This is a genomic window from Ancalomicrobiaceae bacterium S20 (assembly GCA_040269895.1).
GTDB classification, from domain to species: Bacteria; Pseudomonadota; Alphaproteobacteria; order Rhizobiales; family Ancalomicrobiaceae; genus Methyloraptor; species Methyloraptor flagellatus.
In genome coordinates, this window is the sequence record CP158568.1 from 3,719,613 (window position 1) to 3,776,884 (window position 57,272).

At 69.7% G+C, this 57,272-nt stretch carries 50 protein-coding genes and 1 pseudogene (2 of these 51 cut by a window edge); 30 read left to right on the top strand and 21 right to left on the bottom strand.

What is annotated here, in order from left to right; all coding sequences use genetic code 11:
* On the bottom strand, positions 1-744 hold the 5' portion of the coding sequence (locus ABS361_16870; GenBank protein XBY43731.1) for an alkene reductase. 345 nt of this gene lie to the left of the window's left edge; 744 of the gene's 1,089 nt are visible here — the first part of the coding sequence; its start codon is at positions 742-744; its stop codon lies beyond the left edge, outside the window.
* A gap of 347 nt (positions 745-1,091) precedes the next feature.
* Positions 1,092-2,075, bottom strand: coding sequence for a patatin-like phospholipase family protein (locus tag ABS361_16875; GenBank protein XBY43732.1), 984 nt, complete (start codon positions 2,073-2,075; stop codon positions 1,092-1,094).
* A 472-nt stretch (positions 2,076-2,547) separates the two neighbouring features.
* Here ABS361_16875 and ABS361_16880 point away from each other — a divergent pair, with 472 nt between their 5' ends.
* From ABS361_16880 to ABS361_16905, 6 genes and pseudogenes are all read left to right on the top strand, one after another.
* Positions 2,548-3,573 (top strand): inositol-3-phosphate synthase, encoded by a 1,026-nt coding sequence (locus ABS361_16880; GenBank protein ID XBY43733.1) that lies wholly within the window; start codon positions 2,548-2,550, stop codon positions 3,571-3,573.
* Positions 3,570-4,226 carry a histidine phosphatase family protein gene (locus ABS361_16885; protein XBY43734.1) on the top strand — a complete coding sequence of 219 codons (657 nt, stop codon included), beginning with the start codon at positions 3,570-3,572 and terminating at the stop codon, positions 4,224-4,226. Before ABS361_16880 ends, ABS361_16885 begins: the two co-directional genes overlap by 4 nt.
* Positions 4,223-5,269: pseudogene (locus ABS361_16890) on the top strand (glycosyltransferase). Before ABS361_16885 ends, ABS361_16890 begins: the two are co-directional and overlap by 4 nt.
* A gap of 100 nt (positions 5,270-5,369) precedes the next feature.
* Positions 5,370-6,191 carry a nucleotidyltransferase family protein gene (locus tag ABS361_16895; protein XBY43735.1) on the top strand — a complete coding sequence of 274 codons (822 nt, stop codon included), beginning with the start codon at positions 5,370-5,372 and terminating at the stop codon, positions 6,189-6,191.
* Positions 6,188-6,985 carry a TIGR04290 family methyltransferase gene (locus tag ABS361_16900; protein ID XBY43736.1) on the top strand — a complete coding sequence of 266 codons (798 nt, stop codon included), beginning with the start codon at positions 6,188-6,190 and terminating at the stop codon, positions 6,983-6,985. The genes ABS361_16895 and ABS361_16900 overlap by 4 nt, the downstream gene beginning before the upstream one ends.
* A complete protein-coding gene (locus tag ABS361_16905; GenBank protein XBY43737.1) occupies positions 6,982-7,893 on the top strand; it encodes a beta-xylosidase in 912 nt (303 codons plus the stop codon). Before ABS361_16900 ends, ABS361_16905 begins: the two co-directional genes overlap by 4 nt.
* Positions 7,894-7,998: 105 nt before the next feature.
* Here ABS361_16905 and ABS361_16910 read toward each other — a convergent pair whose 3' ends face one another.
* From ABS361_16910 to ABS361_16955, 10 genes are all read right to left on the bottom strand, one after another.
* Positions 7,999-9,018 (bottom strand): UDP-glucuronic acid decarboxylase family protein, encoded by a 1,020-nt coding sequence (locus ABS361_16910; GenBank protein XBY43738.1) that lies wholly within the window; start codon positions 9,016-9,018, stop codon positions 7,999-8,001.
* 178 nt (positions 9,019-9,196) lie between these two features.
* A complete protein-coding gene (locus ABS361_16915; protein ID XBY43739.1) occupies positions 9,197-10,294 on the bottom strand; it encodes a glycosyltransferase in 1,098 nt (365 codons plus the stop codon).
* Positions 10,291-11,385: a glycosyltransferase gene (locus tag ABS361_16920; protein ID XBY43740.1), complete on the bottom strand. Its 1,095-nt coding sequence runs from the start codon at positions 11,383-11,385 to the stop codon at positions 10,291-10,293. The genes ABS361_16915 and ABS361_16920 overlap by 4 nt, the downstream gene beginning before the upstream one ends.
* A complete protein-coding gene (locus ABS361_16925; GenBank protein ID XBY43741.1) occupies positions 11,382-12,548 on the bottom strand; it encodes a glycosyltransferase in 1,167 nt (388 codons plus the stop codon). The genes ABS361_16920 and ABS361_16925 overlap by 4 nt, the downstream gene beginning before the upstream one ends.
* Positions 12,545-13,756: a glycosyltransferase family 4 protein gene (locus ABS361_16930; protein ID XBY43742.1), complete on the bottom strand. Its 1,212-nt coding sequence runs from the start codon at positions 13,754-13,756 to the stop codon at positions 12,545-12,547. The genes ABS361_16925 and ABS361_16930 overlap by 4 nt, the downstream gene beginning before the upstream one ends.
* Positions 13,741-15,033, bottom strand: coding sequence for a TIGR04295 family B12-binding domain-containing radical SAM protein (locus tag ABS361_16935; protein XBY43743.1), 1,293 nt, complete (start codon positions 15,031-15,033; stop codon positions 13,741-13,743). Before ABS361_16935 ends, ABS361_16930 begins: the two co-directional genes overlap by 16 nt.
* A 5-nt stretch (positions 15,034-15,038) precedes the next feature.
* On the bottom strand, positions 15,039-16,145 hold the full coding sequence (locus ABS361_16940) for an SDR family NAD(P)-dependent oxidoreductase (GenBank protein XBY43744.1): 1,107 nt from the start codon (positions 16,143-16,145) through the stop codon (positions 15,039-15,041).
* A complete protein-coding gene (locus tag ABS361_16945) occupies positions 16,142-17,248 on the bottom strand; it encodes an SDR family NAD(P)-dependent oxidoreductase (GenBank protein ID XBY43745.1) in 1,107 nt (368 codons plus the stop codon). The genes ABS361_16940 and ABS361_16945 overlap by 4 nt, the downstream gene beginning before the upstream one ends.
* Before the next feature lie 10 nt (positions 17,249-17,258).
* Positions 17,259-17,519 carry a hypothetical protein gene (locus tag ABS361_16950; protein XBY43746.1) on the bottom strand — a complete coding sequence of 87 codons (261 nt, stop codon included), beginning with the start codon at positions 17,517-17,519 and terminating at the stop codon, positions 17,259-17,261.
* A 47-nt stretch (positions 17,520-17,566) separates the two neighbouring features.
* The gene (locus tag ABS361_16955; GenBank protein ID XBY43747.1) at positions 17,567-19,375 is read right to left on the bottom strand and encodes a hypothetical protein; all 1,809 of its coding nucleotides are present in this window, start codon (positions 19,373-19,375) and stop codon (positions 17,567-17,569) included.
* 190 nt (positions 19,376-19,565) lie between these two features.
* Between ABS361_16955 and ABS361_16960 the strand changes: the two genes are divergently transcribed.
* The 5 genes from ABS361_16960 to ABS361_16980 all read left to right on the top strand — a co-directional run bounded on the left by ABS361_16960 (position 19,566) and on the right by ABS361_16980 (position 23,435).
* Complete coding sequence (locus ABS361_16960) at positions 19,566-20,327, top strand: PIG-L family deacetylase (GenBank protein XBY43748.1); 762 nt, start codon at positions 19,566-19,568, stop codon at positions 20,325-20,327.
* Between the two features lie 58 nt (positions 20,328-20,385).
* Positions 20,386-20,844: a glycosyltransferase gene (locus tag ABS361_16965; protein ID XBY43749.1), complete on the top strand. Its 459-nt coding sequence runs from the start codon at positions 20,386-20,388 to the stop codon at positions 20,842-20,844.
* An 80-nt stretch (positions 20,845-20,924) separates the two neighbouring features.
* Positions 20,925-21,539: a glycosyltransferase gene (locus ABS361_16970; protein ID XBY46925.1), complete on the top strand. Its 615-nt coding sequence runs from the start codon at positions 20,925-20,927 to the stop codon at positions 21,537-21,539.
* Positions 21,482-22,582, top strand: a complete 1,101-nt coding sequence (locus tag ABS361_16975) for a GNAT family N-acetyltransferase (GenBank protein XBY43750.1) — start codon at positions 21,482-21,484, stop codon at positions 22,580-22,582. The genes ABS361_16970 and ABS361_16975 overlap by 58 nt, the downstream gene beginning before the upstream one ends.
* The gene (locus ABS361_16980; GenBank protein XBY43751.1) at positions 22,563-23,435 is read left to right on the top strand and encodes a class I SAM-dependent methyltransferase; all 873 of its coding nucleotides are present in this window, start codon (positions 22,563-22,565) and stop codon (positions 23,433-23,435) included. Before ABS361_16975 ends, ABS361_16980 begins: the two co-directional genes overlap by 20 nt.
* Before the next feature lie 18 nt (positions 23,436-23,453).
* Here the strand turns inward: ABS361_16980 and ABS361_16985 are convergent, their stop codons facing one another.
* Positions 23,454-23,864, bottom strand: a complete 411-nt coding sequence (locus ABS361_16985; protein ID XBY43752.1) for a four-helix bundle copper-binding protein — start codon at positions 23,862-23,864, stop codon at positions 23,454-23,456.
* A gap of 203 nt (positions 23,865-24,067) precedes the next feature.
* On the opposite strand from ABS361_16985, the gene ABS361_16990 reads away from it, so the two are divergent.
* Positions 24,068-24,616: a DUF2934 domain-containing protein gene (locus ABS361_16990; GenBank protein ID XBY43753.1), complete on the top strand. Its 549-nt coding sequence runs from the start codon at positions 24,068-24,070 to the stop codon at positions 24,614-24,616.
* A gap of 24 nt (positions 24,617-24,640) precedes the next feature.
* Here ABS361_16990 and ABS361_16995 read toward each other — a convergent pair whose 3' ends face one another.
* Complete coding sequence (locus ABS361_16995) at positions 24,641-26,998, bottom strand: MHYT domain-containing protein (GenBank protein ID XBY43754.1); 2,358 nt, start codon at positions 26,996-26,998, stop codon at positions 24,641-24,643.
* A gap of 127 nt (positions 26,999-27,125) precedes the next feature.
* A complete protein-coding gene (locus ABS361_17000) occupies positions 27,126-30,017 on the bottom strand; it encodes an ATP-binding protein (GenBank protein ID XBY43755.1) in 2,892 nt (963 codons plus the stop codon).
* A gap of 529 nt (positions 30,018-30,546) precedes the next feature.
* On the opposite strand from ABS361_17000, the gene ABS361_17005 reads away from it, so the two are divergent.
* The 4 genes from ABS361_17005 to ABS361_17020 are packed head-to-tail and all read left to right on the top strand — an operon-like array spanning position 30,547 to position 35,715.
* Positions 30,547-31,035 carry a formate dehydrogenase subunit gamma gene (locus ABS361_17005; protein XBY43756.1) on the top strand — a complete coding sequence of 163 codons (489 nt, stop codon included), beginning with the start codon at positions 30,547-30,549 and terminating at the stop codon, positions 31,033-31,035.
* Positions 31,035-32,591, top strand: a complete 1,557-nt coding sequence (locus tag ABS361_17010; GenBank protein ID XBY43757.1) for an NADH-quinone oxidoreductase subunit NuoF — start codon at positions 31,035-31,037, stop codon at positions 32,589-32,591. Before ABS361_17005 ends, ABS361_17010 begins: the two co-directional genes overlap by 1 nt.
* Positions 32,592-32,605: 14 nt before the next feature.
* Positions 32,606-35,455 carry a formate dehydrogenase subunit alpha gene (gene fdhF, locus ABS361_17015; GenBank protein ID XBY43758.1) on the top strand — a complete coding sequence of 950 codons (2,850 nt, stop codon included), beginning with the start codon at positions 32,606-32,608 and terminating at the stop codon, positions 35,453-35,455.
* Positions 35,452-35,715, top strand: coding sequence for a formate dehydrogenase subunit delta (locus ABS361_17020; GenBank protein XBY43759.1), 264 nt, complete (start codon positions 35,452-35,454; stop codon positions 35,713-35,715). The genes fdhF and ABS361_17020 overlap by 4 nt, the downstream gene beginning before the upstream one ends.
* A 121-nt stretch (positions 35,716-35,836) precedes the next feature.
* Here the strand turns inward: ABS361_17020 and ABS361_17025 are convergent, their stop codons facing one another.
* The gene (locus tag ABS361_17025; protein XBY43760.1) at positions 35,837-36,454 is read right to left on the bottom strand and encodes a helix-turn-helix domain-containing protein; all 618 of its coding nucleotides are present in this window, start codon (positions 36,452-36,454) and stop codon (positions 35,837-35,839) included.
* Positions 36,455-36,530: 76 nt separating this feature from the next.
* Entirely contained in the window at positions 36,531-37,493 is a 963-nt protein-coding gene (locus tag ABS361_17030; GenBank protein XBY43761.1) for a GlxA family transcriptional regulator, read from the bottom strand.
* A gap of 99 nt (positions 37,494-37,592) precedes the next feature.
* Here ABS361_17030 and ABS361_17035 point away from each other — a divergent pair, with 99 nt between their 5' ends.
* The 5 genes from ABS361_17035 to ABS361_17055 all read left to right on the top strand — a co-directional run bounded on the left by ABS361_17035 (position 37,593) and on the right by ABS361_17055 (position 43,837).
* Complete coding sequence (locus ABS361_17035; GenBank protein XBY43762.1) at positions 37,593-38,846, top strand: sarcosine oxidase subunit beta family protein; 1,254 nt, start codon at positions 37,593-37,595, stop codon at positions 38,844-38,846.
* 10 nt (positions 38,847-38,856) lie between these two features.
* Positions 38,857-39,129, top strand: a complete 273-nt coding sequence (locus tag ABS361_17040; GenBank protein ID XBY43763.1) for a sarcosine oxidase subunit delta — start codon at positions 38,857-38,859, stop codon at positions 39,127-39,129.
* Positions 39,126-42,080, top strand: a complete 2,955-nt coding sequence (locus tag ABS361_17045) for a sarcosine oxidase subunit alpha family protein (GenBank protein ID XBY43764.1) — start codon at positions 39,126-39,128, stop codon at positions 42,078-42,080. The genes ABS361_17040 and ABS361_17045 overlap by 4 nt, the downstream gene beginning before the upstream one ends.
* Positions 42,073-42,591, top strand: a complete 519-nt coding sequence (locus ABS361_17050; GenBank protein ID XBY43765.1) for a sarcosine oxidase subunit gamma family protein — start codon at positions 42,073-42,075, stop codon at positions 42,589-42,591. The genes ABS361_17045 and ABS361_17050 overlap by 8 nt, the downstream gene beginning before the upstream one ends.
* Positions 42,592-42,772: 181 nt before the next feature.
* Positions 42,773-43,837 carry an ABC transporter ATP-binding protein gene (locus tag ABS361_17055; protein XBY43766.1) on the top strand — a complete coding sequence of 355 codons (1,065 nt, stop codon included), beginning with the start codon at positions 42,773-42,775 and terminating at the stop codon, positions 43,835-43,837.
* Positions 43,838-43,853: 16 nt separating this feature from the next.
* Here the strand turns inward: ABS361_17055 and ABS361_17060 are convergent, their stop codons facing one another.
* The 4 genes from ABS361_17060 to ABS361_17075 form a co-directional block, all read right to left on the bottom strand.
* The gene (locus ABS361_17060; protein XBY43767.1) at positions 43,854-45,512 is read right to left on the bottom strand and encodes an iron ABC transporter permease; all 1,659 of its coding nucleotides are present in this window, start codon (positions 45,510-45,512) and stop codon (positions 43,854-43,856) included.
* Between the two features lie 83 nt (positions 45,513-45,595).
* The gene (locus ABS361_17065) at positions 45,596-46,576 is read right to left on the bottom strand and encodes an ABC transporter substrate-binding protein (protein XBY43768.1); all 981 of its coding nucleotides are present in this window, start codon (positions 46,574-46,576) and stop codon (positions 45,596-45,598) included.
* A 227-nt stretch (positions 46,577-46,803) separates the two neighbouring features.
* Positions 46,804-47,319, bottom strand: coding sequence for a YaiI/YqxD family protein (locus tag ABS361_17070; GenBank protein XBY46926.1), 516 nt, complete (start codon positions 47,317-47,319; stop codon positions 46,804-46,806).
* Positions 47,320-47,498: 179 nt separating this feature from the next.
* Complete coding sequence (locus tag ABS361_17075; GenBank protein XBY43769.1) at positions 47,499-47,741, bottom strand: DUF3297 family protein; 243 nt, start codon at positions 47,739-47,741, stop codon at positions 47,499-47,501.
* Positions 47,742-48,008: 267 nt separating this feature from the next.
* Between ABS361_17075 and msuE the strand changes: the two genes are divergently transcribed.
* The 9 genes from msuE to glnT all read left to right on the top strand — a co-directional run.
* On the top strand, positions 48,009-48,575 hold the full coding sequence (gene msuE, locus ABS361_17080; protein ID XBY43770.1) for an FMN reductase: 567 nt from the start codon (positions 48,009-48,011) through the stop codon (positions 48,573-48,575).
* A gap of 86 nt (positions 48,576-48,661) precedes the next feature.
* Positions 48,662-49,639 carry an aliphatic sulfonate ABC transporter substrate-binding protein gene (locus ABS361_17085; protein ID XBY43771.1) on the top strand — a complete coding sequence of 326 codons (978 nt, stop codon included), beginning with the start codon at positions 48,662-48,664 and terminating at the stop codon, positions 49,637-49,639.
* A gap of 55 nt (positions 49,640-49,694) precedes the next feature.
* Positions 49,695-50,882, top strand: coding sequence for an FMNH2-dependent alkanesulfonate monooxygenase (gene ssuD, locus ABS361_17090; GenBank protein XBY43772.1), 1,188 nt, complete (start codon positions 49,695-49,697; stop codon positions 50,880-50,882).
* 80 nt (positions 50,883-50,962) lie between these two features.
* Positions 50,963-51,739 carry an ABC transporter permease subunit gene (locus ABS361_17095; GenBank protein ID XBY43773.1) on the top strand — a complete coding sequence of 259 codons (777 nt, stop codon included), beginning with the start codon at positions 50,963-50,965 and terminating at the stop codon, positions 51,737-51,739.
* Positions 51,712-52,707, top strand: a complete 996-nt coding sequence (locus ABS361_17100) for an ATP-binding cassette domain-containing protein (protein XBY43774.1) — start codon at positions 51,712-51,714, stop codon at positions 52,705-52,707. The genes ABS361_17095 and ABS361_17100 overlap by 28 nt, the downstream gene beginning before the upstream one ends.
* Before the next feature lie 249 nt (positions 52,708-52,956).
* Complete coding sequence (locus ABS361_17105) at positions 52,957-53,865, top strand: glutamine amidotransferase family protein (GenBank protein ID XBY43775.1); 909 nt, start codon at positions 52,957-52,959, stop codon at positions 53,863-53,865.
* A 137-nt stretch (positions 53,866-54,002) separates the two neighbouring features.
* The gene (locus tag ABS361_17110; protein ID XBY43776.1) at positions 54,003-54,689 is read left to right on the top strand and encodes a GXGXG domain-containing protein; all 687 of its coding nucleotides are present in this window, start codon (positions 54,003-54,005) and stop codon (positions 54,687-54,689) included.
* A gap of 11 nt (positions 54,690-54,700) precedes the next feature.
* Complete coding sequence (locus ABS361_17115) at positions 54,701-56,029, top strand: FMN-binding glutamate synthase family protein (GenBank protein ID XBY43777.1); 1,329 nt, start codon at positions 54,701-54,703, stop codon at positions 56,027-56,029.
* 119 nt (positions 56,030-56,148) lie between these two features.
* Positions 56,149-57,272 carry the 5' portion of a type III glutamate--ammonia ligase gene (gene glnT / locus ABS361_17120; GenBank protein XBY43778.1) on the top strand. The gene runs 184 nt beyond the window's last position, so 1,124 of the gene's 1,308 nt are visible here — the first part of the coding sequence; its start codon is at positions 56,149-56,151; its stop codon lies beyond the right edge, outside the window.

Below are 57,272 nucleotides of genomic sequence, written 5' to 3' on the forward strand. Positions count from 1 at the left end.
CTCGAACAGCGCCTGCGGGTTGCTGTCGATCAGGTCGTTGGCGGGGGTGACCGGCGAGATGCGGATGCCGACGCGTTCGGCGCCGATCTCGTCGATGACCGCGGCCATGACCTCGAGCGGCAGGCGCGCGCGGTTCTCGATCGAGCCGCCGTAGGCGTCGGTGCGCTTGTTGGCGCCGTCGCGCAGGAACTGGTCGAGCAGGTAGCCGTTCGCGGCATGGATCTCGATGCCGTCGAAGCCGGCGGCAATCGCATTGGCGGCGCCGCGGCGATAGCTCGCGACGACGCCCGGAAGCTCGGAGAGTTCGAGCGCGCGCGGCTCGGAGGTCTCGGTGAAGGCGTTGTTCACGAAGGTCTTGGTGTTGGCGCGGATCGCGGATGGCGCGACGGGGGCGCCGCCGCCCGGCTGCAGCGAGGTGTGCGAGACGCGACCCACGTGCCAGGCCTGCAGGAAGATGCGGCCGCCGGCCGCATGAACCGCGTCCGTCACCTTGCGCCACGCCGCGATCTGCGCATCGGAATGGATGCCGGGCGTGTCCTGATAGCCCTGGCCCTCGGGTACCACCTGGCTCGCCTCCGAAATGATCAGGCCGGCGGAGGCACGCTGGGCATAATACTGCGCGGTCAGTTCGGTCGCGACATTGCCCGCCGCGGCGCGATTGCGCGTCAGCGGCGCCATCACGATACGGTTGGGCAGGGTCAGCGCGCCGAGGCGAAGGGGCGAAAACAGCGTCTTGTCGGTCATGACGAAACCTCTTTCTCGCGGACGCGGCAGGGCCCAATGGCCACCACGATCCGGATCACCGCCGCGACATAGGTTCGGGCAGCGATCGGTTCAACGATCCGGAACAATGAAACTTGGACGGCAGCCGCGGCGAACGGGTGTGGATTGGTCGTCGCGATGTCGGTGTGGGCTGGCGCGCTCGGTAGCGCAGCGGCAGGCATGCGGCCGGTAACGCGTTGGCGCCGAACATGATCGCAGGCGCGACCGTTCTGTATCGGATCAGAACTTCGGCTTGGCCGTAGCGCAAGCACGGCGCCGATCACATGATCGCGAGCGCCGGCCGCGGTGATCGCGGGTCGGGCCGAGCGTCACCTCGCGAGGGCCGACATCATGTGGGCGATCTCGGGGACGGCCCGTTCGGCCGCCTCGCGGCCGATCTCAATCGCCTCGGCGGCGCGGTGGAAATCAACGAGGCCGATGCTGCCGAGTTTCGGGGCGATCATCACGTCCGGCGGGTCGCCGGCGAGCCGGGAGCGCATGATCCGCTCCTGGATGATGTTGAAGGATTCCATCATCACGCCGGTGATGCCGGGGCGCTCCGGGGTCGAGCCGAACAGGCGGCCGACGAAGCGGCGACCGGCACGTTCGACCGGCGATCCGGCCGGCTCGTCGGCCTCGAGGTCGTGCAGATGCGAGGCCTGCACCACCGTGGCGTGCCGATGACCGTCATGGGCGAAATTGGCCGCGATGATCAGATCGGCGCCGAGCGCCTGGCAGACCGAGACCGGCACCGGATTGACCAGGGCGCCGTCGACCAGCAACCGCCGGCCGAGGCGGCAGGGCTCGAACACGCCGGGCAGCGCATAGGAGGCGCGCAGGGCCTCGACGAGGCCGCCGCGCGACAGCCAGATCTCGTGGCCGGTCGACAGTTCGGTCGCAACCGCGACGAAGGGCTTTTCCAGCGTCTCGATGGCCGTCTCGCCGAGGTGATGGCCGAGCAGCTTGCCGAGGCGGTCGCCGCCGACCAGGCCCGAGCCGCCGAAGCGAATATCGATCAGCGAAAGCACCTTGCGCGGGGTCAGATCGCGGGCGAAGGCCTCCAGTTCGTCGAGTTTGCCGGCGAGCATGCAGCCGCCGACCACCGCGCCCATCGAGGTGCCAGACACCACGTCCGGCTCGATGCCGGCCGCCTTCAACGCGCGCACGACGCCGATGCCGGCCCAGCCGCGCGCCACACCGGCGCCGAGGGCGAGCCCGATCTTCGGCCGTCGGCGGGGCGCTTCCAGGACCGGCGGCTCGCCGCCCTCCACCACCGACCCACCCCAGATGCGACGCGCGACCTCGACGAACATCGGTCGTCTCCCATTGCTCGGTCCGAATGATTTTTGAATCGATTCAATTCAAGAAGTGTGAATGCGCCAATCCCCTCCCGATCGCCTCGTCGCCACCCTTCCTCGCATGTGGGAACGCCGCTGGCGCTGCCGAAGAGCCGAACGGCGGCGGTGCAGCCCGGTTCCATGCCAACGGCGCGCCGAGCACATCCGGATCCGGGGGGAACAGAAATGCGACCCCTGCATTATGCGAGGTAAGTTGCTGGCTGGAAAAGTCGATTTCCGTATCGGCAAGCGCCAGTTCATGTCACCGCACTGTTCCGTGCCGTGACGTCGCATTCTCGCCTCTTGGAGAAACCGCCCCGTGAATGCGCTCGACAGAAACAAGACTCTGCGCGTCGGAATCGTCGGCGTCGGGAATTGCGCATCGTCTTTCGTGCAGGGTCTGCAATACTACGCAGATGCCGACGGGAACGAGCCCGTCCCGGGTCTCATGCACACGCGCCTCGGCGGCTATCACATCCGCGACATCCGCATCGCCTCGGCCTTCGACGTCACGCGCGGCAAGGTCGGCCGCGACGTCGCCGAGGCGATCCTCGCGCATCCGAACAACACGCAGATCTTCGCCGCGGCGCCGCCGACCGGCGTCCGCGTCGCGCGCGGACCGACGCTCGACGGGCTCGGCAAATACGTGCGCGAGGTGGTCGAGGAGGCCGACGAGGCACCGGTCGATGTGGCACGCGTGCTGAAGGAGACCCGCACCGACGTACTCGTCTCCTATCTGCCGGTCGGCTCGGAGCGTGCGGCCCAGTTCTATGCCGAGCAGGCGCTCGAAGCCGGCTGCGGCTTCGTCAACTGCATGCCGGTTTTCATCGCGTCGCGACCGGAGTGGCGCAAGCGCTTCGAGGAGCGCGGGCTGCCGATCATCGGCGACGACATCAAGAGCCAGGTCGGTGCCACCATCGTCCACCGGGTGCTCGCGAACCTGTTCCGCGAGCGCGGCGTCAGGCTCGATCGCACCTACCAGCTCAATTTCGGCGGCAACACCGACTTCCAGAACATGCTCGAACGCGAGCGGCTGGAATCGAAGAAGATCTCCAAGACCCAGGCCGTCACCAGCCAGTTCGACGTGCCGCTCGCGCCCGAGAACATCCATGTCGGCCCGAGCGATCACGTGCCGTGGCTGACAGATCGGAAGTGGTGCTACATCCGGCTCGAGGGAACAACCTTCGGCGGCGTGCCGCTCAACGCCGAAGTGAAGCTCGAAGTCTGGGACTCGCCCAATTCCGCCGGGATCGTCATCGATGCGGTCCGCTGTGCCAAGCTCGCCATGGATCGCGGCATCGGCGGCGCGCTGATCGGGCCATCGAGCTGGTTCATGAAGTCGCCGCCCGAGCAGTTCACCGACGCGGAAGCACGCGAAAGGACCGCGCGCTTCATCGCCGGGGACGAGGCGCCCGACGCCGACGGCGGATCGGCGCCCACCCCGACACCCGCTCCGCGCGGGCGCGCCTCGTGACCGCGACGATGATCCTGGTCCGGCATGCCGCCCACGGCGACGTCGGCGCGTTCCTCGCCGGCCGTCTGCCCGGTATCCGGCTGGGCGAGGCTGGCCGCGCGCAGGCGGAACGGCTGGCCGACCGGCTGGCGCACGAGCCTTTCGACGCGATCCACGCCAGCCCACGCGAGCGCACGCAGGAGACGGCCGCCGCCGTCGCCGCGCGTCGCAACGGAATGCCGGTCACGATCAGCGCGGCGCTCGACGAGATCGATTTCGGCGCCTGGTCCGGGCGCCCGTTCGACGCGTTGGATCAGGATCCGGAATGGCGGCGTTGGAACGCCGCGCGCAGCCTCGCCCGCACCCCGGCGGGCGAAGGCATGCGCGACGTGACCGAGCGCGTGATGGGCTTGATCGAAGGACTCGCCTCGGCCCATCCGAACGGCGCGGTCGTACTGGTCAGTCATGCCGACGTGATCCGCGCCGCGCTTCTGCACGTGCTCGGCCTGCCCGTCGATGCCTGGCCCCGGATCGACATCGCACCGGCGTCGATCTCGAAGATCGCGTTCGATCCGTGGGGCGCTCAGGTCATCCTGATGAACGAGCGGGTGGATCCGCCGGAGGGCCGCTTTCCGACGACCAGTTTCTCGGACACGGGGGGGCCGGCCACATGAAACTCGTCGTGTTCGGTCTCACCGTCTCGTCGTCCTGGGGCAACGGCCACGCCACGCTCTGGCGGGGCCTGATCCGGGCTCTCACCGCTCGCGGCTGGAGCGTGGTGTTCTTCGAACGCGATGTGCCCTGGTATGCCGGCGCGCGCGACCTCGACGCGATCGAGGGCGGCGCGCTGATCCTCTACGACGACTGGGACAGCGCGGCCCGCACGGCCAGGGCCCATCTCGACGAGGCCGACGTCGCGATGGTGACGTCCTATTGCCCGGACGGGATCGCCGCGACCGAACTGGTGCTCGGGTCGAAGGCGGGCACGAAGGTGTTCTACGACCTCGACACGCCGGTCACGCTCGCCGAACTCGAACGCGGCGCGCGCCCGGCCTATGTCGGCGCGCGCGGGCTCGCCGACTTCGACCTTGCGCTGAGCTACACCGGCGGGGCGGCGCTCGACGGGCTGGAAACCCGGCTCGGCGCCCGGCGGGCCGTGCCGCTCTATGGCCACGTCGATCCCACCGTGCACCGGCCATGCGAACCGCGCGAGGCCTATGCCGGCGCGCTGTCCTACCTCGGCACCTATACCGCGGACCGGCAGACCGCGCTCGAACGGCTGATGATCGAGCCGGCGCGGTTGCGGCCGGCGGCGCGGTTCGTGATCGGCGGGGCGCAATATCCGCAAGAGTTTCCCTGGGGGCCGAACGTCTGGTTCGTCCGGCACCTGCCGCCCGACGAGCATCCGGCGTTCTTCTCGTCGTCGCGGCTGACCCTCAATGTGACGCGTCAGGCCATGGCCGCGATGGGCTGGTGTCCGTCCGGCCGGCTGTTCGAGGCCGCCGCCTGCGGCACGGCGATCCTGACCGACACCTGGGACGGGCTCGACGCCTTCTTCGAGCCGGGAGACGAGATCCTGGTCGCGCGCGACACCGAGGACACGCTCGCCGCACTCGACCGGTCCGACGCGGAACTCGCGGCGATCAGCGCCCGAGCGCGCGAACGCGTGCTCGCCGAGCACACATCGGCGGCCCGCGCGGCCGAGTTCGAACAGATCCTCGGCAGCATGCGTCCGGCGCGATCGATGGCCGCCGCACCTCAGGCCCGGCCCGGGCCCGTTCCGGGCGCCACGCTCGCGGCGCAGGGGGCTGACCGCCATGCTCGGCATCGTGCCCGCCGCCGGTCGCGGCTCCCGCATCCAGCCGCTCGCCTTCTCAAAGGAATTGCTGCCGGTCGGCAGCCGGGTCGTCGAGGGCGTCGAGCGGCCCTGCGCGGTCAGCGAATACCTCGTGGAGCGCATGATCGCTGCGGGGGCGGACAAGATCTGTTTCGTGATCTCGCCCGGTAAATCCGACATTCTCGAATATTACGGCGCCGGCATCGGCGGGACCGCGGTCTCCTATGTCGTGCAGCCGACCGCGGCCGGGCTCTGCGACGCGCTGTTCCGCGCCGCGCCCTTCGTCGCCGCGGACGAGACGGTGCTGATCGGCCTGCCCGATACCGTCTGGTTCCCGATCGAGGGCTTTGCCGCCCTGCCGGCGGACCGGCTCGGGTTCCTGCTGTTTCCGGTCGACGACCCGTCGCAGTTCGATGCCGTCGTCACCGATGCGGAGGGCCGCGTGCGCGAGATCCAGGTCAAGCGACCGGACGCAACGAGCCGGTGGATCTGGGGCGCGATCCGCATGCCCGGTCGGGTGTTCCATGAGCTCGAAGCGCTCTGGCAGCGGCCCGAGCGCGGCGACGAATACGTCGGCACGCTGGTCAACGCCTGGCTCGCGACCGGCGGCGAGGCTGTCGGCGTGGCAGCCGGCGAAGCCTATGTCGATGTCGGCACGTTCAACGGCTACCGCGCCGCGATCGGACTCCTGAACCGCCGCATGGCGGAGGCAGGCCACATCGGCGCGATCGGTCGTCGGCCCGTCGCCGGCGGCGACCCGCCGGACCCTCGTCACGAACCGCTCGGAGGCCTCAGCCGATGATCAACCTGACCCGCGAGGAGATCCGGGCGCGCGTGGCCGCGCTCGGACCCTGGTTCCACAATATGGAGATCGACGGCGTGCCGACCGCGCCCGATCATTTCCTCGGCGACTATCCGCGCACCAAGTGGAAGTCCTTCGCCGATGCGATCCCGCAGGATCTGACCGGCCGCACCGTGCTCGATATCGGCTGCAACGGCGGATTCTACTCGATCGAGATGAAGCGTCGCGGCGCCGAACGGGTGCTCGGCATCGATTTCGACGAGGGCTATCTCGCGCAGGCCCGCTTCGCGGCGGAAGCGAGCGGGCTCGAGATCGAGTTCCGGCAGATGTCGGTCTACGACGTCGCCAGCCTCGGCGAACGCTTCGACGTCGTGCTGTTCATGGGCGTGCTCTACCACCTGCGCCACCCGCTTCTGGCGCTCGACCTGGTCGGCGAGCATGTCGTCGGCGGCCTCATGGTGTTCCAGTCGATGCAGCGCGGCAGCGCCAGGGCGGCGCAGGTGCCCGAGGACGTGCCGTTCTGGACGACGGCGCTGTTCGACGACGCCGACTATCCGAAGCTGCATTTCGTCGAGAACCGCTACGCCGGCGATCCGACCAACTGGTGGATCCCGAACGCCGCCTGCGTCGAGGCGATGCTGCGTTCGGCCGGCTTCTCGATCGTCGAGCGGCCGGAGCGCGAGGTCTATGTCTGCCGCAAGACCGGTCCGGCCGCCGGCGAAGGCGCGGTGCATCCGGCGCGCGGTTGGGGCAGAGCGACAGGCGGCAACAGCCAGACTGGGAGCGACGCATGATCGAAGCGGCGATGATCTGGAACGAGCCGAACAACAAGTCGCACTGGGACCCCGAGCTCGACCCGGACTGGGCGCGCTTCGGCGACATGGCGATCCGCGCTGCGCAAGCGATCGCGGGCGCCAATCCCGGCCTGCCGAAAGTGCTCGGCGGCATTTCGCCGATCGATCCGCTGTTCATGATCAACATGCGCGAACGCGGCGTGCTCGACCATGTCGACGCCGTCGCGGTGCATGGCTTCCCGCTCGACTGGAACCTCTGGCAGATCGGCGAATGGCCCGCGAAAATCGACGAGATCCGCGCGGTCACCGATCTGCCGATCTGGGTTTCGGAAGTCGGCGTGTCGAGCTTCGGCGCGGAGGAAGTGCAGGCCTGGGGGCTCGAACGGACATTCGAGCTGTTGGCGGGGCGGGCGCCGCGCATCCACTGGTACAGTCTCTACGACCTGCCGCGCGCCTGGGAGGCGACGACCCGGCACCGTGAGGCGGAGGGATCGTCCTACTACCGGCATTTCGCCATGGGCCTCCTGCGCGAGGACGGCAGCCCGAAGCCGGCGCTCGACGTCTTCGCGCGGCACCCGGGGGTCTTCGGGCTCTGCCAGTGGTTCCATTATCAGGATCACCGGCTCGACGACGCCGTCGCCTGGATGAAGCGGCTCGGCGTCCGTCATCTGCGCACGGGCCTGTCCTGGGCCGACAGCTTCCGCCCCGACGCGCTCGCCTGGTTCGACCGGCAGATGGCCGCGCTCGCCGATTTCGACGTGACCGTCACCTTCTGCTTCACGCCGGAGCACAGGGGCCTCGCCCCGCACCACACCAGCCCGCCGATCGAACCGGACGAATTCGCCGCCTTCTGCGCGGACATGATCCGGCGCTATGCGCCCGGCGCGGCGGTTCGGGCGGCGGAGTGAACGGGACGCCCAGGCGGTCATTTCGTTGATCGGGCGAGGTGCCATCGATCGACAGCAGCCCGGGATGCCGATGACGGTGGGCATATGCATCCCCGGTCAAGTCGCTCACGCCCCGGCCGATAGCATTGCGACCTTCGAGGATCGCCCGGCGGCCGCCTTCGCCTCTGTGAGGAAATAGGCAATCGTCTTGGCGATGCCCTTCTCGAGCGGCACCTTCGGCTGCCAGCCGAGGACGCGGGCGGCGAGGTCGATGTCCGGACGGCGGCGGCGCGGATCGTCGACCGGCAGGGCGCGGTAGGTGACGGCCGAGCGCGAGCAGGTCATCGCCAGGACCTTGTCGACCAGATCGCCGACCGTCAGTTCGTTGGGATTGCCGAGGTTGATCGCCCCGCGGTAGTCGCCGTCGTAGACGATGAGCCGCATCAGGCCATCGACGAGATCGTCGACGTAGCAGAACGAGCGCGTCTGCTCGCCGGTGCCGTAGACGGTGATGTCGTCGCCAGACAGCGCCTGCGTGACGACGTTCGACACCACGCGACCGTCATCGGCGCGCATGCGCGGGCCGTAGGTGTTGAAGATCCGCGCCACGCGCACGTCGGCGCGACCGGCGCGCAGGTAGTCGAAGCTCAGCGTCTCGGCGGCGCGCTTGCCCTCGTCGTAGCAGGCGCGCGGGCCCGTCGGGTTGACGTTGCCCCAGTAGCTCTCGCGCTGCGGATGGACCTCCGGGTCGCCGTAGATCTCGCTGGTCGAGGACAGCAGGAACCGGGCGCCGCTGCGCTCGGCCAGTTGCAGCAGGTGGCGCGTGCCGAGCACGTTGGTCAGCAACGTGTGCTCGGGGTCGGCCTGGTAATGCGGCGGCGAGGCCGCGCAGGCGAGATTGAGCACGAACGCGATGTCGAGCCCGCCGCGCGACAGACGCGCCGGCAAGCCCTCGATGACGTCGGCATCGACAGCGTCGAAACGGGACTCGCGCTCGAGGTGACGCAGGTTCTCCCATCGTCCCGTTTGGAAATTATCGATGCAGATCACATGATGTCCGGCTGCAATCAGCGCGTCGCACATATGGGATCCGATAAATCCCGCGCCGCCCGCAACGATCGCAACTTTGCTCTTCTTCGATTGCATCCCCACACTCCTTGGTAAAAAATCGGGGCCTTGCCGATCTTCTACTTAGAACGTGCGAGAAAGGATAAGGTTCGGCTTTCGCCAAATTCTGTGAAAATCTGAAATTCTTGGGTTGTTCCAGTCAATTGATCGGAGAAAAACCTTGCACGCGATCCGGGACCCCCTGCGCGCCACACGCTCAGGCGAGCGCCGCTGCCGGGCGGCGCTCGCCCATCGCTGCCCTGAGCGCCGCCTCGACCGTCTCGGCGCGGTGAGCAGCCGTGTGGGCGCCGAGCACCCGGACGCGGCCGGCCGCGCCGATCCGTTCCGCCGCGGTCGCATCGACGCCGGTCAGGATCTCGACGACCCGCTCGGCGGTATCGGCGAGCAGGATCTCGCGCTCCGGCCGCAACAGCGTCTCGATGCCGGCCCAGGTGTCGGAGATGATCGGCGTGCCGCAGGCGGCGGCCTCGAACAGGCGCACGCTGGGGCTCCAGCCGGCGCGGACCATGTCGGCGCGGGTAACGTTGAGCGTGAACCGGCAGGCGTCATAGAAGGCCGGGTGGTCGGCGGGACCGACATGGTCGATGCGCTCGACATTGGCCGGCCAGTCGATGTCGGCCGGGTATTGCGGCCCGGCGACGACGAAGCGCCGGTCGGGCAGACGCCGCGCCGGCTCGATCAGCAGCCGGTCGAGCACAGGCTGGCGATCCGGGCTGTAGGTGCCGAGATAGCCGAGATCCCAGCGCTTCGGTCCGGCGGCCGGCCTGTAGAGCGCGGGATCAACCGAGCAGTAGAGCGCGCGGGCGGCCGGCGCGCCCCAGCGGCGTTCGAGCCGGTCGAGCGTCGGGCCGCCGGTGAAGGAGAAATAGACGTCGAAGCCGGGGATCTGGCGCGGGGTCAGATAGGCGCAGGTACCGGCCTCGAGCGCGGCGAGCGTCACCGGCGTATCGATGTCGTAGAAGGCGGTGACGCCGCGCGCAGTCGCCTGCACCCAGTCGCCGACGGCGATGCCGTCGGGCACATAGGAGCCGACGATCACCGCATCCGCCTCAGCCACGGCACGGCCGTGACGTTCGAGCGTCTGCAGATCGCCGTACAGGTCGAAGCGGCAATAGTCCGGCTCGGCGAGGTCCCGATGCGCGGCGTACCACGGGACGTCGCGCTCCAGAAACAGGATATCGTGACCGCGCGCGGCCAGTGCCTTCAGGAGCGCGCGGAAGGTCGTCGCGTGGCCGTTGCCCCAGGACGACGACAGGCTCAAGCCCAGGACGACGATCCGCAGCCCCGCCGTCATGCGGCGTTCCTCTCGCGCTTCATCGCGGCGGTCTGGTGCAGCAGCGCATCGACCTGCGCGCCGCGGCGCTCGTAGGTGTGCTCGGCGAGCACCCGCATGCGCGCGGCCTGGCCGATCGAGCGCGCGATCTGAGGCGTCAGCGCATCGAGATGATCGGCGACGTCGCGCCCGTCGCGCGCGACCAGGACTTCGAGATCCGGGATCAGGAACATCTCGATCCCCTCCCATGCGTCGGTGATCAGGCAGGCGCCGGCGCCGACCGCCTCGAACACGCGCGTCGCCGGCGAATAGCCGGTCTCGGCCATGCTGTCGCGCGCGATGTTCAGGACCGCGAGCGGCGTCACGTTGAAGGCGTTGTGCTCGCGCGTATAGACGTGGCCGATGGCATTGACGTTGGCCGGCACGTGGTTCGGAACCCAGCCGTTGCCGCCGAGCAGGAAGCTCCGGTCCGGCCGCTGTGCCGCCGGCTCCAGGAAGAACCGGCGCACGCGTTCCTCGCGGTCGGGCAGGCGATTGCCGAGGAAGGCGAGATCGGCCGAGAAGCGCGGATCGGGATCGACCGGATGATGGGTCGACGCGTCGAGGGCGTTGTAGACCGGCACGCAGCGCTCTGCGCCGAAGGCGGTGTAGCGCTCGACGACCGGCGGGCCGCCGCCATAGGTCAGCACGAGATCGAGCGACGGTAGCCGGCGGCGCAGCGGATGCTCGGGCGTCCGCGCAATCTCGGCCAGCGTCGCCGGCGCATCGACATCCCAGAAGATGCGGATCGCGTCGTCGCGGGCGGCGGTCATCACGCCGTCGAGCAGTTCGTCGTCGTAGACGCCGACGCCACTCGCCTTGACCACCACATCGGCCGCGGCCGCTTGCGCCACGACCGCGCGCAGGCCCTCCTCCGTCGCCGGGTAGACGACGACCCTGGCCCAGTCCGGCGCCTCCATGTCCTTGTGCAGTTGCCGATCGAAGGCGTCCGGCTCGTAGAAGGTCACCTGATGGCCGCGCCGGGCCAGATCGGCGATCAGGCCGCGATAATAGGTGGCGGCGCCGTTCCAGTAGGACGACAGGAGGCTCGAGCCGTAGAAGGCGATGTTCATGCCGGGATCTCCGTTCCGGACACCGCTGGGCGGATGTCGTCGGTCAGCGGATCCGTCCCGAGGCGGGCCGCGGGGGCACCATCGAGGCGGTCCAGGATCGCGAGAAGCTCATCGACGCGGTGGGCGCAGGTGTGGCGGGATCGGATCGTTTCCAAGCCGGCTTCGGCCAGAGCGTGGCGAGATTCGGGCTCGGCGGCGAGCCGTCTCAGGTGCGCCGCCGCCTCTTCGCGCGATCGGGCGAGCAGGTAGTCCGTCCCCGGCCGGAACAGATTTTCCGTATCGTCCCAGGGTGCGGAGACCAGCGGGATGCCGCAGGCGAGCGCCTCGAAGACGCGAATGGTCGGGATGCCGGGCAGCGCCTCCGCGTAGTAGCGGCGCGGCACATGGACGGTCGCCATGTGCTGGGCGAAGACGTCCGGCACGCTGGCATTCGGCATCCAGCCGCGATAGCGCGCGCCGTAGCGGGCGAGCGTGTCGAGCGCGGCTTGCGGATAGCGCACGCCGTAGATGTCGAGGTCGAGCCCGGCGTCCTGGGCCGGGCCGAGCAGGAAGGTCTCCAGCTCGGCCGAGCGCTCGTCGTCGCCCCAGTTGCCGATGAAGACGACGCCCTCGCGTTGGCCCTCGATCCGGGGCGGCTGGAACCGGCGCGTGTCCGCCGCTTCGTGCCAGACGAACACCCGATCGCCCCAGCCCCAGCGCCGGTAGACCGCGGCGAGCGTGGCGCCGAAGGCGAGCACGCCGTCATAGCCGGAGAGGTCATGGGCGCGCATCGCATCCGGATCGCTGACCGCACGATGGTGCGTGTCATGGAACAGCAGCCGGTAGCGGCCGCCGTCGCGCCGATGCCGGCCGACCCGGGCGACCAGGCCCGGCTCGTTCCACTCGTGCACGAGCACGAGATCCGCGTCCGCGAGAGCCGCTTCGATGTCGAAGTCGCGGTCGTGCGTGCGGCTCGACAGCTCGGGATAGGCCCGGCGCCAGGGTTCCAGCCCGTTGCGGCCGTGATCGTCGAGCAGGTTGGCGAGGCTCCAGGCGCCGCGCGGCTCGTAGACGTCGACGCGGTGGCAGCGATGGACCAGTTCGCTCGCGATGCCGCGCAGGAAATGCGCGTTGCCATGGTTCCAGCACGAGGCAAGCGAGTGAGTGAAGTAGACGATCTTCATGCCGGCTCCTCGATCGGCTCGGGCGCGGGAGGCACGGTCGGGGCCGGAGCACCGGACCGGGCCCGCGCCTCCGTCAGGCCGGCACGCGCGGCGACGAAATCCCGGCGCGAGCGCACCGCTGCGGTCAGAACCGCCAGCATGCGGTCGGCCATGACCTCGGCGGTGTAACGGCCCGCGCGACGGCGCGCGACCGCGCCGAGCCGGGTGGCGCGAACCGGATCGTCGAGCAATGCGTTCACCGCCACGGCAATCGCCGCGGAATCCCCGGTCGGCACGAACAGCGCCGTCTCGTCCCAGAGTTCGCGAAAGGTCGCGATGTCCGAGAGCACCAGCGCGGCGCCGGCTTGCGCCGCCTCGAGCACGCCGAGGCCGAACGGTTCATAGGTCGCCGGCGAGACGAAGACCGGCGCGCGGCCGAGCCAGCGACGCATCGCGGGCTCGGCCTGGACGCCGATCGACCGGAGGTGCCGCGCCTCCGCGCGCGTACCGTCCGGCCCGAGCATCGGTCCAGCAGCGATCACGGGGGCATCCATGTCGGCGGCGGCGGCATCGAGCACGGCAAGTCCCTTGGCCTCGTCCCAGAACCGGCCGGCGGCGAAGACGAAACGGCCGCGCCGCTCTTCCGCGACAGCCGGCGCGACCCGCCCGTTCAGCACCGCGAGGGGCAGTTTCGGCAGGTCGTAAGCGCGCTTGGTCGCCACCGCGAAAGCCCGGCTCGGCGTCAGCACGGCCTCGGCGCTCACGAGCCCGGCGTGGTTCATCGCGATACGCCAGCGAAAGTCATCCGGCACGGGTTCGTCGCCCTTCACCGCCTGCCACCAGGTGGCGAGGCAGGAGTGGTTGATCGCGATCACCGGCACGGCGAAGCGCGCCAGCGCGGCCAGAGCCGGCGTCGACAGCAACACGACATCGACCCGCTCGGCGACCGCCAGTGCGGCGACCCGCGCCGCAGTCTCGCGCACCGGCGCGGCCGACGGCGCCAGCCAATCGAGCGCGCCGCCGATCTCGACCAGCCGCAGACCCGGGATCGCCTCGGCCTCGCGGCGGCGAGGGCCGAACGGGCTCGGACCGATCACCGCGAGCACGGTCTCGACGCCGCGCGGCGCCAGCGCGCCGGCGAGATCGAGGCTCCAGCGCCAGACGCCGCCGACGGTATCCGTGGTGATCAGGATGCGGAGCGGCGGCCCCGCGGTCACGCCATCCGGCACGGGGCCTCCAGCTCTTCGAGGGGCAAGGGCCGGTCGTCCTGGATGTCGCTCATCCGGTCGAACAGGCCGAGATAGTGGTCATGCGCCCGTTCCCAGGCGCGTTCGTCGGGCAGGCCGAACAGCTTCCGGTAGTCGGGCGAGGACGGATAGGGATAGAGCGGCACCGGGTCGTTGGCCCAGACACCGGCGGCGTGCATGCGGCTGCGCCAGTCGGCGATCAGGTCCGGATCGTCGCCGGCGACCTTGATCAGGTTCGCCTGCACGAAAGGCACGCGGCGGCGGGCGTGGATCAGCCGTTCGGCCAGTTCGTCGGTGGTCAGCCGGCAGTTCTTGTCGAGTTCCGCGCGGCCCTCGACGGTCAGGCTCTCGACGCCGGCCTCGATCGACACGCAGCCGGCGCGGCCGAGCAGGTCGAGCATCTCGGGTTTCCATAGATCGATGCGGGTCTGGATGCCGAATTCGACCGGCCGCTCGGCGAGCGCTTCGAGCAGGGCCTTCTGCGGCAGGAAGATCTCGTCGATGAAATAGAGGTAGCGCGCGCCCTGCGCGATCAGGCCGTCGATCTCGGCGATCAGCGGTTCAAGCGCGCGGCGGCGGTATTTGTCGCGGTAGTCGATCTTGGCGCAGAACGAACAGGTGTAGGGACAGCCGCGCGAGGCCTCGACCTCGGCACCAGGGCCGACCGGCGCCGCCTCGAAACGGTGATGGTGATGGTGGTGACGGGCGACCCAGTCCGCCGGCCAGTCGATCGCGGGCAGATCGACGAAGGCGGCCGCGCGCGGGGCACCGGTGACCAGGATCTCGCCGTCCCGACGGACCGCGACGCCCGGTACATGCGCCGGATCATCCGCGTCGGCGAGATCGGCGATCACCTCCTCACATTCGCCGCGCACCACGACGTCGACGCCGAGTTTCTCAGCCGTCGCCTTCGGCGTCACCGAACCATGCGGACCGACCGCGACGGTCCGGCCGCCGCGTCCGGCGAGCGCGTCGAGGAAGGCGCGCGGGATGCGCAGCTCGGGCTGGGCGCAGCGCCAGAACAGATAGGTCGGCGCCGTCGTCACCACGGTCATGTCGGGCCGGAAGTCGGCAACCTGATCGGCGAGCGCGGTGAGAGGCGTATCGGTGATATGGCCGTCGACGAGCAGAACCCGATGCCCGGCACGTTCGAGCAGAACCTTGGCCGCGCCGAGTTCGAGCGGCAGATGCGGCTCGCGGCAGCCGAAATAGATCGAGCCCTCGAAGCTCCAGGTCGGGTTGACGAGCGCGACACGCATGGGCCTCACCCTCCGACCTTGAGCCGGCGACCGGCGTCCGCTCCGCTGGCGACGCCTTCGGTGCGCAGCCAATCGGCGAGACGCCGCAAGCCGTCGCGCCAGCCGACAGGCGTGCCGAGACCGAGCGCGGCGCGGATCGCGGACGTATCGGCCACAAAGTACTTCTGGTCGCCCTGCCGCCATCCGGAGACGCGCGTCTCCACTTTTCGCCCGATCAGTCGCTCGATCTCGGCGATCAGGGCGACGAGGCTCACCGCGTTGTCCGGTCCGCCGCCGAGGTTGAAGGCGCGGCCGGCGATCGTGCCGATGCGCTCGCGGGCGCGCCGATAGGCCTCGACGCAGTCGCCGACGTAGAGCACGTCGCGCACCTGGCGGCCGTCGCCATAGATCGAGATCGGCCGTCCCTCGAGCGCGCGGATCAGGAAGTGGGCGACCCAGCCCTGATCCTCGGTGCCCATCTGACGCGGGCCGTAGATGCAGCTCATGCGCAGGACCGCGGTCGGAATACCGAAGCTGCGGGCGTAGTCGAGCACGTACTGATCTGCCGCGCCTTTCGAGCAGCCGTAGGGTGTGTGGAAGTCGAGCGGCCGATCCTCGGCGATGCCGCGCACCGCGAGCGCCGGGTCGGCCGGGAGCCACGCGCCGCGCTCGCAATCGAGAGGCACGTCGGCGAGGTCGCCGTAGACCTTGTTGGTCGAGGCGAAGACAACCGGCACCGGCGTCGGACGGCGGCGCACCGCCTCGAGCAGGTTCAGCGTGCCGGCGATGTTGACCGAGAAATCGTCGAGCGGGTCGACGAGGCTCGTCGTCACCGCGACCTGGGCGGCAAGGTGGAACACCGAGCCCGCGTCCCGAGCCGCGTCAGCGACCGCGCTGGCATCGCGAATGTCCTGTCGCGCAAAGCTGATCCGGTCGCCGTGCCGCTGCTTCAGCCAGTCGAGATTACGCTCGACGCCGGGGCGGGCGAGCGCATCGAGGATCAGCACGTGCTCGCCATCGGTCGCAAGGCGATCGGCCAGATTCGAGCCGATGAAGCCGGCGCCGCCGGTGATGAGCACGGGCCGGAGGCCGATCACGCTCGGCGCCGCGGGCGTGGTCCGGTCCGCGCTCATGCGACGAGCCCCCGCGCTTCGAGTTCGCGGCGGGCGGCGTCGACCCTGTCGACCGCCTCCTCGCCGGCGACCCATTCGGCCAGCTCCTCGAGCCCGCGCTCGAAATCGGCCTTGGCAACGAAGCCGATCGTCTCGGCCGCCCTGGTCGTGTCGGCGAAGCAGTGGCGGATGTCGCCGGTGCGGGCCTTGCCCGTCACTTCCGGTTCGATGTCGGTGCGCCCCATCGCCCGGCCGAGTGCCCGGGCGATGTCGAGCACCGAGCGATCTTGGCCGCTCGCGATGTTGAACACCTCGCCGGCGGCTTTCGGGTGTTCGAGCGACACCGCGAAGGCCTCGGCGACGTCGGAGACATGGACGAAATCCCGGCGCTGGTGGCCGTCCTCGAACAAGAGCGGCGGCTGGCCGTTGGCGAGCCTCGAGGCGAAGATCGCCAGCACGCCGGTATAGGGATTGGAGAGCGCCTGGCCGGGGCCGTAGACGTTGTAGAGCCGGAGCGCCACCGCCTCCATGCCATAGGCCGGCGCGACGCAGAGCGTCAGGCGCTCCTGGACGTATTTGGTCAGCGCATAGACCGACGCGAGCGACGGGCGCTTCCATTCCGGCGTCGGCACCGGGATCAGCGACCGGCCGTGTTCGTCGACCGGGTCCCAGCCGATCCCAACCATGCGCGAGCGCGCGGCGTCCTCGACGGCCACGCCGTCTTGCGTGCGGTAGAGCCCTTCGCCGTAGATGCTCATCGAGGAGGCGACGACGACCCGGCGCACGGGGCGCTCGATCATCTGCTGGAACAGGATCGCGGTGCCCTGGTCGTTGACCGAGACGTAGCGATCGATCGCATACATGCTCTGGCCGACTCCGACTTCCGCAGCCAGATGGACGACGCTGTCGATGCCCTTCAGGGCGGCTGCGACCGCATCGGCATCGCGCATGTCGCCGGCGACGAACTCAGCTTCTGGCGCTAGGCCGTTGGGGCGATCGGCTCCGCCGTGAACCTGTTCGATCAGGCTGTCGAAAACCCGCACCTGGTGACCGCGCTTCAACAGCGCGTCGACGACGTGGCGGCCGATGAACCCGGCGCCGCCGGTGACGAGTACCTTTTCCATGGGGCGCTCCTCAGGACCGGCTGATCAGCTTGTTGAAACGGCTGTCGCCTTCGGCCTGGTAGAGCAGCGCCAGTTCGTTCTCCTCGAACTTCTCGAAGAACTCGTCCCAGGAGATTTCTTCCAAGCTGTCGTCCGGCTCGGCGAAATCGAAGCGCAGGATGCCGGGATCGTCGCCCTTGCCGGTGGCCTTCACGCGCGACGGTCGGCCGCCGTGGCCTTCCACCCATTGCCGGATCTCGTCGTGGTCGATCGTGGTCTTGGCCTGCGCCATCGATGGCTCTCCCGAACACGGCGCCCCGCCGACGGCAACCCGGTCGGTCAGGGCAAGGACGGCAGGCGCAACGCCGATGTCTCGAAGCTTGTTCCAGACTGAAAAATATTACCCGACGGAATGATCGTTCGCCCCAACCATCTGACGTACCTTGCGATTTCCGTTTCGATCGCCGAACGCTCGTCCGCCGCTGCGTCATGGGCGAAGCGCCAGGCGCCGAGTTGGAACGCCGCATAGCAGGGGATCAGAAAATCGAGCAGCGCGCGGTCGACCGCGCGATCGGCGGCCAGTTCGATCCGCGTGATCAGACGATCACGCTCGGCCAGATCGAGATCGAACTCGACGGTCGCGCCCGCAATGTCCCAGGCGATGTCTTGCGGGCCGATCAGATCATGCGAGCGGTCGTGATCGACGGCGTCGGTCTTGAGGATGCGGCCATCCGGCAGCATCAGCCATTCGCAGGCGCGGAGCCTGCCGTCGATGTGGACCGGATGCCCATGCCGGCCCGAGAGGCGCCCGGCGAGATCGGCCATGCCGTCGTGACGGATGCCGAGCTCCTCGGCGACATTGATCCGCAGCATCTCCGCGAGCGTCTCCAGCGAGGCGCCGGTCCGGTCGGCCGGGAAAGCGGCGGCACGGAAGCCGAGATAGTCGCCGAGCCGGTCGAGGAAGCGATCCCGGTCCGGACCCTGGGGATCGAGGATCGCAGCGTCGCGCTCGAAGCGGTCGAGGACGAAGCCATAGACGTCGCCGAGCACCGCAGGGGCGAAGCCGGCCTCGGCGAGCCGCCGCTGGCGGGCGACCGCCGCGCGCGCCGGCGAACCGAGGCCGGCGAACTTCGCCAGCACCGGTCCGTCCGGCGTTTCGAACAGGAACTTGCGCCGCTCCTTGCCCGCGTCGACGGCGGGCGGGCGTCGAAACCGCCGGGCGCCCCGCCACCGACCGGCCGACAGATCCGCGACCAGCCGCGCCGGCGCACCGAGCGCCGCGCCGACCAGCCGTTCGAGGCGGCGATCGGCCCCGAGAAACACGGTGTCGAAGTCGATGACGATCCGCTGGACCTCGGCCCAGCGCGCGCGATGGGCCGGCTGAGCCGCGGATCCGAGATCGCCGGCGTGACCGGGACAGAAGACCAGCCGCGACCGAGGCACGCCATGCTGCTCCAAGAGATCCGCGGTGGCGCCGAAGGAACTGCCGGAGAGACCCGGCCCCTCGTCGACGATCGCGATCCGCGTCTCGTCCGGGGCCGCCAGGCGGTCGACGAGCACCGGATCGACCGACAGGTGACGGGCGAACGGGTCCCCGACCGGCCGCAGGGTGACAAAGCTCTCCGCACCGCTCGCCGCCGCGACGAGTGCGGCGAGCGGCAGGCCGATCGAACGCAGCCCGATCACCACGGGCGGTCCCGCGGCGTCGGCGGCGAGGCGGCGGCCCGCGGCCAGGAACTGATCCGGATAGAGGCCGTAGTGCGCGAAACCCTCCGCATGCCGGACCGCGACACGCGTCGGCCAGTCGCGCAGCAGCAGGAGATCGGTGGTCGCCATCGCCGCGCGCAACGCCCATCGATGGACGAAGGCATCGCTGGCGGCCTCGGCCTCGATCAACCGGGCGAGCGCCAGCATCCAGGCGCACAGCGCTTCCGTGTCGGGCGTCGTGCGGTCGACCTCGCCGGCGGCATGGCAGTCGGCATCGACCAGCCCTTGGGCAAGGGCGCCGGCGTCGACGAACAGATCCAAGAGATCGGAGGCCGCGCCCGCCGATGGCGGCCGCTGCGCTGCCTGCACCAGCCGGTCGCGGAGGCGGCGCAGCTGCGGCAGAACCGCCACGATGTCTTCCTGGTCTCCGTAGACGAGCATCCGGCGCAGTCCCCGCTCCCGAGAGCGCTGTGCCGGACGCAGGCTTCACGGTCGGTCCGGCTTCCTCCAACGGAACCGTGGCCTCGCAGTTCCAGCCCTCCGGAACAACACGCAGATCGAAGCCGTTGCCCGCGCAACGTTCCAGCCGTAGCGGCGCCGTCGCGCGGTCCTGTGGACGAGGAGGAGACGCATGCCCCGGCTCATCGAACGTATCGCCGAGGCCAAGCGCGGGCGGATCGACGCACGGCGGAGCGCGGTGATCGTCGCCCACCCCGATGACGAGACGATCGGCTGCGGCGCCTTGCTGGCGCGGCTCGACGGCGTGCAGGTGATCGTGGTGACCGACGGCGCGCCGGCGAACGGCATCGATGCGCGCACGCACGGCTTCGCCGATATCGATGCCTATGCGGCCGCGCGGGCGCGCGAACTTGACCTCGCCCTGTCGCTCGCCGGCGTGGCGTCGTCGAACATCCGACGGCTCGGCCTTGCCGATCAGGGTGCGGCGCATGCGCTGCCCCGCCTGACACGGACGCTCGCATCGCTGATCGACGCCCTCGGGCTCGCGGCGATTCTCACCCACGCCTTCGAAGGCGGGCATCCCGACCACGATGCCGTCGCCTTCGCCGTCGCGGCCGCGGTGGAGCGGTTGGAGCGACCCGTCGAGGTCGTCGAGATGCCGTTCTATCACCGCGCCGGCGACGACATGGTCCTGCAGCATTTCGCCGACGTCGGCCCCTGCGAGGTCACGCTGCCACTCGGGGAGGCCGAGCGCGCGCTGAAGGCGCGCATGCTCGCCGCCCATGCCACGCAGGCGGCCACGTTGACGCCGTTCTCGACTGCCTTCGAGCGTTTCCGCCCGGCCCGACCGCGCAACTTCCGCGCGCTGCCGAATGGCGGGGCCGTCCTCTACGCCGATCGGGACTGGGGCTCGACGCCCGGCTCTGGCCGGTGATGGCGGCCCGGGCGCTCGACGACCTCAAGCAACCCGGAACGATCGCGGAGGCCGACGCGTGGGCCTGACCATTCTGTCCATCGCCTACACCCATGCACCGGTCGGGCCGGATGTCTCCGGCGGCGCGGAGCAGATCCTGCATCTGCTCGACCGCGCCCTGGTCGCCCGCGGCCACCGCTCCGTGGTCGTCGCGCAGGCCGGCTCGTCGATCGCGGGCGAGCTCGTTGCCTATCGCGGCGCGGACGGCCTGATCGACGGTGTCGCGCGGGCGGCAGCGGAAAGACGGGCCCGGGCAGCGGTCGACGAGGCGCTGCTCGGCTGCCGACCGGACGTCGTCCATATGCACGGCATCGACTTCGCGACCACGCTGCCGCCCGCTGGCCCCCGGTGGTGGTATCGCTGCACCTGCCGGTGGCGACCTATGGCGAGGCGCTCAGGATCGAGCGGCCGGATCTCTGGCTCCTGCCGGTCTCGCGCACACAGGCCCGCGGCGCGGCGGCGCTGCCGGGGCTGCTGACTCCGATCGAGAACGGCATCGATGTCGAGGCCTTCACGCCGGCCATCGACATTCCCCTCGCCCGACGCGAGCACGCGCTCGTGCTCGCCCGGATCTGCCCCGAGAAGGGAATCCATCTCGCGATCGACGCGACACGGGCAGCGGGCTTGCCGATCCTGATCGGCGGCGAGGTCTTTCCTTATCCGGCTCACCTTTCCTATTTCCATGCCGAGATCCGGCCCCGGCTCGGGCCGGACGTCCGGTATCTCGGCGCGGTCGGCGCAGCTGAGAAACGCCGGCTCCTGGCGGCGGCGCGCTGTCTGATCGTCGCCTCGACCATCGACGAGACCAGTTCGCTGGTCGCGCGCGAGGCCGCGGCGTCGGGCACGCCGGTCGTGGCACTCGATCGCGGCGCTTTGGCCGAGACGGTCGAACACGGCCGGACCGGCCTGATCGTCGCCGAACCCGGTGATCTGGCGGCGGCGATCCAAGCCGTCGGGACGATCAATCCGGCGACCTGCCGGGCGGTCGCTCGGTTGCGGTTCTCGGCCGCTGCGATGGCCGAACGCACGATCACGCTCTACCGGGATCTCGCAGAGGGCCGCCGCCCGCCGTGCTTCGACGACGGCACCGGCGCGCCGGTCGAGGGCGACGTGGCATGGGCGACGCCGCGGGATCAGGCCCGCCCACAGTCGCGGTGGGAGTCGATCCGATGATCGCCCCGCGGCCGAACTCGGACATCTGCGCGGAGGTCGTCCGCGACCCCGCCATGCTCGCGGGTCTCGTCGCAGACTGGTGGCGGCTCTGGCATGCCGCTGAGCAACCGACGGCGTTTCAGTCGCCGGCCTGGCTGCTGCCCTGGTGGTCGGTGTTCGGTACAGGCGATCTCTACGCGATCGCGGTCTGGTCGGAGGAGGCGCTGGTCGGGTTCGCGCCCCTCTATCGCCGGCCGGGCGCACCCATCCAGCCGCTCGGTGTCGGGATCAGCGACCAGTTCGACCTGCTGATCGACCGATCCGTGCCGGAGGCGGGCCCGATGCTGGCAAGGGCGGTCGAATCCCTGGCAGACCGGACCGCGACGGAGATCGAACTCCCCGAGCTCGCTGCCGGCTCGCACGCCGCGAGGCTCCTCGCCGGCCGGGGGCGGCTGGCACAAGGCTCGCCCTGCCCCGTGCTCGCGCTGCCGGAAGGAGCGGATTTCGAGGCCGTCGTGCCGGCCCGGCGGCGCCGGAAAATGCGCATGGCGCACCACCGCGCCGAGGCGGCCGGCGGGATCGAGATCGAGGCCGTCATTGGAGGCGATGCCATGGCGGCGATCGGCGACCTGGTCCGGCTCCAGACATTACGCTGGGCGGATCGCGACGAGGCGCCCGTTCTCGCCGACCCGGCGTTCCGCACCTTTCTCGAGGCTGCGGCGGTGCCGCTGGCCGAGGCCGGATTGTTGCGCCTCACCCGTCTGCGCGTCGACAATGGCGTCGTCGCCGTGCAGTTGGGTCTCGCCGGTCCCGGTCACCACGCCGCCTATCTCGGCGCCTTCGATCCGGCCTTCGAGCGGATAAGCCCGGGCGCGCTGCTGATGGGCGCTGCGATCGAGGCCGCCATCGCCGAGGGTGCGCGCGCCTTCCGGTTCCTGCGCGGCGGCGAAGCCTACAAGTTCGCCTGGGGCGCGGTGGACCGCCCCAACGGGCGGATGGTGATCGCGCCGCGCGATCGGGGCCATCCCTCGAGCATCGGCCGTGATGTCTTCGTCCCGGCCTGACCCCGCGCTCGACGCGGCCGTCGCCACAGCGGCGGGCAGTTCCGAGCCGATCAATGTCGCGCTGATGCATATCCTGCTGGCCGCGCCGAGCGAGACCGCCGCGCGGGCCGCTCTCGCTCGTGCGACCGTTTCCGATCGCGTGACCGCGCTGACGGCACTGCTCGACGCCTGCCCCGGCGCGTTCGACCGACTGGCCGCGATCCGGGCACTGGAACAGCCGACACGCGGCGGCGCGGCGTCTCCGGCACTGTGGAAGACACTGTTCGACCGGGCGGCGGAGATCGACGAAGGCGCGGCGGTGGCGCTCTACGCCCTCGGCCGGGCCGACCTGCTGGCCGCCGCCACCGGCGAGATCATCGCGTCGCTCGCGGCCGACGACCTGCTCTCGCCGGCTTCGACCGTTCTCGATTTCGGCTGCGGCGCCGGCCGGCTCATGGCCGCGCTGGCGCCTCGGGTCGGCCGTGTCGTCGGCGTCGAGCTGTCGGCGCACATGGCAGAGGCCGCAGGACGGGCCATCGCCGAAGACGGCAACGCCATGGTCGTCAGAGGCGACGGCCGCGACCTCGCCTTCCTTGTGACCGGAGGTTTCGACCTGATCGTCGCACTGGACAGCTTTCCCTATGTCGCTGCCGAAGGTGAGGAGCGCGTCATCGAACAGCTGGCCGAGTTCCGTCGCCTGCTCGCGGGCGGCGGCCGGGTCCGGATCCTGAACTATGCCTATGCCGGCGATCACGCGGACCGGGCTTGGTCGATCGCTCGGCTCGCCGCGGTCGCGGGGCTCCGTGTTCTCGCCGCGCGGCCGGGCGGCTTTGCGCATTGGGACGGCGAGCTCTTCGATCTCGCCGTCGCCTGAGCGGGCGCGATCGCCCCGTCACTGCATCGGGGCGAGGGTCTCGATGGCCGCCCGGCAGGCCTCGTCGCAATCCCGGCACGCCTCGGCGCAGACGCGGCAATGATCGTGATGGTGGGCGTGGCGGCCGCATTCCTCCGCGCAGAGCCGACAGATCTCGGCGCAGGCTTCCAGCATGTGCCGCATCACCGCCTCGTTCGATCCGGTCCGCCGCGAGGCGACCGAGCCGGTCGCGCTGCAGATGTCGGCACAATCGAGATCGAGCCGGATGCAGCGGCTCAGATTGGTGACGTCCTCTTCCGCGAGGCAGGCATCGGCGCAGGCCGTGCAGGTCTGCGCGCAGACATAGGCCGCCTCGATCGCGGCGACGAGCGTCCGGTTCACTTCGCCGCGGAGCTGGGGGTGTGAGCTGATCATCGCCTGGACATGCATGGCGCGCCTCCGAAAGTAGGTTCGATCCCGGCAGAACGGCCGAGGTCCGCCGTGGTTCCTCGGCGGCCATGCCGAGGTCCCGGATCGCGCGCCGTTCCGCGCCGGAACAATCGCATGGCCCCCTCGTTGGCCCGGACCGATCATCCGCGCCGGAGCGCCGGGGCCGACGCGGCCTTCCTCTCCGGCCGACAGAGGAGAGCGACATGGCGCAAGCCCAAATCCGTCCCCATGACGAGGACCGGCGCAACGACGAGCAGCGCGTGCGCGACAAGGCGAAGGAGCTCTGGATCGCCGAGGGCCGCCCGTCCGGCCGCGAGGAAGACTTTCTGACCGAGGCGCGCGAGATCGTGGCGATCAAGGACAGCTACCGCGACACGCTGGAGCCGATCGGCGAGGCCGGGGAACCGGTCGAGCCGGCGCTCGCCATGGCCAATCTCGGCGACCTGCCCGAAATGGCGGATCAAGGCGAGCAGACGGCGCCGTCGCGGGCGACGGAGGCGGCAACCGCCGACATGGGGCCGGAAGGACCGCCCGGCGGGGCTGCGGAGGACATCCGCGGCGATGCGTCCGGCCAGTTCGTCCGCAAGCGTGGCGAGCCCAACCCCGGCGGCGCGGCCAGCGCCAACCCGAGCGTGCTCTCCGGCGGCGGCGACGCCACGCAGACCGATTCGGGGCTCGATCGTGCCGGGCTCGATCGCGACACCGGCGCGGCCGGCAGCACCGATCCGCGCCGCACGCCGTTCCGGGGCTGAGGTCTCGCAGCGGACAACGAGCGATCAGCCCGAGCCGATCGGCGCCGAAACCGGACGATCGGCTCGGGATGGGGCCGGGGCGGGCCTCGCTCCCATCGTGCGACCGACCACCGTCTCGAACGTCTGCGCCAGCGTGCGCTGGTCGAACGGCTTCGATATCCGCGGCAGACGCTGGTCGAGCGTATCGGGCGGCTCGGCATAGCCGGTGCCGATCACCACCGGCAGGCGCGGCCATTCCTCCCGGATGCGGCGCGCGAGCGCCGAACCGGTCATGCCGGGCATGGCCTCGTCGGTCAGGACCAGATCGAAACGTCGGCCGCCGCGCAGCACGCTCAAGGCCTCGCTGGCCGAATAGGCCTCGGTCACGCGATGGCCGAGGTCTTCGATCAGGGCCGCGGTGGCCATGAGCACGAGCGCGTCATCGTCGACGACGAGGATATCGAGCGGCGCGGCCGGATCCCGGCCGGCCCCCGCCTGCGAATCGGGCCCGACCTCGGCGCGCGAGCTATCGACCGGCAGCCAGATCTCCACGGTGGTGCCCTTGCCGGGCGTCGACTTCAGCACCAGGCCGCCGCCGGACTGGGCGGCGAGACCATGGACCATCGACAGGCCGAGCCCGGTGCCCTTGCCGATCCCCTTGGTGGTGAAGAACGGTTCGACCGCCCGCGACAGGGTTTCCGCGTCCATGCCGACGCCGGTGTCCGAAACCGATACGACCACATAGGGGCCCGGCGCGAGGCCGCCGTGGGCCAGCACCTCGGGCGCCGCGCGCGGGTCGTCCGGGGCGATCGTCGCATCGCGGGCCGAAAGGGTCAGGACGCCGCCGTCGGGCATGGCGTCGCGCGCATTGACGGCGAGGTTGACCAGCGCGAGCTCGAACTGGTTGCCGTCGACATGCGCGGCGGAGAGATGCAGCGGGAAATGCGTCTCGATACGGACCTTGGGCCCGAGCGAGCGCTGCAAAAGATCGGTCGTGTCGGCGACCAGCTTCGGCACGTCGATCGCTTCCGGCTTCAGATCCTGCTTGCGGGCGAAGGACAGCATGCGGCTGGTCAGGGACGCGCCGCGATGGGCGCCCTTCAGCGCCGTCTCGACCAGACGGGCGAGCTTGGGATCGTCGGGGATGCGCTTCTTCAAGAGTTCGAGATTGCCGATCACCACCGCGAGCAGATTGTTGAAGTCATGGGCGACGCCGCCGGTGAGCTGGCCGATGGTCTCGAGCTTCTGAGAATGAATCAGCTGCTGGCGCGTCTCGTCGAGCTTGCGCTGGGCCTCGCGCCGTTCGGTCACGTCGCGGGTGATCTTGGCAAAGCCGACCAGCCGCCCGGCCTCGTCGTGGATGGCGTCGATCACGACATGGGCCCAGTAGCGCGAACCGTCCTTGCGCACGCGCCAGCCCTCGGCCTCGTACTTTCCCTCGGTCTCGGCCGTCTCGAGCGCTTGCTGCGGCAGGCCGAGCGCCTTTTCCTCCTCGGTGTAGAAGGTCGAGAAATGCCGGCCGACGATCTCCTCGGCGCGATAACCCTTCGAACGCTGCGCCCCGCTGTTCCAGTTGGTCACGTAGCCGTGCGGATCGAGCATGAAGATCGCGTAGTCGGTCACGCCGTCGACCAGCATGCGGAAGCGCAACTCGCTCTCCTTGAGCGCGTCCGCCTCGCTGCCGGCAATATGGGCGCGGCGGCGGTCGACATGGGCCGCGATAAGCGCCAGGGTGAGGACGAGGACCGCCACGAAGGCGACGGCGAGCGCCACCGCGATCTGATCGAACGCACCGCTGATGCCTGCTCCTTCGGCCAACGCGAAACGCGTGCCGGACATCGCAGTGAAGTGCATGCCGGCGACGGCGAAGCCCATGACGATCGCGGCGGCGATGCGGCGCCGCACCGAGGTGTCGGCGACCGACAGCCGCAACGCGAAGGTCGCCGCGACGATCGCCACCACGGTCGAGGCCACCACCGGCCAGACGCTCTGATGAATGACGACCGCGCCACGGATCCCGTGCATGCCGAGGTAGTGCATGACCGCGATCGAAAGGCCGATCATGGCGCCGGCGATGCCGAGCACCACGCCGCCGGTACCGAACCGGACCATCAGCGCCAGCGCCGCGCCGGTGCCGAGGATCGGCACCAGGAACGAGATCGCCGTCTCGCCTAGGGCATAGCGGATCTCGGCGCCGGGCAGCACGAAGGCCAGCATGGCGATGAAGTGCATGGCCCAGACGCCGCCGCCCATCGCAAAGGCGGCGAGCGTCAACCAGCCGAAGCGCCCGGCCCCCGTGGCCGACCGCACGCGCGCGGCCAGATCGATGGCGGTGTACGAGGCGGCGATGGCGATCAGGACGGACAATAGAACGAGAAAGAAATGATGCGTGCCTTGCAACATCATCGGAGGGGCCCGGGCTCACGGCGACGCAAACGGGGCGACGGCGCCTCGACGTGTAACGTCGCCCGCCGTTGCATTGTTCCACGATCCTTGGCCGGCGGGCGCCCGCGCACGACCGATCGCATCATCACGCGGACATGAGCAGCGTCGAGGCCGCGTCGAACTGGTCGCGAAGGCCGACCAGGGAGCGGTCGAGCCGGCCACGGTCGAGCGACGGCGCCTCGGCCTCGATCCGCGCGGCGGCGGTCGACAGGGCCGAGAGCCCGAGCGTGGCGGCGCTCGACTTCAGCGCATGGACTTCGCGGATCAGATCCGAGAGCGGCAGGCTCGGCAGCTCGATGAGCTTGCGCGCCGTGTCCTCCAGGAACACCTGAACGATCTCCCGGCCGATCGCTTCGCCGACCGTATCATAGAGGCGGGTGAGGGCCTGCTCGTCGAGCAGCGCCTGGGTCCGGTCGGGATGATCCTGGCCATCGGGCTCGGCACCTTCGTGGAGCGCGATCCGGTCCCCGGCATTTGCGCCCGCGCCGCTCGGACGGTCGCCCCGGTCGCGCCCGGTCCGACCGGCAGGCGGCGGCGGCTCGCCTCCGCCGCGCGATGCCCGCGCGGCCAAGGTCTCGGCAATGACCCGCCCGAGCGAAATTCGGTCGATCGGCTTGGTGGCGAAGCCGTCGGCGCCCGCCTCGACGGCGTTGCGATAGTCCTCCGCGAGCGCATTGGCGGTCAGCACCACGATCGGTACATTGGCCATGGGGCCGCCCGAAGCGCGGATCTCGCGGGTCGCCGCCAAGCCGTCCATGCCCGGCATCATGACGTCCATCAGGACGATGTCGAAAGCCTCCGCCGCGAGCGCGTCGCAGGCGGCGCGGCCGTCTTCGACGCCCCTCACGCTGTGGCCGAGGCTCTGCAGGATCCGGGTCGCGACCAGCATGTTGGTCGGGTTGTCCTCGGCCACCAGAACGCGGCAAGGCGCGGCCTCCGGCACCGGTGCCGCGACCGCGATCACGTCGGTCTCGGCCGCGAGCGCGGCGATCGCGAACTCTGCAGCGAAGGTGAAGGTCGAGCCTTCGTCCGGCATACTGGCGACCGTGACGTCGCCGCCCATGCGGCGGGCGAGCTTGCGCGAGATCGCAAGCCCGAGGCCGGTGCCGCCGAACCGGCGGGAGATCGAAGCGTCGACCTGGGCGAACTCCTGGAACAGGTTCGGCAGATCTTCGGAGGCGATCCCGATGCCTGTGTCGCGGATCGCGATCTCGATCGCGACGTGTTCGCCGGCGGGCACGCCCGCGATCGTGACCTCGACCTCGCCGCGCTCGGTGAACTTCACGGCATTGCCGACGAGATTGATGACGATCTGGCGCAGCCGGGACGGATCGCCGAGCACGCGGGCCGGCACCGAGCCTGCGGTGCGGACCACGAGCGCAAGGCCCTTCTCGTCGGCCTTGGTGCGGAGCATTTCGGTGGTCGAGCGGACGACATCGACGAGATCGAACGGCCGGTTCTCGATTTCGAGGCGGCCGGCCTCGAGCTTGGAGAAGTCGAGCACGTCGTCGATCAGCACGAGCAGATGATCGGCCGAGCGCTTCAACGTGCCGACCAGGGAGCGCTGATCGGTATCGAGCGCGGTGCCCTCGAGCAGGCTCGCCATGCCGACGACGCCGTTCAGCGGCGTGCGCATCTCGTGGCTCATCATGGCGAGGAAGGCCGCGCGGGCGCGGTTTGCCGCCTCGGCCCGGTCGCGCGCCTCGGCCAGCGCCGCCTCGTGCCGGCGGCGCAGCGTCACGTCGGTGACGGTCACCACGCAACCGCCGTCCGGCATGGGATCGGCGCCGATCTCGACGACCGTATCCGGATCCGGCCTGTGCACGACCTTCGTGCCGAGCGCCTCCGCCTCGATGATCCGGTCGGCGCCCTCCGCGACCGGCAGGACCATGCCGGGCACGATCGGGGTGCCGAGCCGCAAGAGCTCGTTCGAGCGCGGGTTGGCGACCTTCACCAGACCGCGGCCATCCATCATGACGATGCCCTGGCTCATGTGACGGAAGGTGGTCTCGAGCTGCTCGGATTTTTCGGTCGCCCGGCGTTCGGACAGGCGCTGGGCCTCGCGCGCCCGCAACAGCCGCCACTCGTGCGCGATGCCGCTGAGCACGACGAGCGACAACAGGGCGGTCGCGACGCCGGCCACCCAGAACACCGTCCGGCGGTTGTCCTCGTGCGCCAAGAAGATCGCATCCATCGATTTCGCGACGGTCACGACGAGCGGGAAATCCTGCAGCCCGCGGTAGGACACCACCCGGATCGTGCCGTCGATCCGGCCGGAGCCGATGTAGTGCCCGAACGACTGCCGCTTCAGGTGGTCGAACACCTCCGAATTGATGATATTGAGACCGAGCGCCTTCGCGTTGAGGCTGCCGCGCGCGCGGATCACGCCATCAAGGCCGACGAGCGTCACCGAACCGTTGTTGCCGAGATCGATCTGCTCGAAGAATCGCGACAGATGATAAGGATCCAGCGAAGCGACGATCACGCCACCAAAGCTGCCGTCCGGCCTGGTCAGACGGCGCGTGAGCTGCACCGACCACTTGCCGCTCGCGCGACCGAGTAGCGGCTTGGAGATGAAGAGCTTGTCGTCGAACGTGTCGCGATGGACCAGGAAGTGCTCGCGGTCGGAAAGATCGAGCGGCGGCGAATGGCGCGCGAGGTTGGTCGACTTCAGCATGCCGTCGGCGCCGATGATGCCGATCTGCAGCGTCAGGTCCTTCAGATGATAGGCATTCGTGGTCCAGGCGGGCAGATCGAAGCCCTCCGGATCCTGTTCGTAGGCGGTGCGCAGGAACAGCAGGGTCTTGTCGATCTCCTTGATCGACCGATCGACCTGCACCTCGAACAGGCGAACCAGATTGCCGGTCTCGGCGACGGCGGCGTCGAAGGTCTTCTCCCGATCGAGGCGGAGATAGAACAGGCTGCCGCCCCAAACCACGGCGATCAACAGGAAACCCAGAAACGTCGACAAGCTCATCAGGGCGCGCATCGCGCGTCTCACATGGCGGCCACCCGCTCTTGCATCGGAAAGAAAAGACATCGCGCGTCGCCTCGGGGAATCCGGCCGTTTTCTCACACGAGCTTCGACTTCGGAGGTTAATATTCGTTTCCGCAGCCGGTCGGCGTGCTGAAGCCGGTAAACGAAGGCTTTTACGCATTGCGGAAACAGGGCGATACCCGCATCGCATTGCGTTCTCGGTCACTGAGATCTGACATTCCGCTGCGATCTGCGGCAGCCGGGCACTTCGAATCCCACGCGCAGCGAAGGCGCGCCGACGAGGTCACCGCCTACCTCTCGGTCGGCGCACCGGACAACGGGCCGCGGCGGTGCGGCATCCGCACGCGGCGCCGACCGCAACCACATGGTCTAGACTATCATTCACGGCTCGATGATAGGCGAATGCAATCACTCGATTGAAACAATCGATTTGATTTCCATTAGGCAACGCCCTTTATCATTGGGTTCAATGGAGCTTAACCCACTCCCTCTGCGCAGGACCGATCCATTGACCAAGCATCCCGCTCGCGCCTGGGACCAGGCGACCGCGCGCACGATCATCGACAGCCACCGCGCCGAGCCGGGCGCGCTGCTGCCGATCTTCCACGCGCTGCAAGACACGTTCGGCTACGTCGATCGCGAGGCGCTGCCGCTCATCGCCGAGGCGCTCAACATCTCGCGTGCCGAGGTGCACGGCGTGATGTCGTTCTACCACGACTTCCGCGAGGAGCCGGCCGGCCGCACCGTGATCAAGATCTGCCGGGCGGAAGCCTGCCAGGCGGTCGGCTGCCAGGGCCTCGTCGATCATGTCGAGGCGCGCCACGGCATCGCGCTCGGCGAGACGACGGCGGACGGCGCGGTCACGGTCGAGGAGGTGTTCTGCCTCGGCAACTGCGCGCTCGGGCCCTCGGCCATGGTCGACGGCAAGCCGCTCGGCCGCATGACCCGCGAAAAGCTCGACCATCTGATCGCCGCCGCGCGGACCGGGAGGCAGTGATGACCCTGCGCATCTACGTTCCGGCCGACGCATCCGCCCTCTCGGTCGGCGCCGATCTGGTCGCCGACGCGATCGCGGCCGAACTCGCCGCCCGCCGCATCGAAGCGCAGGTGATCCGCACCGGCTCGCGCGGCCTGTTCTGGCTCGAGCCGATGGTCGAGGTCGCGACGCTGACCGGCCGCATCGCCTATGGTCCGGTCGACGTCGCCGACGTGCCGCAGCTGATCCCGGCGCTGCTCGAAGGCGCGCCGCACAAGCTCAAGCTCGGCAATCCGGACGCGATCCCGTACCTCGCCCGCCAGGAGCGGCTGACCTTCGGCCGCGTCGGCGTGATCGATCCGGTCTCGGTCGACGACTATCGGGCGCACGGCGGCTTCAAGGGCCTGGAAAAGGCGCTGGCGATGAAGCCGGCCGAGATCGTCGAGGAGGTCGTCGCCTCGGGCCTGCGCGGCCGCGGCGGCGCGGGCTTCCCGACCGGCATCAAGTGGCGCACCGTGCTCGGCGCGCAGGCCGACCAGAAGTACATCGTCTGCAACGCCGACGAGGGCGACAGCGGCACCTTCGCCGACCGCATGCTGATGGAAGGCGATCCCATGATCCTCATCGAGGGCATGACGATCGCCGGCCTCGCGGTCGGGGCGACGCAGGGCTACATCTACATCCGCTCGGAATATCCGCACGCATTCCGGACCTTCGGACGGGCCGTCGAGGCCTGCCGAAAGGCAGGCCTGCTCGGCACCCGGATCGCCGGTTCGGACCGCGATTTCGACATCACGGTCCGGCTCGGCGCCGGCGCCTATGTCTGCGGCGAGGAGACCTCGCTGCTCGAAAGCCTCGAGGGCAAGCGCGGGCTGGTGCGGTTCAAGCCGCCGCTGCCGGCGCTGAAGGGTCTGTTCGGCAAGCCGACGGTCATCAACAACGTGCTGTCGCTCGCCGCCGTGCCGACAATCCTCGCCGACGGCGCCAAGACCTATGCCGACTTCGGCATGGGCCGGTCGCGCGGCACGCTGCCGTTCCAGCTCGCCGGCAACATCAAGTACGGCGGTCTGGTCGAGAAGGCGTTCGGCCTGACGCTGGGCGAGGCCGTTCACGATTTCGGAGGCGGCACGCTTTCGGGCCGGCCGCTGCGCGCGGTGCAGGTCGGCGGCCCTCTCGGCGCCTATTTTCCGGCGGACTATCTCGACACGCCGCTCGACTACGAGGCCTTCGCGCAGCGGCGCGGCATGCTCGGCCACGGCGGCATCGTCGTGTTCGACGACACCGTCGACATGGCCGAACAGGCGCGTTTCGCGTTCGAGTTCTGCGCCAAGGAGAGCTGCGGCAAGTGCACGCCGTGCCGGATCGGTTCGACGCGCGGCCGCGAGACGATGGAGCGGGTGATCCGCGGCGAGCACATCGCGGACAACCTGACGCTGATCGAGGATCTGTGCCGGACCATGACCGACGCTTCGCTCTGCGCGCTCGGCGGGCTGACGCCCTATCCGGTCACCAGCGCGATCGAACATTTCCCCGAGGACTTCGACCGGCCGCGCGCGCATCGCGCAGCGGCGGAATGAGGGAGGGCGACCCGATGGCTCTCATCAAGGAAATCGACTACGGCACGCCGATCAAGGTCGCCGAGAAGACCGTGACGCTCGAGATCGACGGCGTCTCCGTCACCGTGCCCGAGGGCACCTCGGTGATGGCGGCGGCCATGCATGTCGGGACCAAGATCCCGAAGCTCTGCGCGACCGACAGCCTCGAGCCGTTCGGCTCGTGCCGGCTCTGCCTGGTCGAGATCGAGGGCCGCCGCGGCACGCCGGCCTCGTGCACGACGCCGGCCGAGAACGGCATGAAGGTCAAGACGCAGTCGCCGCGGCTCGCCTCGCTGCGCAAGGGCGTCATGGAGCTCTACATCTCCGACCACCCGCTCGACTGCCTGACCTGCGCCGCCAACGGCGACTGCGAGCTGCAGGACATGGCCGGCGCGGTCGGCCTGCGCGAGGTCCGCTACGAGGCGGGCGAGAACCATTTCGAGAAGGCGGTCGCGCGTCCGAAGGATGAGACCAACCCCTATTTCACGCTCGATCCGGCCAAGTGCATCGTCTGCTCGCGCTGCGTCCGCGCCTGCGAGGAGACGCAGGGCACCTTCGCGCTGACCATCGACGGCCGCGGCTTCGCGAGCTTCGTGTCGCCGGGCGGCACGGACTTCCTCGACAGCGAATGCGTCTCCTGCGGCGCCTGCGTGCAGGCCTGCCCGACCGCGACGCTGATCGAGAAGTCGGTGATCGAGAAGGGCCAGCCGGAGCATTCGGTCGTGACGACCTGCGCCTATTGCGGCGTCGGCTGCTCGTTCAAGGCCGAGATGCAGGGTTCGGACGTCGTGCGCATGGTGCCGTTCAAGGACGGCAAGGCGAACGAGGGCCATTCCTGCGTCAAGGGCCGCTTCGCCTTCGGCTATGCGACCCACAAGGACCGCATGACCAGGCCGATGATCCGCGCCAAGATCTCCGACCCGTGGCGCGAGGTCTCCTGGGAGGAGGCGATCGGTCACGCGGCGTCCGAGATCAAGCGGATCCAGGCCAAGTACGGCACGGAATCGGTCGGCGCGATCACTTCGTCGCGCTGCACCAACGAGGAAGTGTTCGTCGTCCAGAAGCTGGTGCGCGCGGCGTTCAAGAACAACAACGTCGACACCTGCGCCCGCGTCTGCCACTCGCCGACCGGCTACGGCCTGAAGACCACCTTCGGCACCTCGGCCGGCACGCAGGACTTCAAGTCGGTCGAAGAGGCCGACGTGATCCTGGTGATGGGCGCCAACCCGACCGACGGCCATCCGGTGTTCGCCAGCCGCATGAAGAAGCGGCTGCGCGCCGGCGCCAAGCTGATCGTGATCGATCCGCGCCGGATCGATCTCGTGAAGTCGCCGCATATCGAGGCGCAGGTCCATCTGCCGCTGAAGCCGGGGACCAACGTCGCGATGGTCAATGCCATCGCCCATGTGATCGTGACCGAAGGCCTCGTCGACGAGAGCTTCGTACGCGAGCGCTGCGACATGGTCGACTTCCTGGCCTGGGCGCAGTTCATCGCCGATCCGAGCAACGCACCGGAGGCGGCCGAGGCGATCACCGGCGTGCCGGCGGCCGACATCCGCGCGGCCGCCCGGCTCTATGCGACCGGTGGCAACGGCGCGATCTACTATGGCCTCGGCGTGACCGAGCACAGCCAGGGCTCGACCACGGTCATGGGCCTCGCCAACCTCGCCATGGCGACCGGCAACATCGGTCGCGAGGGCGTCGGCGTGAACCCGCTGCGCGGCCAGAACAACGTGCAGGGCTCGTGCGACATGGGCTCGTTCCCGCACGAGTTCTCCGGCTATCGCCATGTCTCGGACGACGCCACGCGCGAGATGTTCGAGCACATGTGGGGCGTGGCGCTGTCGCCCGAGCAGGGCCTGCGCATCCCCAACATGTTCGACGAGGCGATCGGCGGCGGCTTCAAGGCGCTCTATGTGCAGGGTGAGGACATCGCGCAGTCTGACCCGAACACGCAACACGTCCAGGCCGCGCTCGGCGCGATGGAATGCATCATCGTGCAGGACCTGTTCCTGAACGAGACGGCCAAGTTCGCCCATGTGTTCCTGCCCGGCTCGTCGTTCCTGGAGAAGGACGGCACCTTCACCAACGCCGAGCGGCGCATCAGCCGCGTGCGCAAGGTGATGCCGGAACTGTCGGGCAAGTCGGAGTGGCAGGTCACGATCGACCTCGCCAAGGCGCTCGGCTACGACATGGCCTACGCGCATCCGTCCGAGATCATGGACGAGATCGCACGGCTGACGCCGACCTTCGCCGGCGTCTCCTACGCCAAGCTCGACGAACTGGGCTCGGTGCAGTGGCCGTGCAACGACAAGGCGCCGGAAGGCACGCCGACCATGCACATCGGCGGCTTCGTGCGCGGCAAGGGCCAGTTCGTCGTCACGGAATACGTGCCCACCGACGAAAAGGTCACGCCGCGCTTCCCGCTGATCCTGACCACCGGCCGCATCCTGTCGCAGTACAACGTGGGCGCCCAGACGCGCCGCACGGAGAACTCGGCCTGGCATCCGGAGGACGTGCTGGAGATCCATCCGCACGACGCCGAGCAGCGCGGCGTGCGCGACGGCGATCTGGTCGCGATCCAGAGCCGCGCCGGCGAGACGGTCTTGAAGGCGCGGGTCAGCGAGCGGATGCAGCCGGGCGTCGTCTACACGACGTTCCATCATCCGTTCTCGGGCGCCAACGTCATCACGACCGACTATTCGGACTGGGCGACGAACTGTCCGGAATACAAGGTCACCGCCGTCGAGATCCGCCGCACCAACCGGCATTCGGGCTGGCAGGAAGAAAATGCCCGGACCGACGTCGACTATCGCCGCATCGCACCCGCGGAGGCCGCCGAATGAGCAACGACAACACGCAGAGCCACGCCCACGACGACCTGCCGATGCTGGTCCGCATGGCGAACCAGATCGCGGCCGCCTTCGCCCACAAGGACGAGGCGACGGCGATCGAGGCGATCCGCGAACATATCGCTCAGTTCTGGACGCGCGGCATGCGCCAGCGCATCACCGCGGCCAGCGGCGAGGCGGTGGCGAAGCTCGATCCGCGCGCCGCGCGGGCCATCGCCACCTTCGCGGCGCCGGCCCTGCGCAAGAGCGCTTGAAGCCAAGCCGCTACCCTTCCGGATGCCGGTCGGGCGCCTGTCGCGCCCGGCCGGCATTCGTCTTTCAAGGGCTGGACGTTGCAGACGGGGCCTCAGCCAGCCGGGCGACGTTCCCGCCCGATCAACCGCCGCTCTGCGGATAGGAGATGATCGACAGATAGACCGCCGGCAGCTTCACGAGTTGTTCCGGCCCATGCGGGGCATCGGCATCGAAGAACAGGCTGTCGCCGGGCTGCATGTGGAACAGCTGGTCGCCGTGGCGGTACACGACCTCGCCCTCCAGCATGTAGAGCAGTTCGAGCCCGGCGTGCTGGAAGGTCGGGAAGACGTCGGAATCGCCGGTCAGGTGGATCAGATAGGGCTCGACGGTGACGCCGCTGGTGTTGTTGTCGATGTGGCCGAGCAGCCGGTATTGGTGACCGGCACGCGTGCCGCGGCGCTCCAGCTCGACGCCCTCGCCGGCCTTCACGAACACCGCGTTGCGCGGCTCCTCGTAGCGGCGGAAGAAGGCCGTGATCGGCACGCCGAGCGCGCGCGACAGCGCCTGCAGCGTGGTCAGCGACGCCGAGATGTTGCCATTCTCGATCTTCGACAGCATGCCGACCGACAGGCCGGTCGCGGCGGCGAGGTCGGCGACTGTGATGCCGAGCTTCTTGCGCGCGGCGCGGACCTCGTGGCCGATCGCCATTTCGAGGTTGTTTTCCTTCGGCTCGCGGACGGCGTGCGGATTCTGGCTCAAGACGACGGTCTCCGGGGCGCGGGTTCACCGCGGAGATTAGCATCACCAGGAATATTTCGATAATCGCCAGGAAAAATTACCGCCGCGCGGCGCGCGGGCTGCGCCCGAAGACGGCGGCGTAGGCACGGGCGAAATGGCTGGCGCTGGAAAAGCCGGTCGCGAAGGCGATCTCGGCCACCGACAGCGTGCTCTGGCGCAGCAGCTTGTCGGCATGGTCGAGCCGGATGCGCCGGTAGTCCGCGAGGAAGGTCGTGCCGCGGTGCACGGCGAACAGCCGGTCGAGATGGCGCTCGGAGACGCCGGCGAAACGCGCCATCGCCGCGCGCGACAGCGGCGCCTCGATCGTCGCCTCCATCTTCTCGATGACCGCGATCAATGCGGGATGATGCACGCCGTGACGCTCGGCGAGCGAGGCGCGCTGCGGGCCCTCGCCGGCGCCGACCTCCGTGTGCAGGAACCAGTCGGAGACGCGTCGCGCGAAATCCGCGCCCATCCGCTCGGCGATCAGCGCATGCATCATGTCGAGCGGCGCGATGCCGCCGCCGCAGGTCAGCCGGTCGCGATCGATGACGAAGCGCGCCTGCACCGGATCGAGGTCCGGAAACGCCTCCTTCAAGGCCGGCGCATGTTCCCAGTGGATGGTGAAGCGCTTCCCCGCGAGCAGGCCGGCGGCGGCGAGCAGGTAGGGCCCGCCCGAAATGCCGCCGATCCGGACACCCTCGCCGGCGAGCCGGCGCAGCGCCTGATGGACCGCGGGTCGATGCCAGTCCGCCGGTCCGCCGCCGGCGCAGACGAACACGGCCGCGAGCCCGTCGCCCCGCCCCGGCAGTGCCTCGGTCACGACCGTGGCGCCGGACGAGGCGGCGACCTCGCGCGTTTCGCCGAAATTCCGGACCCGGAACAGCGGCCGCCCCGCGATGACATTGGCGGCCCGGAACGGCTCGGTCGCCGCCGCATAGGACATCAGCGCGAAGCCGGGCAGGAGCACGAAGCCGATCGTGGCGATCGAGCGGTCGTCAGGGAAGCGGGAGGCCTGCATGGCTCAAATCTACAAGCTCATGTCCCATAGGAGCAAGCCGCTCGCCCGATCCCGTCCCACACTGCGACCATCGTCCCTCGCCCGAGCGGCCCTTCGCCCATGCGCTATTCCGCCCTTTCGGTGTTCCTGAACGGCCTCCGCGGCAACAAGCACTGGTCGCGCGCCTGGCGCGCGCCGGCGCCGAAGCCGGCCTATGACGTCGTCATCGTCGGCGGCGGCGGGCATGGCCTGTCGACGGCCTACTATCTCTCGAAGGTGTTCGGCGTCCGCAATGTCGCGGTGCTGGAGAAGGGCTATCTCGGTTCCGGCAACATCGGCCGCAACACGACGATCATCCGCTCGAACTACCTGCTGCCGGGCAACAACCCGTTCTACGAGCTGTCGATGAAGCTCTGGGAGGGGCTGGAGCAGGACTTCAACTTCAATGCGATGGTGTCGCAGCGCGGTGTGCTGAACCTCTACCACACCGACGGCCAGCGCGACGCCTATACGCGGCGCGGCAACGCCATGCGACTGCACGGGGTCGACGCCGAGTTGCTCGACCGCGACGAGGTTCGGGCGATGGTGCCGTTCCTCGACTTCGACAATGCGCGGTTCCCGATCAAGGGCGGCCTGTTCCAGCCGCGCGGCGGCACCGTGCGCCATGATGCGGTCGCCTGGGGCTATGCGCGCGGCGCGGATGCGCACGGCGTCGACATCATCCAGCACTGCGAGGTGACGGCGATCCGCCGCGGCGCCGACGGCCGCATCGCGGGCGTCGAAACGAACCGCGGCTTCATCGGCGCGACGAAACTCGCGTTGGCGACCGCCGGCCATTCGTCGGTGACGGCCAAGATGGCCGGCCTGACCCTGCCGCTCGAGAGCCATGTGCTGCAGGCCTTCGTCTCGGAAGGCATCAAGCCGTTCATCGACACGGTCGTGACCTTCGGCGCCGGTCACTTCTATGTCTCGCAGTCGGACAAGGGCGGGCTCGTCTTCGGCGGCGACATCGACGGCTACAATTCCTATGCCCAGCGCGGCAATCTCGCGACGGTCGAGCATGTCGCCGAGGCCGGGGTCGCGATGATCCCGAGCCTGTCGCGGCTCCGGATGCTGCGCTCCTGGGGCGGCATCATGGACATGTCGATGGACGGCTCGCCGATCATCGATCGCACGCCGATCGACAACCTCTACCTGAACGCCGGCTGGTGCTACGGCGGCTTCAAGGCGACGCCGGCCTCCGGCTACTGCTTCGCCCATCTGATCGCGCGCGACGCGCCGCATCCGACCGCCGCGCAAATGCGGCTCGACCGCTTCGCGCGCGGCTACCTGATCGACGAAAAGGGCGTCGGCGCCCAGCCGAACCTGCATTGAGGGCCAGACCATGGCGAGCCTGATCCGCTGCCCGCACTGCGGCGCCCGTCCGAGGGAAGAGTTTTCCGTCCGCGGCGCCGCGCTCGCGCGCCCGGCGCCCGATGCAGGGGCCGGGGCGTGGTTCGCCCACGTCTACCTGCGCGACAATCCGAAGGGCCCTTACGCCGAACACTGGCACCACATCGCCGGCTGCCGGCGCTGGCTGGTGGCGACGCGCGACACGGCCACGCACGAGGTCCTCTCGGTCGTCGATGCGAGCGCCCATGAGGGAGCGAGCGCATGACCGCCCATCGCCTCGCCTCCGGCGGCCGCATCGACCGCACGCAGCGCCTCGGCTTCAGCTTCGACGGCGAGACCTATGTCGGCCACCCCGGCGACACCGTCGCCTCGGCGCTCCTCGCCAACGGCCGGTTCCTGATGGGCCGCTCGTTCAAGTACCATCGGCCGCGCGGGGTCGTGACGGCGAATTCGGCCGAGCCCAATGCGCTCCTGACCATCGGCACCGGCGGCCGGCGCGAGCCGAACAGCCGCGCGACCATGGTCTCGCTCTATGACGGCCTCGTCGCCGAGAGCCAGAACCGCTGGCCGTCACTCGACTTCGACATCGGCGCGCTGAACGGTCTCCTGTCGCCGTTCCTGTCGGCCGGCTTCTACTACAAGACCTTCATGTGGCCGAAGGTCACCTGGGAGAAGCTCTACGAGCCGTTCATCCGCCGCGCGGCCGGCCTCGGGCGGGCGGGTTACGGCAGCGATCCCGACCCCCATGAGAAGCGCTGGGCGCATTGCGACCTGCTCGTCATCGGTGCCGGCCCGGCCGGCCTCGCCGCCGCGCTGACCGCCGGGCGCGCCGGCGCACAGGTGATCCTTGCCGACGAAGGCAACGAGCCCGGCGGCACGCTGCTCTACGAGACGGCGCGGATCGACGGCGTCGAGGCCTCCGCGTTCCTGGCCGCGACGGTCGCGGAGCTGGCGAGCCTGCCGAATGTCCGCGTGCTCACGCGCACCACCGTATTCGGCTGGTACGACGACATGGTGTTTGGCGCGGTCGAGCGCGTGACGCCGCATGGCGCCGTGCCTCTTCCCGGCGCACCGGTCGAGCGGCTGTGGCGCATTGCGCCGCGCCGGGCGATCCTGGCGACCGGAGCGGAGGAGCGCCCGCTCGTCTTCGGCGGCAACGATCGACCGGGTGTCGTCACGGCCGAGGCGGCGGTCGCCTATGCGCGGCGCTTCGGGGTCGCGATCGGTTCGAAGGTCGCTGTTTTCGCCAATTCCGCGGCCGGTGCCCGGACCGCGACGGCCCTGCGCGCCGCCGGCGTCGAGGTCGTCGCCCTGGCCGATTCCCGCGATACTGCGCCGGCAAACAATGCGGCACATCGCAGCTTCGCCGGCGCCGCGGTGCTCGACGCGATCGGCGGCAAGCGGCTCTCCGCGATCCGGATCGCGGCCGGCGGCCGGATCGAGACGATCGAGGCCGACGCGCTCGCCATGTCGGGCGGCTTCAGCCCGCGCATCCATCTCGCCTGCCAGCGTGGCGCGCGGCCGGTCTGGGACGACCGGCTCGGCGCCTTCCTCGCACCGGCGAACACGCTGCCGGTCACCGGCGCGGCTGCGGGCGCCATGACGCTCGCCGGCTGTCTCGAGGGCGGCGCGGCCATGGCGAAAGCCGCGCTCGCCGACCTCGGTCTCTCCGCCCGGACCGCCGTCTTCGGCGCGGTCGAAGGCGATTGGGACGCGGCGCCGGTGAGGCCGCTGTGGCGGGTGAAGGGCGCGAAAGGCAAAGCTTTCGTCGACTTCCAGAACGACGTCCATGTCGCGGATCTCGGCCTCGCGGTCCGCGAGGGCTACGACCATGTCGAACTCGCCAAACGCTACACCACGAGCGGCATGGCGACCGACCAGGGCAAGCTCTCCAACATCAACGCGATCGGCCTCCTCGCCGAGGATCGCGGCGTCAGCCCGGCCGAGATCGGCACCACGACCTTCCGGCCGTTCTACACGCCGGTGTCGTTCGGCGCGCTCGCCGGCCCCTCGAAAGGCATGGCGTTCCAGCCGATCCGCCGCTCGCCGCTGCATGGCTGGGCGGAAAAGTGCGGCGCGGTGTTCGTCGAGGCCGGGCTCTGGATGCGCTCGTCGCATTTCCCGCGCGCCGGCGAGACGCATTGGCGCGAGACGGTCGATCGCGAAGCGCTCGCCGTCCGCGCCGGCGCCGGCCTCTGCGACGTCTCGACCCTCGGCAAGATCGAGATCGCCGGGCCGGACGCCGCGACGCTCATCGACCGCGTCTATTGCAACGGCTTCGCCAAGCTGCCGGTCGGCCGCGCGCGCTACGGTCTGATGCTGCGCGAGGACGGCTTCGTCTACGACGACGGCACCACCAGCCGGCTCGCCGAGGACCGCTACATCATGACCACCACCACGGCCATGGCCGGGCCGGTGCTCGCGCATCTCGAATATTGCGCGCAGGTGATATGGCCGGAGCTCGACGTCGCCTTCGTCTCGGTCACCGACCAATGGGCGCAGATGGCGATCGCGGGGCCGAAGTCGCGCGACATCCTCGCGCGCCTCGTCGATGCCGATCTCTCGAACGCCGCCTTCCCGTTCATGGCCGCCCGCGAGGTGACGCTTCTCGGCGGCAAAGTGCCCGCACGGCTGTTCCGGATCTCATTCTCGGGCGAGCTCGCCTACGAACTCGCGGTGCCTGCCGGATGGGGCGAGGCGGTTGCGGACGCGATCATGGCGGCGGGCGCGGGTGACGGCATCACCGCCTACGGCACCGAAGCGCTCGGGGTGCTGCGCGTCGAGAAGGGCCACGTCACCCACGCCGAGATCAACGGCACGGTCACGGCGGCCGACCTCGGCATGGGCCGCATGGTGTCGGCGACCAAGCCCGACTTCATCGGCAAGCACATGCTCGATCGCGAGGGCCTCAACGCGGCCGACCGGCCGCAGCTCGTCGGCGTGGTGCCGCTCGACCCGGCCGACGGGTTCAAGGCCGGCGCCCACATCCTCCGCGTCGGCGACACAGAGACGCTGGAGAACGACCAGGGCTACGTCACCTCCGCGCTCTATTCGCCGCACGTCGGCTCGACCATCGGGCTCGCCTTGGTCCGGGGCGGCAGCGCCCGCCATGGCGAGGAGGTCGTGGTCTGGAACGGCCTCGCCGCCACCCGCACGCCGGCGCGGCTGGTCGCACCGGTCTTCGTCGACCCGACCGGGGAGAGGCTCCATGGTTGAGACGGTTCTCGCGCCCGCCACGGCGCTCGCTCACGCACCGGTCGATCTCCCGAGCCGGCGGGTCCGCCTGACGCCGCTCGCGGAGGGCCACGTACTGCAGGTCGTCGCCCGCCATGGCGCAACGGTGCCGGCCGAACGGCTGGCCGCGCTCGGCGACGGCGGCAGCCATGCCGTGCGCCCCAACGGGCCGGGGCAATGGCTGTTGGTCGGCGATGCCGCGCTGTCGTTCGACGAAGGCCGCGCCCGCGCGGCGGCGATCACCGACCTCGCCCATGTGTTCGACCAGAGCCACGGCCGCCTGCGCATCGGTCTCGACGGACCGGGCGCGGAGGATCTGCTCGCGACCGGCATCGGCGTCGATCTCACGCGCGCGGCCTTCCCGGTCGGAGCGTCGGCCAATGCGCTGTTCCGGCATGTCTCGGTGCATCTGACCCGCACGGGTGCGGATGCCTTCGAACTCGTCGTGCCGCGCAGCTTCGCGGCCGACCTCTGGCACGAACTCGGCGCGTGAGGCATCCCGGCAAGGCACTGTAGAGCGGCAGCCGATCAGACTGGATCGGATACCGCTCGCCTGCCCTCGGCGAGGCGAGCCTTTTCCGATCGGAGCGGTTCGCTCCGATCGGGCCTTGCTTTAGCGCCGGCGTCAAAGAACCGTCATGGAAACCGTCGACAGAAGCCCGGCGGAGGATCCGATGGCGGCGATCACCTTGAAGAACATCACCAAGCGCTTCGCGTCCGCGCCGAGCGCCGCGGTCGATGACGTCAGTCTCGAGGTGCCGGCCGGCGCCTTCCTCGCGCTGCTCGGACCCTCGGGCTGCGGCAAGACCACGCTGCTCCGCCTGATCGCCGGCCTCGAACACCCCGACACCGGCACGATCCGGCTCGGCGACCGCGTGGTCGCCGAGGGCCACCGCGCGCTCGATCCGGAGCGGCGCGGCGTCGGCATGGTGTTCCAGTCTTATGCGCTGTGGCCACACAAGACGGTGGCGCGCAACGTATCCTATTCGCTGGAGATCGCCGGCCGGCCGCGCGCCGAGATCGCGCGCGCCACGAGCGCCATGTTGGAGCGCGTCGGCCTCGTCGGCTTCGACGACCGCCTGCCCGAGACGCTGTCCGGCGGCCAGCGCCAGCGCGTCGCGCTCGCCCGGGCGCTGGTGCAGGACGCCTCGATCGTGCTCTGCGACGAGCCGCTCGCCAATCTCGACGTCCATCTGCGCGACACGATGCTCGCGACCTTCGCCGATCTGCATCGCTCGCTCGGCCGCACCTTCGTCTACGTGACCCATGATCAGGCCGAGGCGCTGGCGCTCGCAACGACCGTCGCCGTGATGGACAAAGGCCGCATCGTGCAGGCGGCGGCGCCGGTCGAGATCTACGCCAAGCCGGCGAACCGCGCGCTGGCCGGCTTCATCGGCCGCGGCAGCCTGATCGAGGCGCGTGTCGCCGGTCCGCTCGCCGACGGCCGCGTGCCGGTGACGGTCGCCGGCTGCACCTTGTCTGCCCGCGCCGATGCGCTCCCCGCGGAAGAACGCGTCACGATGCTGGTCCGACCGGAGGCGGTGACCGCCATCGCGGCCGGAGGGGCCGACGCTCTCCGGGCGACGGTGACTGGGCAGATCTATCGCGGTGCGGCGTTCGAGACCGCAGCGGTGCTCGCCGATGGCCAACGGCTGCTGTTCGACCGGCCCGAGCCGACCGCGTCGGGCACGGAGGTCGCGCTTGCGGTCCGCGATGCCTGGGTGTTGCCCGAGGCGTGAGCCACGGGCCGCCCGCTCACCGCCAAGGGACGACGCGGCGCGGCAGCCGGCTGGCGCAGAGATCGAGCCCGATCATCGCCACCGCGATCACGCCGATCGAGACCACCGCGACGGCGGCCGCGAGCGTCGCGTAGCCGCCATCCTCGAGATTGAACATCACCACGCCCAGCGTCTCGGTGCCGGCCGACCACAGGAGCGCCGAGACGGTCAGCTCGTTGAACGCGGTCAGGAACACAGCCAAGGCGCCGGCCACCGCTGCCGGCGCGATCAGCGGCGCGACGATGGTCCAGAGCCGGCGGGCGTAGCCGGCCCCGGCGATGCGCGCGGCCTCCTCGATGTCGGTCGGCAGTTGCGCCATGGCGGCGGCGGGGGCCTTGAGCGCGACGGTCGCGAAGCGGATCAGATAGGCGACCACGATGATTGCGGGCGTCGCGTAGAGACTGACGCCGACGAGCGGCAGCGGCTTCAGGAACAGGAGGATCGTCGCGACCGCGAGCACGATGCCCGGCAGCGCGTAAGGGAGCTCGATCAGCGTCTCGGCGATCGCCTTCAGCCGGCCACCGCGCCGCTCCAGCACATGGGCGGCCGGGATCGCCGCGAGCGCCAGCAGCGCCGCCGCGAGCCCGGCATAGAGGCCGGAGTTCACGAGCGCGCGGACGGTCACCTTCTGACGAGCCAGCACCTCGACGAAATTGTCGAGCGTCAACGTCGTCGAGGTCAGCGCCACGCCATAGGCCGGCACGAGGGCGGTGGTCACCAGCGAGGCGACCGGCAGCACGAACACGATCGCGACGAGGAGCCAGAGCGCGGCCTCGACAGGGAGGCGCCAGGACCCGAGCCGGAACGGCCGCCCGAGCCCCGCCCCCGGCGCGATGCGCGTCGCCCGGCCCGGCGCGACCAGGCCCGCGACCGCCAGCCCGGCGAGCGTCATCACCGCCATCACCACCGACAGCGCCGCCATGTCGGCGAGCACGGCCGGGCCGCCCGAGCTGATCTCGACATAGATCAGCGTCGGCAGCGTCAGATAGTTGACCGAGATGCCGAGCAGCGCCGGAATGCCGAAATTGCCGACACAGGCGACGAAGGCGAGCGCCGCGGCAGCGGCGAGATAGGGTCTCATCAGCGGCAGCACGATCGTGCGCGCGATCCGCGTCGGCCGCGCGCCAGAGATCCGCGCCGCCTCGATCACGTCGCCGGGGATGCTGGCGAGCCCGGTCCGGAGCAGGATGAACACGAGCGGCGAATGATGCAGCGCCAGCAGCGCGATGATCCCGGCCGGGCCGGTGAGCGGATTGGCGCTGCCCGGTGCCGGCGCGAGGCCGAGACTGTTGAGCAGCGGGCTCGACGGGCCGGTCGCGGTCAGGAAGGCGAGCGCCGTCACCTGCGGCGCCATCAGCATCGACAGGACATAGAGGAACGCGATCGGCCGGACCGCGCGCACGTCGGTCAGCGCGGCGGCGAGCGCGACCAGCCCGCCGATCACCAGCGCGCCGAAGCCGCCGAGAAGGCAGGTCTCCAGACTGTGCCTGAGCGCGAGGGCGGCGCGCCGGGTCGCGATTTCGGCAAGGAAGGGCGCGGCGTCGAACACGCCGGCGGGCCGCAGCGCGGCATCGGCGAGCCGCAGCACCGGCACGAGCCCGACCGCCGCGAAGAGCGCGACGGTGACGGCCAGCACGACGCGCTCGCTCGTCGGCCCGCGGCGTGCCGGGGTCGTGGACGACGCCGGCAGCGCGGTCCCCGTGGCCGCCGCGCCGCCACTCATTCGGCGAAGATGTCCTGGAACTTCTTCTTGTTGGCGGCTTCCTCGGCGAGCGCCTTGGCCGGATCGAAGGGCATCACCTTGATCGCCGAGCGGGCCGGATAGCCGGCCGGCAGCGGCGCACTCGGCAGCGCCGGGACATAGCCCTGCTTCGCGGTCAGCGCCTGACCTTCGGCCGACAGCAGGAAATCGACAAAGGCCTTGGCCGCCTCGGGATTCTTGCTCGACTTCAGGATCGCGACCGGCTCGGTCACGGCAGAGACGCCCTCGGCCGGAAACACGAACTCGATCGGCGCGCCCTTGGCCTTTTCGCGGATCGGCATGAAGTCGACGATGAAGCCGTAGAGCTTCTCGCCGCCCGAGACCGCGCGCAGCACATCGCCGTTGGCGCCGGTCGCGACCGCGCCGTTGGCCTTGAGATCCTTGTAGTAACCCCAGCCGGCCGGCAGGTTGGCGGTCAGCGTCACGGTATGGATCATCGCGGCGCCGGAGGTGACCGGCGTGGGGATCTGCACCTGGCCCTTGGCCTCCGGCTTCAGGAGATCCGACCAGGACGCCGGCTTCATAGGCGCCTTGGTGTTGTAGACGATGCCGGTCGTGATCAGCTTGGTGCCGAACCAGGCGCCGTCCGGATCGTGCGTACCGGCCGGATAGGGCGCGGTCGCCTCGGTCTTGTAGGGCAGGAGCAGGCCTTCCTTCTTCAGGCCTTCCATGGTGACGCTGTCGGCGATCAGCAGCACGTCGGCCTGCGGCTGGCCGGCGGCGATCTCGGCGCGCAGCTTGGCGAGCACGCGCGGCGTGCCGTCGCGCACGAAGCTGATGTCGACATCAGGGTGCTTGGCCTTGAAGGCATCGACCGTCTGTTGGGCGTCGGTGTTCGGCTGGCTCGTGTAGACGACGAGCTTGCCGCCCGCGGCCTCGGCCGGAAGCGACGCTGCGATGAGGAAGAGAAGGGCGAGGACGGCGCGCCGATCGAGCATGACGGTTTCCTTGGGTCTGACGACCGCCTGACCAGAGCACGATGCCTTCAGACGGACGCGTCTCGCACGTCCGTCTGAAGGCATCGTGCTCCATCAATGAATTAGAGCAGTGATTCAGCGTTCCGGTGGCGTCACCTGAACGCATCCTGCTCTAGACCCGGCCGATGAAATCAACGTGACAGTTCGGTGTCGCGCTGTCATGTCGGCCATGCGTCGACATCGGCGGTTCAAGCGGCCGGATGCCCTGCCCGTTTCAGCCGCATGATCACCGTGTCGAGCGCGGACAGGAAGGTCGAGCGGTCGCGGGTCGAGAACGGGCGCGGGCCGCCGGTCTGCTCGCCGCCGGAGCGCAGATCCTCCATCAGATCGCGGGTCGCCAGCGCCATGCCGATCGAGGCCTCGTCGAGGATGCGGCCGGTCGGCTGCACGACGGCCGCACCGGCGCCGAGCGCACGATGGGCGAGCGGGACGTCGGTGGTGATGACGATCAGGCCCGGCCGGGCACGCTCGGCGATCCAGTCGTCGGCGGCGTTGAAGCCCTCCGCGACGCGCACGAAGCGGATCAGCGGCTCGGCGGGCACGCGGATGTGCCCATGGGCGACCACCGCGACGGCGATGCCGTGGCGGCCGGCAACCTTGTAGATCTCGTCCTTGACCGGGCAGGCGTCGCCGTCAACGAGGATCTCGATCCGTTCGCGCGCCCCGCCTCCGACGGGACCTCGCCCGCCGAAACGCGGCGGCAACCGCTTGAAGGCAGGGCGCGCGGAGGTCGGGTCCGCGGAGGTAGGGCGCGCCGGTGCCGCCTGATCGAGCACCGACACGCCGGGCGCCGGCACGCTGGGCACCGGCACTTCAGGCGCCGGCACCTCGGGCGCCGGCACCTCGGGCACGGTCTCTTCGCGCGCCGGCCGGTCCGGATCGCTCACGCGTCGTCCTTGAACCAGGCCTCGACCGGGCCGGTCAGCTTCAGCACCATTGGGTTGCCGCGCCGATCCTTGGCGGTCGGCACCGGCATGCGCACCCAGTTCTCGCTGATGCAATATTCCTCGACGTTGGTGCGCTCGACGCCCTTGAAGCGGATGCCGATGCCGCGGGCGAGCAGGGCCTCGTCGTAGAACGGGCTCGCCGGGTCGACGGACAGACGGTCGGGCGGGGTATCGGCCATGATCGATGCTTCCTCGTCAGTGAACTTCGAGCCCGGAGCAATAGCGACAGGATCGGGCGCTGCCAACAGGGCAGCACGCCTGCGACGAAGATCGCCAACGCAGGTCGCGGCCGGCGATCCCGAACCTCTCCTGCAATTCGGCGGCAAAATTTTCTCGCGACACGCCGAACAACGGAAACCAGAATGTCGACCTGATAAGTCGGATATTGCACGCTTCGATCGTGGCCGGCCGGACACCGCCGGCGGCTCCCCCATCGAGGCCTTCCCATGTCCCGCTCCTTCGTCGTCGGCATCGCCGGCAACACCCATCGGCCCTCTCGGACCCGCGCGCTGGTCGAGACCCTGATTTCAGACGTGTCGCTGCGGCGGCCGATCGACGTCGAGATCCACGATCTCGATGGTCTCGGCCCCGAGCTCGGCGCCACGCTCGACCCGCGGCTGGCGCCGCCCCGGCTCGCGGCCGTGCTCGACGCGATCGTAGCGGCCGATGCGCTCGTGGTGGCGAGCCCGGTCTACAAGGGCACCTTCTCCGGTCTGTTCAAGCATCTGTTCGATCTGGTCGATCCCAAGGTGCTGCAGGGCAAGCCTGTGCTGATCGCCGCGACCGGCGGCAGCGAGCGGCACTCGCTGGCGATCGATCACGGCCTGCGGCCGCTGTTCGGGTTCTTCGGCGCCGCCGTCGTCCCGACCGGCGTCTACGCGACCGAGCGCGACTTCCTCGACTACCAGCCGAGCCACACCGCCCTCGTGGCGCGGATCGGTGCTGCGGCGGAAGAGCTCGCGGAGGTGCTCGGCTCCCGACGGGCCGCCCGCGCGCTCGCCAAATCCGCCTGACGCGAGGGTCGACAAGCAGTGCTGACCAAGCGTCGCCTTTAACTTTCCCGACCTGCCCCCATCCGGCCGAACCTCTGGAGGCCCCCATGCTTACACGCCGTCAGATCCTCACGTTCGCCGCCGCCGGCACCGCAAGCGCGCTCGCGACGCCGATCCTCGCCGCCGCCCCCGAGCCTGCCAAGGAGCCCGCGAAGACCTTCCGGTTCGGCTGGCAGAAGAACGGCGTGCCGGCGCTGACCAAGCGCCGCGGCACGCTGGAGACGCGGCTCGCCGCGCGCGGCGTCGCGGTCACCTGGCACGAGTTCCCGTCCGGGCCGCCGCTGCTCGAGGCGCTCGGCGCCGGTGCGATCGATTTCGGCTACACCGGCGACATTCCGCCGATCTTCGCCCAGGCCGGCAAGCTCGACCTCGTTTATGTCGGCGCGGCGCCGGCGCCGGGCTCGTCCTCGGCGATCCTGGTCAAGAAGGACGGCCCGATCCGGTCGCTCGCCGACCTGAAAGGCCGCACGCTCGCCTTCACCAAGGGCTCGAGCGCGCACAACGTCGCCGTCTCGGCGCTGCGCAAGGCCGGCCTGACGCTGAAGGACGTGACGCCGGCCTATCTGTCGCCCGCCGACGCCGGTGCCGCCTTCGCCGGCGGCCGGGTCGAGGCCTGGTCGATCTGGGATCCGTTCTACGCGATCGCCGAGCAGAACCCCGACGTCCGCGTGCTGACCACGGCCGAAGGCATCGTCGACAGCTACGGCTACTACCTCGCCAACGGCGCCTACACCAAGGCGAACCCGACGCTGGTCCGCGAGGTGCTGGCCGAGCTCGCGGTCCAGGCGGCGTGGTCGCAGGATCATCTGGAGGAGACTGCCAAGGCGCTCTCCGAGATCACCGGCGTCCCCTACGATGTAACGCTGCGCTCGGTCAAACGCACGAACACGCGGTTCGCAGTGCTGCCGGTCACGCCCGAGATCGTGAAGACGCAGCAGGCGATCGCCGACACCTTCGCGGCCGAAGGCCTGATCCCGGCGAAGCTCGACATCGCGTCGATCGTCTGGACCGCGCCGAGCATCTGAACCCGCACATCCGTTTCCCGCCCCTCTCCCAATCCACTCCCGAGGAGGACGTCCCATGTCCGTTGAGACGCTGAAGCCGACCGGCTCCGATCCGCTGAATTTCTTCTGGTTCATTCCGACGAGCGGCGACGGGCCGTATCTAGGCACGGACGACTTCTATCGCGCGCCCGATCACGCCTACCTGCGCGAGATCGCGACCGCGGTCGACCGGCTCGGCTTCGGCGGCGTGCTGATCCCGACCGGGGCCAATTGCGAGGACAGCTGGATCACCGCGACCGCGCTCGCCACCGCGACAGAGCGGCTGAAGTTCCTGGTCGCGATCCGGCCCGGCACCGCGACGCCGGCGTTCTACGCCCGGCTCGCCTCGGCGGTCGACCGGGTCTCGAACGGCCGGCTCCTGATCAACATCGTCGTCGGCGGCGCGCCGAAGGAGCTCGCCGGGGACGGCATCTTCCTGCCCCATGACGCGCGCTACGACCACGCGGAGGAGTTCTTCGAGGTGTTCGAGACGATCGCCAAGGGCGGCACCGCGACGCTCGACGGGAAGTACATCAAGGCCGAAGGCGCCAAGCTGAACTTCCCCTTCGTCCAGAAGCCCCGGCCGCCGCTCTATTTCGGCGGCTCTTCCGACGCGGCGATCGAATTCTCCGCCGGTCGGACCGACAAGTATCTGACCTGGGGCGAACCGCCGGCGCAGGTCGCCGAGAAGATCGCGACCGTTCGCGCCGCCGCAGCGGCCAAGGGCCGCGAGGTGACCTTCGGCATCCGCCTGCACTTCATCGTCCGCGAGACCGACGAGGAGGCCTTCGCCGCAGCCGACAAGCTGATCTCGCGCCTTTCCGACGAGACCATCGCCGCCGCGCAGGAGAAATTCCGCAACGAGAGCGATTCCGTCGGCCAGCATCGCATGGCGGCGCTGCACGGCGGCCGGCGCGACAATCTCTATGTCGCGCCGAACCTCTGGGCCGGCGTCGGCCTGGTGCGCGGCGGTGCCGGCACGGCGCTGGTCGGCAGCCCGGAGACGATCGCCGCACGCCTGCGCGAATATCAGGCGCTCGGCATCGATACGGTGATCGGCTCCGGCTATCCGCACCTCGAGGAGGCCTACAAGGTCGCCGAACTGCTGTTCCCGGTGCTCGGTCTCGGCCGTCGCTCGGGCGAGGTGATCTCGGGCGATTTCGGCACCGGCGCCGGGCTCGGCGCCCGGCCGCGCCGCATCGCCGGCCTGGCCGCCGCGGTGTGACCGCGACCTTCCCGCTTTGAGACTGCGCGCCGCCGATTGCCCGGCGGCGTGCCCGACCAACCCTGGAGGATGGTGCCCCCATGTCGATCAAGGCGTTCCGCCTGTCCGGGCTCGTGCCCTATGCCCTGCCCGCCGCGGTGATCGCGCTCTGGCAGATCGGTAGCTCGCTCGGCGTGATCTCGAACCGCGTCCTGCCGGCGCCAACCGATGTCGTCGCGGCCGCCTGGCGGCTGACGCTTTCCGGCGAACTCCTCGCCAATGCCGAGATCAGCACGTTGCGCGCGCTCGCCGGCCTGCTGGTCGGCGGCGGCATCGGCTTCGGCCTCGGGCTCGCCAACGGCCTGTCGCGCGCCGCCGATCGCGCCACCGACACGACCGTGCAGATGATCCGCAACATCCCGCACCTCGCCCTGATCCCGCTGGTCATCCTGTGGTTCGGCATCGGCGAGGAGGCGAAGCTGTTTCTCGTCGCGCTCGGCGTGTTCTTCCCCGTCTATGCCAACACGGTGCACGGCGTGCGCCACGTCGACGCCCAACTGGTCGAAATGGGCCGCGCCTACGGCATGAATTCCTGGGCGCTGTTCCGGCGCGTGATCCTGCCGGGAGCGCTGCCGTCGATCTTCGTCGGCCTGCGCTATGCGCTCGGCATCATGTGGCTGACGCTGATCGTCGCCGAGACGATCTCCGCCTCGTCCGGCCTCGGCTACATGGCCATGCAGGCGCGCGAATTCATGCTGGTCGACGTCGTCGTGCTGTCGATCCTGATCTACGCCGCGCTCGGCAAGCTCGCCGACAGTCTCGCCCGTTTCCTCGAACGCAGGAGCCTCGCATGGCACCCGGCTTTCCAGTCGCACTGAGCCTTCGCTCGGACGAGACCGTCGCCGCTGTCGGCCCTCGCTCGTCCGCTTCTCACCCTGCGTCGACCACCGCGCCGCCGACCGCTGCAACGTCGCAGGCGGCGGATGATCGTGCCGGCCTGGCCGATGTCGTCTGGAGTTCGCTGCGCCCGTTCGTGCGGGCCGAGACGCCGGCCGACGAGATCGAGGTCTCCGCCGTCGATGCGGAGCGCGAGACGGCGGCCCACGGTCCGGGCGCGACGTTGTCGCTCGCGGGCGTGGAAAAACGCTTCGGCGACAAGACCGTACTGCACGGCATCGATCTCGATCTGGCAAGCGGTGAGTTCCTGGTCATCGTCGGCAAGAGCGGCTGCGGCAAGAGCACGCTGTTGCGCCTGCTGGTCGGCCTCGATCAGCCGACCGCCGGCACGATCACGCTCGACGATGCGTCGGGCGCCGCGCCGAACGCGCGGATCGTATTCCAGGAGCCCCGGCTGCTGCCGTGGGCGAGCGTGGTCGACAATGTCGCGGTCGGCCTGCCGCCGGGCCGATCGAAGGCGGCGGCGCGGCGCGCCGCGCTCGATGCGCTCGCCGACGTCCATCTGCAGGCGCGTGCCGACGAGTGGCCCTCGGTCCTGTCGGGTGGCCAGCGGCAACGCGTGGCGCTCGCCCGGGCGCTGGTCAGCCGGCCGGACCTGCTCGTGCTCGACGAGCCGCTCGGCGCGCTCGACGCCCTGACGCGGATCACCATGCAGAACCTGATCGAGCGGGTCTGGAGCGCACAGGGCTTCACCGCCGTCCTGGTGACCCACGACGTCGCCGAGGCGGTGGCGCTCGGCGACCGCGTCATCGTGATCGACGAGGGCCGCATCACGCTCGATCTCCGAATCGACCTGCCGCGTCCGCGCGAACGCGGCTCGGCCGAGCTCGCCCGGCTCGAAGGCCGTCTTCTCGACGCGATCTTCGGTGTCGAGGAGGTCGTCTACTGAGAGCGACGGCGGCATACGGGCGCGCCTCGTCGATCGAGGCCGCCCGCGCCGTGGCGGTGGCCGTAGCACGGGGCGGGATCACGGGGCGCGCGAACTTCGTCGTTCATGAAGATGGGAAGGAGCAGGTGGTTCTGCCCAAAAATCTGGCAGATTGCACACGCATTCAGAAGAAACTTTTATTCTTTTAAGTTGCCTTCCCTCCTCTGACGGTCCTATCCTCCGGCCATCATCACCGGAGGACCAACGCCCATGTGCGGAATCGTCGGGCTGTTCCTGAAGGACAAGGCGCTCGAGCCCGAGCTCGGCCGGCTCCTGTCCGACATGCTGATCACCATGACCGATCGCGGCCCGGATTCGGCCGGCATCGCGATCTACGGCGCCGAGACGCCCGGCTTCACCAAGATCACGGTGCAATCGCCGGAGCCGGCGCGTGACTTCGCCGGGCTCGACGACCGGATCAAGGCGGCGACCGGAACGACCGTCAAGATCGCGGCCAAGGCGACCCATGCGGTGCTGACGGTCGCTTCGGACGCGGTCGAGGCGGTGCGCGCCGCGCTCGGCGCCATCGCGCCGTCGATCCGCGTCATGGGCGTCGGCACCAATGTCGAGATCTTCAAGGAGGTCGGGCTGCCGCGGGACGTGGTCGAGCGCTTCGGCGTTGCGGCGATGGCGGGCAGCCACGGCATCGGCCATACGCGCATGGCGACCGAATCCGCGGTCACCACGCTCGGCGCACATCCGTTCTCGACCGGGCCGGACCAGTGCCTGGTCCACAACGGCTCGCTGTCGAACCACAACAACCTGCGCCGCGAACTGAAGCGGCTCGGCGTCAGCTTCGAGACCGAGAACGACTCGGAAGTCGCCGCCGCCTATCTGACCGCCGCCATGAAGGACGGCAAGGATCTCGGCGCGGCACTGACCGGTGCACTCGACGATCTCGACGGCTTCTTCACCTTCGTCGTCGGCACCAAGTCCGGCTTCGGCGTGCTGCGCGATCCGATCGCGTGCAAGCCGGCGGTGATGGCCGAAACCGACGCCTATGTCGCGTTCGGCTCGGAATACCGCGCGCTCGCCGGCCTGCCCGGCATCGAGACCGCGCGGGTCTGGGAGCCGGAACCGGCCACGGTCTACTTCTGGGATCACGCCAAGGCGGCGTGATCGGCAATGTCCGGGGCCACGCCAAGGCGGCGTGGCCTGGTCGGCGGCCAGGACACAGACGACGAACCGTCGCCGTTCCTCGCACGCCGATCTCCGCACCATCCGCCCGCCCCACCCTGGGGAGCGAGGAGCATCCGATGCCCGTCTTCGATCTCGCCGTCACGCCGCTGCGCGCGCTGAATGAGGCCCTGCACACCGTCGGCGCCGGCAGCAACGACACCCATTTCGACATTCTGAACCCGCGCGGCGCCCATGCGGTCGCCGTCGGCATCGACCAGCCGCTCACCGTCGCGGTGAAGGGTTCGGTCGGCTACTACTGCGCCGGCATGAACGACGGCGGCAGCGTCACGGTCGCCGGCTCCGCCGGCCCCGGCGTCGCCGAGAACATGATGTCCGGCACCGTGGTCATCGAGGGCGACGCCTCGCAGTATGCCGGCGCCACCGGGCGCGGCGGCCTGCTCGTGATCAAGGGCAATGCGGCCTCGCGCTGCGGCATCTCGATGAAGGGCATCGACATCGTCGTGCACGGCTCGATCGGCCACATGTCGGCCTTCATGGCGCAGTCCGGCAACCTCGTCGTGCTCGGCGACGCCGGCGAGGCGCTCGGCGACAGTCTCTACGAGGCGCGCCTGTTCGTGCGCGGCTCGGTCAAGAGCCTCGGCGCCGACTGCATCGAAAAGGAGATGCGGCCCGAGCACATCGCGATCCTCAGCGATCTCCTGGCGAAGGCCGGCGTCGAGGGTGTCGATCCGGCCGCGTTCAAGCGCTACGGCTCGGCGCGGAAACTCTACAATTTCAACATCGACAACGCCGACGCGTACTGAAGGGGGCCGCGATGAGCTACCAGAACCCGCCGACCCCGCCGCGCAAGTCCGCGACCTTCGACGATTATACGCTCGCCGAGATCCGGCGCGCCGCTGCGACCGGCATCTACGACATCCGCGGCGGCGGCACCAAGCGCAAGGTGCCGCATTTCGATGATCTGCTGTTCCTCGGTGCCTCGATGTCGCGCTACCCGCTCGAGGGCTATCGCGAGCGCTGCGACACCTCGGTCACGCTCGGCACGCGCTTCGCCAAGAAGCCGATCCACCTGAAGATTCCGATCACCATCGCCGGCATGAGCTTCGGCTCACTCTCCGCCAACGCCAAGGAGGCGCTCGGCCGCGGCGCGACGCTCGCCGGCACCTCGACCACCACCGGCGACGGCGGCATGACCGAGGAGGAGCGCGGCCACTCCTCGATCCTGGTCTATCAGTACCTGCCGTCGCGCTACGGCATGAACCCGCGCGACCTGCGCCGCGCCGACGCGATCGAGGTCGTGGTCGGCCAGGGCGCCAAGCCCGGCGGCGGCGGCATGCTGCTCGGCCAGAAGATCTCCGACCGCGTCGCCGAGATGCGCACGCTGCCGAAGGGCATCGACCAGCGCTCGGCCTGCCGGCATCCGGACTGGACCGGCCCGGACGACCTCGAGATCAAGATCCTCGAGCTGCGCGAGATCACCGACTGGCAGAAGCCGATCTACCTGAAGGTCGGCGGCGCGCGGCCCTATTACGACACCGCGCTGGCGGTGAAGGCCGGCGCCGACGTGGTCGTGCTCGACGGCATGCAGGGCGGCACGGCGGCGACGCAGGACGTGTTCATCGAACACGTCGGCCAGCCCACCCTCGCCTGCATCCGCCCGGCCGTGCAGGCGCTGCAGGATCTCGGCATGCATCGCAAGGTGCAGCTGATCGTCTCGGGTGGCATCCGTTCGGGCGCCGACGTCGCCAAGGCGCTGGCGCTCGGCGCCGATGCGGTCTCGATCGGTACCGCGGCGCTGGTCGCCATCGGCGACAACGACCCGAAGTGGGAAGACGAATACCGCAAGCTCGGCTCGACCGCCGGCGCCTACGACGACTGGCACGAGGGCAAGGACCCGGCCGGCATCACCACCCAGGATCCGGCGCTGATGGCGCGGCTCGATCCGATCGCGGCCGGCCGGCGGCTCGCCAACTATCTGAAGGTGATGACGCTCGAGGCACAGACCATCGCGCGGGCCTGCGGCCACAATCACGTCCACAACCTGGAGCCGGAAGACCTCTGCGCGCTGACGCTGGAGGCCGCGGCGATGGCGAAGGTTCCGCTCGCCGGCACCGACTGGTATCCGGGCAAGGGCAGCTTCTGAAGCCGGCGCGGCGGCCGGACGGGGACCAGGTCGCCGCGCATGAAATCTGCATGGGATCGCATCAACGCCCGTCGCGCCGCCGGCTCGACGGGCTCCGGACGAGGACAGGAAGGGGCATCATGACGACCGATCTCGCCGCCTTCGCCGCCGACCGCGGCGTGAAGTACTTCATGATTTCCTACACCGACCTGTTCGGAGCCCAGCGCGCCAAGCTGGTGCCGGCACAGGCGATCGCCGAGATGCAGAAGGACGGCGCCGGCTTCGCGGGCTTCGCGACCTGGCTCGACATGACGCCGGCGCATCCGGACCTGTTCGCCGTGCCGGATGCGAGCGCGGCGATCCAGCTGCCCTGGAAGCCCGAGGTTGCCTGGGTCGCGGCCGATTGCGTGATGGAGGAGAAGCCGGTCGCGCAGGCGCCGCGCGTGCTCCTGAAGCGGCTGGTCGATGAGGCCGCCGCACAAGGGCTGCGCGTCAAGACCGGCGTCGAGGCGGAGTTCTTCCTGCTGACCCGCGACGGGTCGGCGATCTCGGACGTCTACGACGGCGGCGACAAGCCCTGCTACGACCAGCAGGCGCTGCTGCGCCGCTATGATGTGATCGCCGAAATCTGCGACCACATGCTGGCGCTCGGCTGGAAGCCGTACCAGAACGACCACGAGGACGCGAACGGCCAGTTCGAGATGAACTGGGAATACGACGACGCGCTAGCGACCGCCGACAAGCACTCGTTCTTCAAGTTCATGGTGAAGTCGGTCGCCGAGAAGCACGGGCTGCGCGCGACCTTCATGCCGAAGCCGTTCAAGGGCCTGACCGGCAACGGCTGCCACTGCCATATCTCGGTCTGGGATCTCGCCGGCACCACCAATGCCTTCGCCGATCCGGCCGCGCCGTTCGGGCTCTCGGCCGCCGGCAAGACGTTCCTCGGCGGCATCATGAAACACGCGACCGCGCTCGCCGCAATCACCAACCCGACCGTCAATTCCTACAAGCGCATCAACGCGCCCCGCACGATCTCGGGCGCGACGTGGTCGCCGAACACGATCACCTGGACCGGCAACAACCGCACCCACATGGTGCGCGTGCCGGGTCCGGGCCGGTTCGAGCTGCGGTTGCCCGACGGCGCGGTCAATCCATACCTGCTGCAGGCCGCGATCATCGCGACCGGCCTCGACGGGCTCGCAACCAAGGCCGATCCGGGTCCGCATTCCGACCTCGACATGTTCAACGAGGGCTTCAAGGCCGC

Bases quoted from the DNA above. Each gene is read 5' to 3' on its own strand.
- ABS361_17035 (XBY43762.1), top strand. From the start codon at position 37,593: ATGCGCTATTCCGCCCTTTCGGTGTTCCTGAACGGCCTCCGCGGCAAC.
- ABS361_16975 (XBY43750.1), top strand. From the start codon at position 21,482: ATGGGCGACGCCGCGGGATCAGGCCCGCCCACAGTCGCGGTGGGAGTC.
- ssuD (XBY43772.1), top strand. From the start codon at position 49,695: ATGTCCGTTGAGACGCTGAAGCCGACCGGCTCCGATCCGCTGAATTTC.
- fdhF (XBY43758.1), top strand. From the start codon at position 32,606: ATGGCTCTCATCAAGGAAATCGACTACGGCACGCCGATCAAGGTCGCC.
- ABS361_16960 (XBY43748.1), top strand. From the start codon at position 19,566: ATGCCCCGGCTCATCGAACGTATCGCCGAGGCCAAGCGCGGGCGGATC.
- ABS361_16935 (XBY43743.1), bottom strand. From the start codon at position 15,033: ATGCGTGTCGCGCTCGTCAACCCGACCTGGAGCTTCGAGGGCTCGATC.
- ABS361_16925 (XBY43741.1), bottom strand. From the start codon at position 12,548: ATGAAGATCGTCTACTTCACTCACTCGCTTGCCTCGTGCTGGAACCAT.
- ABS361_17095 (XBY43773.1), top strand. From the start codon at position 50,963: ATGTCGATCAAGGCGTTCCGCCTGTCCGGGCTCGTGCCCTATGCCCTG.
- ABS361_17050 (XBY43765.1), top strand. From the start codon at position 42,073: ATGGTTGAGACGGTTCTCGCGCCCGCCACGGCGCTCGCTCACGCACCG.
- ABS361_17075 (XBY43769.1), bottom strand. From the start codon at position 47,741: ATGGCCGATACCCCGCCCGACCGTCTGTCCGTCGACCCGGCGAGCCCG.
- ABS361_16880 (XBY43733.1), top strand. From the start codon at position 2,548: ATGCACACGCGCCTCGGCGGCTATCACATCCGCGACATCCGCATCGCC.
- ABS361_17000 (XBY43755.1), bottom strand. From the start codon at position 30,017: ATGAGCTTGTCGACGTTTCTGGGTTTCCTGTTGATCGCCGTGGTTTGG.
- ABS361_16875 (XBY43732.1), bottom strand. From the start codon at position 2,075: ATGTTCGTCGAGGTCGCGCGTCGCATCTGGGGTGGGTCGGTGGTGGAG.
- ABS361_16940 (XBY43744.1), bottom strand. From the start codon at position 16,145: ATGAGCGCGGACCGGACCACGCCCGCGGCGCCGAGCGTGATCGGCCTC.
- ABS361_17065 (XBY43768.1), bottom strand. From the start codon at position 46,576: ATGCTCGATCGGCGCGCCGTCCTCGCCCTTCTCTTCCTCATCGCAGCG.
- ABS361_17055 (XBY43766.1), top strand. From the start codon at position 42,773: ATGGCGGCGATCACCTTGAAGAACATCACCAAGCGCTTCGCGTCCGCG.
- ABS361_16955 (XBY43747.1), bottom strand. From the start codon at position 19,375: ATGCTCGTCTACGGAGACCAGGAAGACATCGTGGCGGTTCTGCCGCAG.
- ABS361_17085 (XBY43771.1), top strand. From the start codon at position 48,662: ATGCTTACACGCCGTCAGATCCTCACGTTCGCCGCCGCCGGCACCGCA.
- ABS361_16900 (XBY43736.1), top strand. From the start codon at position 6,188: ATGATCAACCTGACCCGCGAGGAGATCCGGGCGCGCGTGGCCGCGCTC.
- ABS361_17100 (XBY43774.1), top strand. From the start codon at position 51,712: ATGGCACCCGGCTTTCCAGTCGCACTGAGCCTTCGCTCGGACGAGACC.
- ABS361_17045 (XBY43764.1), top strand. From the start codon at position 39,126: ATGACCGCCCATCGCCTCGCCTCCGGCGGCCGCATCGACCGCACGCAG.
- ABS361_16905 (XBY43737.1), top strand. From the start codon at position 6,982: ATGATCGAAGCGGCGATGATCTGGAACGAGCCGAACAACAAGTCGCAC.
- ABS361_17040 (XBY43763.1), top strand. From the start codon at position 38,857: ATGGCGAGCCTGATCCGCTGCCCGCACTGCGGCGCCCGTCCGAGGGAA.
- ABS361_16980 (XBY43751.1), top strand. From the start codon at position 22,563: ATGTCTTCGTCCCGGCCTGACCCCGCGCTCGACGCGGCCGTCGCCACA.
- ABS361_16895 (XBY43735.1), top strand. From the start codon at position 5,370: ATGCTCGGCATCGTGCCCGCCGCCGGTCGCGGCTCCCGCATCCAGCCG.
- ABS361_17010 (XBY43757.1), top strand. From the start codon at position 31,035: ATGACCCTGCGCATCTACGTTCCGGCCGACGCATCCGCCCTCTCGGTC.
- ABS361_16910 (XBY43738.1), bottom strand. From the start codon at position 9,018: ATGCAATCGAAGAAGAGCAAAGTTGCGATCGTTGCGGGCGGCGCGGGA.
- ABS361_17110 (XBY43776.1), top strand. From the start codon at position 54,003: ATGCCCGTCTTCGATCTCGCCGTCACGCCGCTGCGCGCGCTGAATGAG.
- ABS361_16995 (XBY43754.1), bottom strand. From the start codon at position 26,998: ATGTTGCAAGGCACGCATCATTTCTTTCTCGTTCTATTGTCCGTCCTG.
- ABS361_16915 (XBY43739.1), bottom strand. From the start codon at position 10,294: ATGACGGCGGGGCTGCGGATCGTCGTCCTGGGCTTGAGCCTGTCGTCG.
- ABS361_17030 (XBY43761.1), bottom strand. From the start codon at position 37,493: ATGCAGGCCTCCCGCTTCCCTGACGACCGCTCGATCGCCACGATCGGC.
- ABS361_16985 (XBY43752.1), bottom strand. From the start codon at position 23,864: ATGCATGTCCAGGCGATGATCAGCTCACACCCCCAGCTCCGCGGCGAA.
- msuE (XBY43770.1), top strand. From the start codon at position 48,009: ATGTCCCGCTCCTTCGTCGTCGGCATCGCCGGCAACACCCATCGGCCC.
- ABS361_17020 (XBY43759.1), top strand. From the start codon at position 35,452: ATGAGCAACGACAACACGCAGAGCCACGCCCACGACGACCTGCCGATG.
- ABS361_16990 (XBY43753.1), top strand. From the start codon at position 24,068: ATGGCGCAAGCCCAAATCCGTCCCCATGACGAGGACCGGCGCAACGAC.
- ABS361_17105 (XBY43775.1), top strand. From the start codon at position 52,957: ATGTGCGGAATCGTCGGGCTGTTCCTGAAGGACAAGGCGCTCGAGCCC.
- ABS361_17115 (XBY43777.1), top strand. From the start codon at position 54,701: ATGAGCTACCAGAACCCGCCGACCCCGCCGCGCAAGTCCGCGACCTTC.
- ABS361_16950 (XBY43746.1), bottom strand. From the start codon at position 17,519: ATGGCGCAGGCCAAGACCACGATCGACCACGACGAGATCCGGCAATGG.
- ABS361_16945 (XBY43745.1), bottom strand. From the start codon at position 17,248: ATGGAAAAGGTACTCGTCACCGGCGGCGCCGGGTTCATCGGCCGCCAC.
- ABS361_16920 (XBY43740.1), bottom strand. From the start codon at position 11,385: ATGAACATCGCCTTCTACGGCTCGAGCCTCCTGTCGTCCTACTGGAAC.